Raw genomic sequence first — 57,671 nt, 5'->3', positions numbered from 1 at the left:
TCGTAGTCGATGCCTTTGGCCTGACCATTCTCCAGGTACACATAGGGTGCCCAGGGTTCGGTGACGATACGCAGTTTCTCGCCATGGGCCAGGGCACTCAGGCAAGTGAGGAGCAATGCAGTCAGGAGGCGGGCGAAATCGGGCATGGCTGGAGATTACGACGTGTACACGGCTATGGCTAGTAGACGTGAGCAATGCTCCAGCCCAGGCGTCAGTGATGTGATCGCCTTAACAGGGATTCGCGGACCGTGCCGTGCTTTTGACCCAGGCTCAGGCGCATGCCGGGGTGTTCCAGCCACTGCCGAAGTTTTTTCTGGCACAGGGGGTGGCGGGCACTGGCGTTTTCCAGGGCTTTGTCCCACCAGGCGGGTGCGCAGGCACGGTCGAATTCATTGGGGTAGTCGTAGCAGCCGTACATCAGCTCACGCAGGAACTGGCGCTGCTCGGCGGGCAAGGTCAGGCTCAGCGCCTTGTAGCCCAGGCGTTGCAGGGCAGGGGGCTTGGGTAGTTGAGCGTTGACCCGTGCCACGTCCTCAAGGGCCTGGCAACTTAGCGGGGCATGCTGGTGCTTGGCCAGCCAGGCCTGGACCTTGGCCCGGAACAATTGCTTGCGGCTCCAGTAGTGGTGGATCAGGTCGGTACACTGGTTGACGTGCATCCGGCGATAGGCCGCAACCGACAGGCAGAACTCCTCCAGGGTGTAGGCCCCGTTGGCATGGGGGTAGTACGTGTCCATCAGGGCGATGGACTGATCAAGCAGGCTGGCGTCCTCCTGCATCAGGCCGATCACGCCGGAGTTGAGCAACGGCAGGTTGCGGTCGGCCAGCCCGCGTGCTTCAAGCATCGGCGCGACGCTTTGAAACAACGGGCATTGGGGGTCGTCGCCGTAATTGGCGCCAATGGCGTTGCACAGCAGGGTGCCTGGCTGAATGCGGCGAAACAGCTCCATGGGCGACTGATGAAAGAAAGTGTCGGTGTCGATCAGCACGGCTTTGGGGTAGCTGGCCAGCACCTGGCGCAGGACCACATGCTTGCTTCGAAAGTGATAGCCGTAGGGTTGGTTCCAGGCCTCGCGGGTTGTGTCATCCAGGGTGTGGACGGTTACCGGCAGGTGCTGGTAAGGCTCGGGGCGGTCACTGTAGACCTGGATGTCCAGGGCTTCATCAGGCGTTTTTCGCAAGTTGGCCAGGGCGCTGACGATACTGAACTGTGCTTCTTGATGATAGGTGTGCGGCCCGAAGACCAGGTAGACGAGTTGCGGGCGGGCTGAGGCGTGGCCGTGGGTCATGAATGCGCGTAAATCCGTAGGGCAAGAATGCGGAAAAGGCCTTAGCGTAAGCCAAGACCTTTTCAGCAATCTGCAGCAATTGTTACCAACGGTTTACGGAGCGATCAGCGGGGCAACTTGAGGTTGTTCCAGATCGCCAGGCTAGGCTCGGCCTGGTTCAGCGTATAGAAGTGAAGGCCCGGTGCGCCGCCTTGCAGCAGTTGTTCGCACATGCGGGTGATCACCTCTTCACCGAAGGCCTGGATGCTCTTGACGTCATCGCCGTAGGCTTCCAGTTGCTTGCGGATCCAGCGTGGAATTTCGGCGCCGCAGGCGTCGGAAAAACGTGCCAGCTTGCTGTAGTTGGTGATTGGCATGATCCCTGGTACCACAGGAATATTCACGCCCAGTTGCTGCACGCGTTCGACGAAGTAGAAGTAGCTGTCGGCGTTGAAGAAGTACTGGGTGATGGCACTGTTGGCGCCGGCATTGGCCTTGCGCACGAAGTTGTTCAGGTCATCTTCGAAGTTGCGCGCCTGGGGGTGCATCTCGGGGTAGGCAGCGACTTCGATATGGAAGTGGTCACCACTTTCCTGGCGGATGAACTCGACCAGCTCGTTGGCGTACCGCAGTTCGCCACTGGCCATGCCCATGCCCGAAGGCAGGTCGCCGCGCAGGGCGACGATGCGCTGGATGCCGGCAGCCTTGTACTGGGTCAGTAGGCCGCGCAGGTCGTCCTTGCTGTCACCGACACACGACAGGTGTGGTGCGGCCGGTACTTTCACTTCGCTTTCCAGCTGCAGCACGGTGTTGAGGGTGCGGTCGCGGGTCGAGCCACCGGCACCGTAGGTGCAGGAGAAGAAATCGGGGTTGTAGCTGGCCAACTGGCGGGCAGTGGCGAGCAGCTTTTCATGGCCAGCATCGGTCTTGGTCGGGAAGAACTCGAAGCTGTAACGACGCTCTTGGGACATGGTGGAATCCTGGTAAACCGATCAAGCAGGCCAGCGTCAGCTGGCATACAGAAAAAAGCCGGTGACGCTTTGCAGCGACACCGGCCTTGGCCCATCAGTAGCGGTAGGCGTGTGGCTTGAACGGCCCTTCAACAGTGACGCCGATGTACTCGGCCTGTTGAGGGGTCAGTTGGGTCACTACGCCGCCGAAGCCGCGGACCATTTCCAGGGCCACTTCTTCGTCGAGTTTCTTCGGCAGTACTTCAACGGTCAGGCGCTCGGCTTTCTGAGCGGCTGGCAGGTCGGCGTACTTCTGGCCGAACAGGAAGATCTGTGCCAGCACCTGGTTGGCGAACGAGCCATCCATGATGCGGCTTGGGTGGCCAGTGGCATTGCCCAGGTTCACCAGGCGACCTTCGGCCAGCAGGATCAGGTAGTCGTCGTTCTGTGGGTCGAAGCTGCCAGCGCCGGTACGGTGGATCTTGTGTACCTGTGGCTTGACCTCTTCCCAGGCCCAGTTCTTGCGCATGAAAGCGGTGTCGATTTCATTGTCGAAGTGGCCGATGTTGCACACGACGGCGCGCTTTTTCAGGGCCTTGAGCATGTTGGCGTCGCAGACGTTGACGTTACCGGTGGTGGTGACGATCAGGTCGATCTTGCCCAGCAAGGCCTTGTCGATGCTCGCTTCGGTGCCGGTGTTGATACCGTCGATGAACGGCGAAACCAGCTCGAAACCGTCCATGCAGGCCTGCATGGCGCAGATCGGATCGACTTCGGTCACCTTGACGATCATGCCTTCCTGGCGCAGCGACTGGGCCGAGCCCTTGCCGACGTCGCCGTAGCCGATGACCAGGGCTTGCTTGCCCGACAGCAGGTGATCGGTACCGCGCTTGATCGCATCGTTCAGGCTATGACGGCAGCCGTACTTGTTGTCGTTCTTGCTCTTGGTGACCGAGTCGTTGACGTTGATGGCCGGGATTTTCAGCTCGCCCTTGGCCAGCATGTCCAGCAGGCGGTGAACGCCGGTGGTGGTTTCTTCGGTAACGCCGTGGACGCGGTCGAGGACGGCCGGGTACTTCTTGTGCAGCAGCTCGGTGAGGTCGCCGCCGTCGTCCAGGATCATGTTGGCATCCCATGGCTGGCCATCCTTGAGGATGGTCTGCTCAAGGCACCACTCGTACTCTTCTTCGGTCTCGCCTTTCCAGGCGAATACCGGAATGCCGGCAGCGGCGATGGAGGCAGCGGCCTGGTCCTGAGTGGAGAAAATGTTGCAGGACGACCAGCGCACTTCGGCACCCAGGGCAACCAGGGTTTCGATCAGCACGGCGGTCTGAATGGTCATGTGGATGCAGCCGAGGATCTTGGCACCCTTGAGCGGTTGCTCTTGCAGGTACTTGCGGCGCAGGCCCATCAGTGCCGGCATTTCCGATTCAGCGATGATGGTTTCGCGACGGCCCCAGGCAGCCAGGGAGATGTCGGCGACTTTGAAATCGGTAAAACCTGCAGGCGTGATTACAGCGCTCATTGAGAGCCTCCATTCGTAGTGTGCGAATGGGCGCCGTTGTGCGTTTAGTGTCGCCAGGCAAGGCCTGGCCAGACAACGCCCCATCCGAGCCTGACAGGTTGAACCTGCTGCAGCGCCCCTCGGACAGGTGGCGGGAACGGTATCAAGTGCAGATGACCGTTTTTCAAGCGAGGGCGATTATAGCCGTGCCAACGCAACTGCCCAAGGTTTTCTGTCGATTAATCGAGACCATAGTCGATGTTAAATGGAGGCATGTGGCCGGCTCTGCCATCATTACCTCCAACGATTGGCAAGACGGTCAGGAGTAGATATGAATTTTCACACCCGCAAGTGGGTCAAGCCCGAAGACCTCAACCCCAACGGTACCCTGTTCGGCGGCAGCCTGCTGCGCTGGATCGACGAAGAGGCGGCGATCTACGCGATCGTGCAGCTGGGCAACCAGCGAGTGGTGACCAAGTACATCTCGGAAATCAACTTCGTCAGCGCCTCGCGCCAGGGCGACATTATCGAGTTGGGCATTACGGCCACCGAGTTCGGCCGCACCTCCATCACCCTCCAGTGCGAAGTGCGCAACAAGATCACCCGCAAGAGCATCCTGACGGTTGATCGCATGGTCTTCGTCAACCTGGGTGAGGATGGTCTGCCGGCGGCCCATGGGCGGACCGAGATCAAGTACATCAAGGACCAGTTCGATACGACGGTGGAATGAGAACAGCATCGCGGGGCAAGTCTGGACTTGCCCCGCGAAAAGCCCCTCAAGGCCGCTCGGTCACCCCACGCACCACCCGGCCGATCGTCAGCCCCTGCAACAGGATCGACGACAGCACCACGATGTAGGTGATGCTCAACAGCAGGTCACGCTCGGTACCGCTGGGCAGCGACAGCGCCAGCGCCACCGAAACCCCGCCTCGCAATCCACCCCAGGTCAGTACTCGCACGGTGCCGCGCGGCACATTGCGCCAGCGGCGCAGCATGACAATGGCCGGGGCCACGGTCAGCAGGCGGGACAGCAGGATCGCCACGGCCAATACACCAGCGGCCGCCAGGTGCATCCAGGAGAACGGCAGCAGCAACAGCTCCAGGCCGATCAAGGCGAACAGCAGGGCGTTGAGCATATCGTCGATCAGTTCCCAGAAACCGTCCAGGTAACGACGGGTCATTTCGTTCATCGCCAGGTTGCGTCCCAGGTTGCCGATGATCAGGCCTGCCACCACCATCGCGATGGGCGCCGACACATGCAGCTCGTAGGCCATGGCCGAACCGCCGATGACCAGGGCCAGGGTCAGCATGACCTCGACCTGGTACTGCTCGATGCCCTTGATCATGCGGTAGGTGATATAGCCGATCAGGCCGCCGAACAGCGCACCGCCAATGGCTTCGCGGACGAACAGGATGGCGGTTTCGCTGACCGTCGGCGTCTCGCCCAGTTGGGCAATGCCCAGCAGCACGGTAAACACCACCACCGCCGTACCGTCATTGAACAGCGACTCGCCAACAATCGTGGTTTTCAACGGTTTGGAGGCGTTTGCGGTACGCAAGGCACCGAGCACCGCAATGGGATCGGTGGGTGAGATCAAGGCGCCGAACAGCAGGCAGTAGAGCAGGCTGATGTGCCAACCGAACAGGGCGAAGATCCAGTGGGCGAGGTAGCCGATGACCACGGTGGCGATCAGTACGCCTACGGTGGCCAGCAGCCCGATCGGCCAACGGTAGCTGCGCAGGTCGGCGAGGTTGACGTGCAGGGCGCCGGCAAACAGCAGGAACGACAGCATCCAGTGCATCAGCAGGTCGTTGAAATCGATCTGGCTCATCAGGCCTTGCACCCGCTCTTCCAGCCCCGGGTAGCCGATGACACTCAAGCCTTGGAGCAGCAGGGAAAACAGCAGGGCAGTGACCATGACGCCAATGGTGGGCGGCAGGCCGATAAAGCGGTAATTCAGGTAGGTGAGGAGGGTGGTCAAGCAAATAAACGCAGCAACGAGCTCAAGCATTCGGGGTCCTGTAGTGGCTTTCAATTCGGCACCCGAGTCCATCGGGCAGTGCTTGGATGGCTTGCCGTTGGCTTGGGGACACAGTTTTTGACTGCATGCGTTGACCGCGATCGCTGGGTTTCGTTTCCCTGGCAAGCAATTGTGCGCGACGCCAGGCGGGGTGAAATGCTTAGATAGCGCCTGGCCATTGATGACCCGACCTGCACTGCCAAGGACCTACGCGTGTTAGCCACTTCACTGGTACTGGTTGCTGCCTTGCTGCATGCAACCTGGAACACCCTGATCAAATTCAGCGGCGAGCGTTTGCTGGTGATCGCCAGCATGGATGTCGTGGCGCTGGTGTTCGCTGTGGCGATGGTCGCCTTCGTGCAGGTTCCACCGGCTGAGGTCTGGCCGTGGCTGTTGGCTTCGGCGTTGTTCGAGCAACTTTATCGATTTCTGTTGATCCAGGCCTATCGGGTCGGTGACCTGGGGCTGGTCTATCCCCTGATGCGTGGCCTGTCGCCGCTGGTGGTGCTGGGGCTGACGTTGACCTTTGCCGGCGAGACGCTGAGCAACCAGCAGATCCTCGGCATCCTGCTGATCCCCTGTGGTATGGCCTGCCTGCTCTGGCAGGGCGGTGGAGGTGATCGCCTGCCTTGGTCGATGCTGCCGGTCGTGGCCCTGATCGGGCTGTGCATCGGGTGCTACACCTGGTTCGACGGCCAGGCGATTCGCCTCTGGTCGCAGCCGCTGGACTATCTTGTGTGGTTGACGCTGCTCAGTGCCTGGCCCTTCCCGTTGCTGGCCGGTGTCGCCCGGCGTGCGCCCTTTGTACTGTTTTGGCGGTTGCAGTGGCGGCTGGGGCTGGCAGTGGGAATCTGCGTGCTGCTCAGCTATGCGTTGGTGCTCTGGGCCATGCAGTTGGGTTCGGTAGCCGAGGCGGCGGCGTTGCGCGAGGTCAGTGTGATTCTGGTGGTGCTGTTCGGAATGCGCTACCTCAAAGAACCTTTTGGCGGTCCCAGGCTCTTAGCCTGTGCCCTGGTGCTGATCGGCATGCTGATCATGAAACTCTGATGTTCCAACCGACAAGGACTTAGCCATGACCGTTGCTTTCTGGTGTGTATTGATTGCGTTGTTTCTGCCGATCCTGTGTACCAGCATCGCCAAGCTCAGCAGCGGGCGCTTCAACCTGCGCCACAACCACGACCCGCGGGCTTTCCAGGAGACGCTCGAAAGTTTGCCGCGTCGGGCCCATGCGGCGCAGTTGAACAGCTTCGAAGCGTTCCCGGCCTTTGCCGCTGCGGTGATCATCGCCGACATCGTCGGCAATGCCGAGCAAGTGACCCAGGACGTGCTGGCGGTGGTGTACATCACCAGCCGCCTGCTCTACATCATCTGCTACCTGGCTGACTGGGCAGCGTTGCGTTCGCTGGTGTGGTTTGCCGGGGTGGCGTTGATCGTGTCGTTCTTTGTCGTGTCAGTGTGAATGCAATCGCGGGGCAGGTCCGCTCAGTGGCAGCGGGCCTGCCCCGCAATTGGCGCGTCACAACGTCTTTGGCGCCTCAGGCAGTGCAGCCCCTTTTGGCCAGAGCAGCCAGATCTGCCCCTGCTGCTTCATGTTGCCTGCCAGCTCACCCGCTTCGGCGCCGGTACCCCAGAACAGGTCTGCCCGCACTTCGCCAGTGATTGCGCCGCCGGTGTCCTGGGCTGCGACCGGGCGAACCACCGGGGCGCCATCGGGGCGAGTGGTGGAGATCCACAGCAGGCTGCCCAGGGGAATTACCTTGCGGTCGATGGCCACGCTGTAGCCCGCGGTCAATGGCACGTTGAGCGAACCGCGCGGGCCTTCATTGCTGTCCGGACGAGTACTGAAGAACACGTAGCTGGGGTTGCTCGCCAGCAGTTCCGGGACACGCGTCGGGTTGGCCTGGGCCCAGCCATGAATGGCGCCCATGCTCACTTCTTCTTTTTTCAACTGCCCCTGTTCGACCAGCCAGCGCCCGATCGGGCGATAGGGGTGGCCATTCTGGTCGGCATAGCCAACGCGCAACTGGCGACCGCTTTCCAGTTGAATCCGCCCGGAGCCCTGGATCTGCAGGAACTGCAGGTCCATGGGGTCGGTCAGCCAGGCCAGTACCGGTGCTGGCACGCCTTGCTGGTTGATTATCTCGGCGGTGTCGTAGGGCTTGAGGGTGCGTCCCTCGATGCGGCCACGCAGGCGCTTGCCCTTGAGCTCGGGATAGACACTGTCCAGGGCGACCACGATCATGTCGTCGGGGACGCCGTAGACCGGCACATGGGCTGTGTCGGTCTGGGTCAGGCTGCCGGGGTACACCGGTTCGTAGTAGCCGGTGATCAGGCCGTTGGCACTGTTTTCACCCGAACGCATGCTGTAGACATCCAGCTGGCTTTGAAGAAAGGTGCGTACCTGGCCACTGTCGGCGGGCACGGCGGCCGCGGCTGCACAGGTGCTGGCCCAGATGGCATCGCGCTTGAGGCGTTCGCAGGCGCTGCGCCAGGCTTCGAAGCCGGCCAGCAGGTCAGGGTCGCTGACTTGGGGCAGGTCTTTCCAGGTCTGGCTCACATAGGTGGCAACGGCATGGGGCTTGGGCTTTTCCGGGCCGCCGCCGTTGCAGCCGGCGAGCAGCGCCAGTGCCGAAAGCGTCAAAGCCAGAGGGCGCAGGTGAGATTTCATGTACAGCGTTCCTTGGCGGATTACCTGGGGTTCAGCGCCCCTGGCAACCCCTAGAGTTAATAAGGGTATTGGTCTTTGCTGGCGAGGCGAGGATACTGGCCGCTTTTTTCCGTGAGCCGAAATTACCATGATGCTCAAGCGACTCTCTGTTGTGCTGCTGGCCTGTCTCACTCTGACCGCCTGTGGCGGCGTTGATCCCAACTCGCCGCTGGGTCAGCGTAAAACCATCTTCAAGCAAATGCTCAAGACCAGTGAGGACCTGGGCGGCATGCTGCGTGGGCGCCTGGCGTTCGACGGGCAGAAGTTCGCCGATGGCGCGGTCAAGCTCGATGCCTTGAGCCGTGAGCCGTGGAAGCACTTCCCGCAAGTGCGCGAAGAAGACGAGACCAGTGCCCGGCCTGAGGTCTGGCAGCAACAGGCGCGCTTCCAGGACCTGGCTCAGCAGATGGAAGCCAGCACTGCCGAGCTGGTGGCGGTGACACGCGCCCAGCCACTGCAGGCGGCCGAGCTGGCAGCGCCAATGAACAAGGTCGAGGCGGCGTGCAAAGCCTGTCATACCGAGTTTCGCAATCATTGAAAACGCCATCGCGGGGCAAGCCCGCTCCTACCGATAGGAGCGGGCTTGCCCCGCGATGTGGTGTGTCTTACTTCTCGAGTTCATCCAGCGCTTGCTGCAGCTCTTTCTTGGACTCGGCCAGCTTGTCCTTGCGCTTGTTGATTTTCTCGGCGTCACCTTTTTTCATGGCCTTGTCCAGGTCCTTGGTGCGCTGGGTCACTTCATGGCGGGCGTCGAGCACTTTTTGCTCGCGCTCCTTGCGCAGGCCGGCATCGGTGCAGTGTTCGGTCACTTCGCTCAAGGCTTTTTCCAGGCCGGCCTGCTGGTCTTTGTTGCCATGGGCGCGAGCCTGTTCGATTTGTTCGCTGATGGCCTGACGCTTGGCTGCGCAACCGGTCAACCCTGGTTGTTCTTCGGCAGCCAGCAGCGGTGAGGCGAGCAGACCACAGGCAGTGAACAGGGCGAGAGGTGATAGCAGTTTCATAGGGGCTCCGTGTGAGGCGGGACAGCAGAATTCATGATGCTGCCCTGATCCGGGAAATTTAGAAACCCTCGATTGCATGTCGGTGCAATTGTTCGGCCATCATTTGTACGTCGGGGGAACGGAAAAACGCCAGCAGTTGGGCGCTACGGCCACGGCCGATACCGGGTTCTTCCAGCCATTGTGCGGCGTCGCGGCGGGCAAGTTCTGCCCAGGGGCCCTTGAGTGCAAGTGCGCTGGGGGCCGGAATTCCAAGGGCCCGTAGCCAGCGATCGAAAGGTTGTTGGCGGGCTTGCTGAAATGTAAAGAGAAGTTGCTGGCGGCTGCGCTCGGCCAGGCCGGACACCTGCTGCAGGTCGTCTTCCGTGATTTCAAGCCAGTCAGTCAGGTTCCGGACCAGGCCACTGTCGACCAGTCGGGCCCAGGTCCCGGGCCCTACGCCTTTCATGGCCAGCCCTTGTTTTCCACTCAGCCAATCCAGGCGAGCCACGAACTGCCCGCGGCAGGATTCACTGGGCTGCCAGCAACTGAGCGCATGGTGGTTGGCGGGGTCCGGTACTTCGATGGCCGCACGCTGCACTGTGCGGTGTACAACGTCATCGAGGCGCGGAATGGTCAGCCCAGCCAGGCTGACCGCTACCTGGTCACCCGGGCGGATGTCCAGTTGCTGCCATTGCTGGAGGGAGCCGGTGCTCACCTGGCGGATTTGTCGATCATCCAGTTGTACCGGTTTGATCTGCAAAACCGGCGTGATGCGGCCAGTCCGGCCGATGTTGAACTGCACTGCCCTAACCTCGGCCAGGGCCTGGGCAAAGGGATATTTCCAGGCGGCGACCCAGTACGGCTCGCGGGCTTGCCAGCGCTTGCCATCTGGGCGTTGGCCCTGGCGCAGCACAACACCGTCGCTGGCAAACGGAAGTGGGGTGCGGTACCAGTGCTCCCGCCATCGTGCTGCTTCGTCCATACCCTGGATGGGCACGCTGTAGTGCTCGGTGTCGGTGAAACCCAGGACGCTCAACCCGGCAAGCCGCTGTTGCTGGCTCGCGGGTCCTTGGGGCCATGCCCAGACGAACAGGCCGATGGCAGCGCCTTGCTGCTCATCGAGCTGCTTGCGTGCGAGTAGCCCCGCGACATTGCCACGGGCGTTGCGGCTACCGGCGTCGGCCTGAACGTGGGCGTCCAGGCGCCAATAGAGCTCGCCTTGAAGTACCAGGTCCACGGGGCGCGGCAGTTGGCGATTGACGGAGCTGAGCATCGGGATGTGACGGCTCCAGTCGTGCCCGTCCCGTCCATCGCCACGGCTGGTCAAAGACACCAGTTGGCCGGCCTGATACACCAGGGTGACCGCAACACCGTCGACCTTGGGTTGAATCCACAGGTCGTGCTTGCCCTGCATCCACGCCGCGACCGCCTGCTCGTCCGGCAGCTTTGCCAGGCCGGTATGGGCGATGGGATGAGGAACCGGGCCGTTGGCTGCCTGTAGCGGGTTGTCGGTGACGGTCCTAGCCGCCGGGAAGCACGAACGCCAATGTACGAGCTGAGTGCGGCTCTGGTCGTAGAGCTCGTCAGCTACCAGCGATACGCCCTTTCCATGGTAGTGGTCATCCCAGTTGGCGAGGGTGTGCTGCAGGTTCTGAATCTCGGCCTGGGCCTGGGCGGCGGGCCATTGAGGGCACGTCTGGGCGTGTGTGCAGGTGAGCCAGGGCAGCAGCAGTAGTGAGAGCAGCAGTTTGTGGAACATGGCGAGCGTCCTTGCTCTGCGGGGTGAACTCACAGACTAGGATGGCTTTTTGAGGGAGAGGGCAGAGCATTGTTAGGGGGTGTGTAGGGAGACAGCAGGGCAAGCTCGCGGCTGCGCCAGGCACAAAAAAGCCCCGGCCGGTTGCCCGGCAGGGGCTGTTCATGACCTGTTACTTACAAACCGGCAGCGGCGCGCAGGGCGTCGACGCGGTCGGTGCGTTCCCAGGTGAAGGTGGTGAAGGTGTCGTCGCCGACTGTCTTCTGCTGTGGGATGCGACCGAAGTGGCCGTAGGCAGCGGTTTCCTGGTACATCGGGTGCAGCAGGTCGAGCATGGTAGTGATGGCGTATGGACGCAGGTCGAAGCACTCGCGCACCAGCTGGATGATCTTGTCGTCGGCGATCTTGCCGGTGCCGAAGGTGTTCAGCGAGATCGAAGTAGGCTGAGCCACGCCAATGGCGTAGGACACCTGGATCTCGCAACGCTCGGCAAGGCCGGCGGCCACGATGTTCTTGGCCACGTAGCGACCGGCGTAGGCTGCCGAACGGTCGACCTTGGACGGGTCCTTGCCGGAGAACGCGCCACCGCCGTGACGGGCCATGCCGCCATAGCTGTCGACGATGATCTTGCGACCGGTCAGGCCGCAGTCGCCCACCGGGCCACCGATGATGAACTGGCCGGTCGGGTTGATGTGGAACTGGGTGTCCTTGTGCAGCAGTTCGGCAGGCAGGGTGTGCTTGACGATCAGCTCCATGACCGCTTCCTGGAGGTCTTTCTGCGAGACTTCAGGGTTGTGCTGGGTCGACAGGACCACGGCGTCGATGCCGACGACCTTGCCGCCGTCATAGCGGCAGGTAACCTGGGACTTGGCATCCGGGCGCAGCCACGGCAGCAGGCCGGACTTGCGTGCTTCGGCCTGGCGCTCGACCAGGCGGTGCGAGAAGCAGATCGGCGCGGGCATCAACACGTCGGTTTCGTTGCTGGCATAGCCGAACATCAGACCCTGGTCGCCAGCGCCCTGGTCTTCCGGCTTGCTGCGGTCAACGCCCTGGGCAATGTCTACCGACTGCTTGCCGATGATGTTCATTACGGCGCAGGTGGCGCCGTCAAAGCCGACGTCGGAGCTGTTGTAGCCGATGTCGACGATGACTTTACGCACGATCTCTTCCAGGTCTACCCAGGCCGAGGTGGTCACTTCGCCAGCGATGATCGCTACACCTGTTTTTACCAGGGTCTCGCAGGCGACACGGGCGAATTTGTCCTGGGTGATGATGGCGTCCAGCACTGCATCCGAAATCTGGTCGGCGATTTTGTCCGGATGCCCTTCAGATACGGACTCGGAGGTGAAAAGGGAGTATTCGCTCATCTCGACGGGTTCCTAAAATTTACCGATGGTGAGTGTCGCCAGCCGGTCGCTGAAAATGGCGGACCTGGATCTGGAAACCATTACGTAAGCCCACATAGAGGCTGTCCCCGGGAGCCAGTCCCGCAGCGCTGGCCCAACGGACCAGGTCGTCCTGCTCGAAGCCCAGCCAGATATCGCCGCAGGCCTCTCTGGCCCAGCTCTGGTCGTGGCTGCACAACTCTGTTACCAACAGGCTTCCGCCTGGCTTCACACGGTTGGCCAGCTGCCGCAGGGCTTCGGCCGGGGCGCTGAAATGGTGCAGGACCATGTTCAGCACTACGCAGTCGGCGTCCACATCCGTTGCACTGAGTGCATCGGCCAACTGCAGGTTCACATTCGCCAGACCTTCTCGCTCACAGACCTGGCGGGCCAGGTCGAGCATGGTCGGGCTGTTGTCCAGTGCCGTGACCCGGGCAAAGCGCCGGGCCAGTTCTGGAAGAAATTCTCCATCGCCAGGGCCCACTTCAAGGGCGCCGGCGTCGGGTCCAAAGCTCAAGTTGTCGAGCAGCGCCAACAGGCTTTCGCGGTACTGGGGAAGTCCCGCGATCAGATCCTGCTGGGCGCGGAATTTTTCTTCGACGCGCTGGAAAAAGTCCTGGCTGGTGGCCGCGCGCCGTTGCTGGACCTGGCCGATGCGCGCCTGGACATCGTCCGGCAGGGCCAGGCCATCGACTTCCTCCAGCAAGGCCGCATGCAGCTTGCCGCCCAGGCGCAGGGCATCGGGCAAGGCACGGCGATAAAAGATCGCGTTGCCTTCGCGCCGCGTCGCCACCAGTGCCGCCTGGGATAGCACCTTGAGGTGGTGGCTCATTCCCGACTGACCGATGGCGAAGATCTGCGCCAGCTCCAGTACCCCGAACGAATCGTTGGCCAGTGCGCGCAAGACGTTCAGGCGCAACGGGTCGCCACTGGCCTTGCACAGGGCGGCCAGCTCGTCGCTTTGTTCAGGGTGGATTGACGGCAAACGAAGATTCATGGGGCGGCAGTCTAGTCAGGGTGCCCCGGCGTCGCAAGCGCAATATCAAAAAGTTTTGATATTGAGCGATAGGCGGGGCAATTCGTCGCAGCAGAGTCGACCGAATCCGCTGTTTGGCCGGGCTATCGCCTAAATCTGCACTCAAACACAGGAAAATCATGCTGCATCGACCATCCGTCATTGCCCCCGGACGCATGCCTGGGCGAAAATAACCGCCTTTTTTCGTTTCGTAACTTTCAACCCCCAGGAGATAAGCGATGCCCAGCCGTCGTGAACGTGCCAACGCCATTCGAGCACTCAGCATGGATGCCGTGCAGAAGGCCAACAGCGGTCACCCCGGTGCCCCCATGGGCATGGCGGATATCGCCGAAGTTCTTTGGCGCGACTATCTGAAGCACAGCCCGAGCAACCCGGACTTCGCTGACCGTGACCGCTTCGTGCTGTCCAACGGCCACGGCTCGATGCTGATCTATTCGCTGCTGCACCTGACCGGCTACGACCTGTCGATCGATGACCTGAAGGCTTTCCGCCAGCTGCACAGCCGCACCCCGGGCCACCCGGAGTTCGGCTACACCGCAGGCGTCGAGACCACCACCGGTCCGCTCGGCCAGGGCCTGGCCAACGCCGTGGGTTTTGCCATCGCTGAAAAAGTCCTGGGCGCCCAGTTCAACCGCGAAGGCCACAACGTCGTCGATCACCACACTTATGTGTTCCTGGGTGATGGTTGCATGATGGAAGGCATCTCCCACGAAGTCGCTTCCCTGGCCGGTACCCTGGGCCTGGGCAAGCTGATCGCCTTCTACGATGACAACGGCATCTCCATCGACGGCGAAGTCGAAGGCTGGTTCACCGACGACACGCCGAAGCGTTTCGAAGCCTACAACTGGCAGGTGATCCGCAATGTCGACGGCCATGACGCCGACGAAATCAAGACCGCCATCGAGACCGCCCGCAAGAGCGAGCAGCCGACCCTGATCTGCTGCAAGACCATCATCGGCTTCGGCTCGCCGAACAAGCAGGGCAAGGAAGATTGCCACGGCGCGCCACTGGGCAATGACGAAATCGCCTTGGCCCGCAAAGAGCTGAACTGGAACCACGGTCCGTTCGAGATCCCGGCTGACATCTACGCCGAGTGGGATGCCAAGGAAGCCGGCAAGGCCGTTGAAGCCGAGTGGGACCAGCGTTTCGCGGCCTACGCCGCTGCCTTCCCTGAACTGGCCAGCGAGCTGAAGCGTCGCCTGAGTGGCGAACTGCCGGTTGATTTCTCCGAGAAGGCTGCGGCCTACATCGCTGACGTTGCGGCCAAGGGCGAAACCATCGCCAGCCGTAAAGCCAGCCAGAACACCCTGAACGCCTTCGGTCCTCTGCTGCCAGAGTTCCTCGGTGGTTCGGCTGACCTGGCCGGTTCCAACCTGACCCTGTGGAAAGGCTGCAAGGGCGTCAGCGCTGAAGATGCCAGCGGCAACTACATGTTCTACGGCGTGCGTGAATTCGGCATGACCGCAATCATGAACGGTGTTGCCCTGCACGGCGGCCTGGTGCCTTACGGTGCGACCTTCCTGATGTTCATGGAATACGCCCGCAACGCTGTGCGCATGTCGGCCCTGATGAAGCAGCGCGTGATTCACGTCTACACCCACGACTCTATCGGTCTGGGCGAAGACGGCCCGACTCACCAGCCGATCGAGCAGCTGACCAGCCTGCGCAGCACCCCGAACCTGGACACCTGGCGCCCAGCCGACGCCGTTGAATCGGCGGTGTCGTGGAAGCACGCCCTGGAGCGCAAGGACGGCCCTTCGGCGCTGATCTTCTCGCGTCAGAACCTGCAGCACCAAACCCGTGACGCCGGCCAGATCGCTGACATCAGCCGTGGCGGCTACGTGCTGAAAGACTGCGCAGGCGAGCCTGAGCTGATCCTGATCGCCACCGGTTCCGAAGTGGGCCTGGCCGTTCAGGCCTTTGACAAGCTGACCGAGCAGGGCCGCAAGGTCCGTGTTGTATCGATGCCATGCACCAGCGTCTTCGATGCCCAGGATGCTGCCTACAAACAGTCGGTCCTGCCGCTGCAGGTCGGTGCGCGTATCGCTATCGAAGCGGCCCATGCCGACTTCTGGTACAAGTACGTCGGCCTCGAAGGCCGCGTGATCGGCATGACCACCTACGGCGAGTCGGCCCCTGCGGCCGCCTTGTTCGAAGAGTTCGGTTTCACCCTGGAAAACATCCTGGGTACTGCTGAAGAGCTGCTGGAAGACTGATCGATAGAGTTGGATTCATCGCGGGGCAAGCACGCTCCTACAGGACTGTAGGAGCGTGCTTGCCCCGCGATTGCAGATAACGCTTCTGTTCCGTGAGCATCCCATGCCCCAAACGCGTCCTTACAAAGTTGCACTCAACGGCTATGGCCGTATTGGTCGTTGCGTCTTGCGCGCACTCTTTGAACGGGGGGCGAAGGCGGGCTTCGAGATCGTCGCGCTGAACGACCTGGCCGATCAGGCCAGTATCGAATACCTGACACGCTTCGACTCCACCCACGGGCGTTTTCCCGGCGAGGTGAAGGTCGACGGCGATTGTCTGCATATCAATGGCGACTGCGTGAAGGTTTTGCGCAGTGCCACCCCGGAAGGGATCGACTGGGCAGCACTGGATGTCGATCTGGTACTGGAGTGTTCCGGTGCCTACAACACCCGTGCCGATGGCCAGCGTTTTCTTGAAGCCGGCGCGCCGCGGGTGCTGTTTTCCCAGCCGATGGCCAGCGAGGCGGACGTCGATGCGACGGTTGTCTACGGCATCAACCAGGACTGCCTCAAAGGCAATGAACTGCTGGTCTCCAACGCTTCCTGCACCACCAACTGCGGCGTGCCGCTGCTGCGGGTACTGGACCGGGCGTTCGGCCTTGAATACGTGTCGATTACCACGATCCACTCGGCAATGAACGACCAGCCGGTGATCGACGCTTATCACCATGAAGACCTGCGCCGCACCCGCTCGGCGTTCCAGTCGGTGATTCCGGTGTCCACCGGACTTGCGCGCGGCATCGAGCGGTTGTTGCCGGAACTTGCCGGGCGAATTCAGGCCAAAGCCGTACGTGTGCCGACCGTCAACGTGTCGTGCCTGGACATCACCCTGCAGACCGCCCGCGATACCACTGCGGCAGAGGTCAACCAGGTGCTGCGCGATGCGGCCCTGAGCGGCCCGCTGAAGGGACTCCTGGCCTACACCGAGTTACCGCACGCCAGTTGTGATTTCAACCATGACCCACATTCGGCCATTGTCGATGCCAGCCAGACCCGCGTTTCCGGCCCCCGGCTGGTCAACCTGCTGGCCTGGTTCGATAACGAATGGGGTTTTGCCAACCGTATGCTCGACGTTGCCGAACATTACCTGCACGTCGTCAATCAAACCCGCTCCACTAGCAAACATCCCTGAAGGACCGCATTCATGACCGTGTTGAAGATGACCGACCTCGATCTGCAAGGTAAGCGCGTACTGATCCGCGAAGACCTCAACGTGCCTGTGAAGGACGGTGTGGTTGCCAGCGATGCGCGTATCCTCGCTTCGCTGCCGACCATCAAGCTGGCCCTGGAAAAGGGTGCGGCCGTGATGGTCTGCTCGCACCTGGGCCGTCCGACCGAAGGCGAGTTCTCGGCCGAGAACAGCCTCAAGCCGGTAGCCGATTACCTGAGCAAGGCCCTGGGCCGTGAAGTACCCCTGGTTGCCGACTACCTCGACGGTGTCCAGGTCCAGGCCGGTGACCTCGTGTTGTTCGAAAACGTGCGCTTCAACAAGGGTGAGAAAAAGAACGCCGACGAGCTGGCGCAAAAATACGCAGCCCTGTGCGACGTGTTCGTGATGGACGCCTTCGGTACTGCCCACCGAGCCGAGGGCTCGACCCACGGCGTGGCCAAGTTCGCCAAGGTGGCGGCTGCTGGCCCGCTGCTGGCCGCCGAGCTGGACGCCCTGGGCAAGGCCCTCAAGGCCCCGGCCAAGCCGATGGCTGCCATCGTTGCCGGCTCCAAGGTGTCGACCAAGCTGGACGTGCTCAACAGCCTGAGCCAGGTCTGCGACCTGCTGATCGTCGGTGGCGGCATCGCCAACACCTTCCTGGCCGCTGCCGGTCACCCAGTGGGCAAGTCGCTGTACGAACCTGACCTGATCGACACCGCCAAGGCCATCGCCGCCAAGGTCAACGTCCCGCTGCCGGTGGATGTGGTGGTTGCCAAGGAATTCGCTGAAAGCGCCGCTGCTACCGTCAAGCTGGTTGCCGACGTTGCCGACGACGACATGATTCTCGACATCGGTCCGCAGACCGCGGCCAACTTCGCCGAGCTGCTGAAGTCGTCCAAGACCATTCTGTGGAATGGTCCGGTTGGTGTCTTCGAGTTCGACCAGTTCGGTAACGGCACCAAGGTACTGGCCAAGGCCATCGCGGAAAGCGCCGCGTTCTCCATCGCCGGTGGTGGCGATACCCTGGCCGCCATCGACAAATATGGCGTTGCCGAGCAAATCTCCTACATTTCTACCGGTGGCGGTGCGTTCCTCGAGTTCGTCGAGGGCAAGGTCCTGCCAGCGGTGGAAGTACTGGAACAACGGGCCAAGGCCTGATTTGCTCAGCGCCTGGCAAAGGGAGCGACCTGATGGTCAAGCGATTGCCTGTGTTTGTCCTGGTCGGATTGCTGGGCGCCTGCTCCAGCAATCCGGCGCCTGAGGCCGATCAGCCCGATGCGCCGAAAGGTGGCTGCTATCAGTCTGAATGGCAGGCGGAGACCGCTCCTGTGATCAACAAGCGACTCGGCCCGGATGGCCTTGAGAAGTACGACGACGAGCACCAGCGCCGAGCCCAGGGTTGCCCTTGATCGGTTGATGGCAACCTACCGGCCTGTTTGTGGTCTGCTAGAGGATATTGGATGAAAGGTGTCGTGGCCCTGTTGGCCTTGGCAGTACTCGGTGGATGTGCAAGCTTCACGCCGAAGGAGACACCCTCGGACAACTGGACCCGATGGGTTTGCGACAGCAAGGCTGAAGTGCTCTGGCGCTTTGCCGACAGCAGTCAACAGAGCCTGGACGTGCGTCTGGGCGGCGGTGATCAGGTCTACCGGCTCAAGGCCGAGCCAGGCGCTTCCGGTTCGTTGTACAGCGATGGTGTGCTGGCGTTCCACAGCAAGGGTGACGAAGGCCTGGTGTACTGGGCTGCCACCAACGATTTGATAGGGCGGGGCTGCAAGGCGCCGTGACTGGCCGGGCTGCCTGGAGGCGGCCCACACTACTTGAATAGCAACCGCCACTGCGGCAGGCTTGCACGAAAAACGACGCTTGTCGGGAGAGAGATACACAATGGCACTCATTAGCATGCGCCAGATGCTGGACCACGCCGCCGAATTCGGCTACGGCGTTCCGGCTTTCAACGTCAACAACCTCGAGCAGATGCGCGCCATCATGGAAGCCGCCGACAAGACCGACTCTCCGGTGATTGTCCAGGCCTCGGCCGGTGCCCGCAAATATGCGGGTGCCCCGTTCCTGCGTCACCTGATCCTGGCCGCGATCGAAGAATTCCCCCATATCCCGGTGTGCATGCACCAGGACCACGGTACCAGCCCTGACGTGTGCCAGCGGTCGATCCAGCTGGGCTTCAGCTCGGTGATGATGGACGGCTCGCTCGGCGAAGACGGCAAGACCCCTACCGACTACGAGTACAACGTCCGTGTCACCCAGCAGACCGTTGCCATGGCGCACGCCTGCGGCGTTTCGGTTGAAGGCGAGCTGGGCTGCCTGGGCTCGCTGGAAACCGGCATGGCCGGTGAAGAAGACGGTATCGGTGCCGAAGGTATCCTGGATCACAGCCAGATGCTGACCGATCCGGAAGAAGCTGCCGACTTCGTCAAGAAGACCCAGGTCGATGCGCTGGCCATCGCCATCGGCACCAGCCACGGTGCCTACAAGTTCACCAAGCCACCGACCGGTGACGTGCTGGCGATCGACCGTATCAAAGAGATTCACAAGCGCATCCCCAACACCCACCTGGTGATGCACGGTTCTTCCTCGGTTCCGCAGGAATGGCTGGCGATCATCAACCAGTACGGCGGCGACATCAAGGAAACCTACGGCGTGCCGGTCGAAGAAATCGTCGAAGGCATCAAGCACGGTGTGCGCAAGGTCAACATCGACACCGACCTGCGCCTGGCTTCCACGGGTGCCATGCGTCGCCTGATGGCGCAGAATCCGAGCGAGTTCGACCCGCGCAAGTTCTTCGGCGCCACCGTAACGGCCATGCGTGATGTCTGCATCGCCCGTTACGAAGCGTTCGGTACTGCCGGCAATGCTTCCAAGATCAAGCCGATCTCCCTGGAAGGCATGTTCCAGCGCTACCTCAAGGGCGAGCTGGCGGCCAAGGTCAATTAAGACCTGACCGTGTAAAAAACCCGCAGTGATGCGGGTTTTTTTATGCCTGGCGCCAATGTAGAGGCAGGTATGGCCTGATCGGACAGACCGTTAGTCGGCTAACGAGAGTTTCCGTGGGTAGTGGCAAGGTGATAACTTCAGATTTAAGGCAGCGAGGTCTAGAGTTAGGCTCGGACTTCAACCGAAGTACGACCTGTGCCACAAGAGAAGCAGCATGGATTGCGCGCAACCTCCGTCACATGAAAACGGCTCAGTACTGCTGGTCGTTGATGACTACCCGGAAAACCTGGTCAGCATGCGCGCCTTGCTGGCGCGTCAGGACTGGCAGGTACTGACTGCGAACTCGGGGACCGAAGCCCTGAGTGCGCTGCTCGAGCACGAAGTGGACCTGGTGCTGCTGGATGTGCAGATGCCAGGCATGGATGGATTCGAGGTCGCCCGTCTTATGCGCGGCAGCCAGCGTACGCGGCTGACGCCGATCATTTTCCTCACCGCCAATGAGCAGTCCCAGGCCGCCGTGCTCAAGGGCTATGCCAGTGGTGCGGTGGATTACCTGTTCAAACCCTTCGACCCGCAGATTCTCAAGCCCAAGGTTCAGGCGTTGCTTGAACAGCAGCGCAACAGGCGTTCATTGCAGCGCTTGAGCCGCGACCTGGAAACCGAACGCGCTTTCAATGCCTCGGTGCTGGAAAATGCGGCCGAGGGCATTCTGGTGGTAGCCGATGACGGCTTAATCTGCTTTGCCAACCCAGCGATTTCCCGGCTGCTCGATGCGCCGGTTGAACGTTTGCAGGGCACTGATCTTCTGGCATATGTACAGTCGCCGGGGGCGACGGTGTGGGCCGAATCGCCGTTCTATCAAACCTATCTGGACCGGGAAATTTTTCGCGTTCACGATGCTGTGCTGCGTACTGCGGGCGGACATCCGCTGCCGGTGGCGCTGTCGTGCGCGCCACTTCCGGGCGAGCGGCGGGCCATGGTGGTAACGGTGCTGGACATGTCGGTGGTGCGCAGCCTGCATCAGCAACTGGAGTATCAGGCTGTGACCGACCCGTTGACGGGGCTGCTCAATCGGCGCGGCTTCTACCAGGCCGCCGAGAGCGCATTGGTATGCAATGAGCGCTCGGACAAGTCACAGGCCTTGCTGTACCTGGACCTGGATGGCTTCAAGCGAATCAACGACTCCCTTGGTCATGAAGCCGGTGACCGTGTTCTGCGGTGGGTGGCCGAGCAGTTCAAGGACTGCCTGGGCACCCGCGCGATACTCGCACGCATGGGCGGTGACGAGTTCACCGCGTTGCTCGATGCGCTGGACTGTCCCGAACAGGCTGCACGCTTTGCCGAAAAATTGATCGAACGTGTGTCCATCTGCCAGGACATCGACGGGCTGGAGGTGACGCTGGGGGGCAGTATCGGTATCGCCACCTACCCGGATTGCGGGCTCGGCCTCGATGGCTTGCTGCGTGCGGCCGATGCGGCGATGTATGCAGCCAAGCAGTCCGGGCGCCAGCAGTATCGTTACTACGATCATGACCTCAATGGCCGGGCGCGCTCACGGCTGATGCTCGAAGACAGCGTGCGCGATGCGATCGAGCACAGGGATTTCAGCTTGGTCTATCAGCCTCAGGTTGCCTTCGCCGATGGCCGCTTGCGCGGTTTCGAGGCCTTGTTGCGCTGGCGCCATCCCAGTGTCGGGGATGTGCCGCCGGGTTTGTTCATTCCCTTGCTCGAGGAGGCCCGGCTGATCAATCGCCTGGCCAGTTGGATCTACCAGCAAGGCGCGTCGCAACGTCGGGCCTGGAGCGAGTGTTGTGGTCCGGACGTGGTGCTGAGCATGAGCCTGAGCAGGGTGCAGTTTGCCATGCCCAATGTGGTTGAGGAGCTGGCGCGGGTGATTGTCAGTCACGGGCTTGTACCGGCTCAGCTGGAGGTCGAAGTCGCCGAGACGTCGCTGATGTACAACCGCGATGAAGCCTTCAAGCAGCTGCACAAACTACGCGAGTTGGGCGTGCATATTGCCCTGGACGACTTCGGCGCAGGTGATTGCTCGTTGAAGCTGTTGCGTGACCTGCCCATTGATACGCTCAAGTTCGATCGCCATTTGGTGGCGAAACTGCCGGGCTCTGTGGTCGATGGCGCCCTGGTCCGCAGTGTGATCGAGCTCTGCCAGCAGTTTGGGATCAGCACCATCGCCGAAGGAGTCGAGACCTGCGAGCAGGCTCGCTGGCTCCGCGCCAACGGTTGCGAGTTCGCCCAGGGCTTCCTGGTGGCGCACCCCATGACGGCCGCCGATGCGAGTGAGTTCCCGGGCTTTTTTGACTGGTGACTGCTGTAGTTGGGTAAACTGCTTTTTTTCGCCTGCTTTCGCCTCATGACCGCGCTCAAATACCTGCAAGCCTATCCCCCCGCCCTGCAAGATCAGGTCCGACAATTGATCGCCAGCAATCGCCTGGGGGATTACCTGCAGCAACGCTACCCGGAGCGTCATGCCGTGCAGAGCGACAAGGCACTGTACAGCTACGCCCAAGGGCTGAAGCAGGAGTACCTGCGCAACGCCCCCAACCTGGACAAGGTCCTGTTCGACAATCGCCTGGACTTGACCCACCGGGCGCTGGGGCTGCATACGGCGGTGTCCCGAGTGCAAGGGGGCAAGCTCAAGGCAAAGAAGGAAATCCGCATTGCCTCTTTGTTCAAGGAGGCGGCGCCGCAATTTCTGAAGATGATCGTGGTGCATGAACTGGCCCACTTGAAGGAAAGCGATCACAACAAGGCGTTTTATCAACTCTGTGAACACATGCTGCCGGGCTACCATCAACTGGAGTTCGACTTGCGTGTCTACCTGACCTACCGCGAGCTGCCTGGCAACGGGTAAGCCGCAAGGACCTGCCAATGGACGTGAGCAAGACCAAGACCAGCTTCTACCGCCGCCTGTACGTCGCCTGGCTGATCGACAGCCAGACGGCCAGCAGCGTGCCTGCGTTGATGGAGGCAACCGGCATGCCCCGACGTACCGCCCAGGACACCATCGCCGCGCTGGCTGACCTGGATATTGTCTGTGAGTTCGAGCAGCAGGAAGGCGCGCGCAATCACGCCGGGCATTACCGGATTCGTGATTGGGGGGCGATCGACAAGCAGTGGATCATCCAGCACCTGCGGGGGATTCGCGAGGTGCTTGGGTATCCTTGAAGGCCCATCGAGGAGCAAGTTCGCGCCTGCTGCAGGAGCGGGCTTGCCCCGCGATGCGTTCAGCCGCGACGCATACCGATATGCGGTATGTCGTCTTCCAAGTACTCCTCACCCACCACCACAAAGCCATAACGCCCGTAGTAGTCTTGCAGGTGCGCCTGGGCAGACAGATACACCGGCACGCCCGGCCAGTGCTTTTCGGCCTGTTCGAGGGCCTCTTCCATCAGTTCATGCCCCAGCCCCCGGCCGCGTGCCGATGGCGCAGTCACCACGCGACCGATCACTACGTCACCGCCCTGGGACTGTGGGTCGAGCAAGCGCAAGTAGCACTGCAGCGTGTCATTTTCCCAACCCATCAAGTGGCAGGTGTCGCCGTCCAGGTCCTGGCCATCGACGTCCTGGTAGGCGCACTTCTGCTCTACAACGAAGACTTGGGTGCGTAGTTGCAGAATGGCATAGAGTTGTTCCTTGCCAAGGTCGCTGTGATGTTTGCAGATCCAGTCGATGGACATAAGTAGCTCTCAAGCAGTTGATTGCCTTGATCATGGCAGATGAAAGGAGCAACGACGAGGTTCAAAGTGCGCGACCCCGACTCAAGGTGTGACGCAGCTCAAAGTAGAGGCAATTTGATATCATTGCGCGCTGCGCCAGGTTTCATCTTTGTGTAACCTGCGCACACTTGCGGACACCGGAAACGCTCAAGCAGTTGCTATCAACGGCGTGTAACGACACGCCTGCTAAGGGATTTGAGCATGCCTACACTGCTTCGAGCCTGGGGTTTTCTGGGGTTGCTGCTGGCGTTCAATGCCGCGCATGCGGAAAAACTACGTCTGGTCGCAGACAGTTGGCCCCCTTTCACCGATGCCAGCAAACCCGGTGGGGGCCTGGCTACGGTGATTGTCACCACCGCCTTGCAGCGTGCAGGCTATGACAGTGAGTTCGAGCAGGTGCCCTGGGCGCGGGCGCTGCTTGGAATAGGTGAGGGACGATACGACGTACTGATCAACGCCTGGCTCAATGAAAGCCGCACCCACATCGGACAGTTCTCCGCCAGCTACCTGACCAACCATGTTCGCGTGCTCAAGCAGAAGGGCGATGACTTTCGCTTCAACGTCTTGAGCGACCTCTATCCCTATCCCATCGCCATTGTCCGCGACTATGCGTACTCGCCCGAGTTCGATGCCGACAGCCAGTTGCAGAAGATACCGGTACGCAATTTTTCAGTGGCGGTACGCATGCTGGCTGCAGGCAGGGTGGGACTGACTCTTGAAGACGAGTACGTCGCCCGCTACTTTCTGCAGCGTGAATCTCGCTGGGTTCGTGATAGTGTCGAGCTCGTCGACAAGCCTTTGGCCGAGAATACCCTGCATATTCTGGTCAGCCTCAAGACCCCGGGCCATGAAAAGATCGTCGCCGACTTCAATCGCGCCATCGCCCAGATGAAGGCCGATGGCAGCTACGCACGCTTGCTTGAGTATCATGGCTTCTGATCAGGCCTCGGCATCCTTGATCAAATGGGCGGCGAGGGTGCGCAAGGGGCCCAGCTGGCGACAGATCAGGGCCAGTTGCGTCTGCACCAGGCGCTGGTTTTCCTCCATATCCTCGGGCATCTGCTCGAGCGCATTGGCCAGGGCTTCTTCGTCATCACTGTGGATGGCCACCGGCAACTTGCTGGCCAGGCCTTCGGCAATTTCGTCCAGGCTCTTGGCCAGGCTGGCACCAGCACCATCGATCAACTGCTCGTGAACGTCGGCCGGCAAGGTGGTTTCACGGTGCGCGCCCAGGCCCGAGAGATAGCTGAGCAAGGTGTGCGAGAGCACCAGGAAGCGAAAGCCGACATCCGCTTCCTTACGAAAATGCCCCGGCTCCATGAGCATGTTGGCCAGGGTGGTCGACAGCGCGGCATCGGCGTTGTGGGCGTTGCGCCGAGCCAAGCGGTAGGCCAGGTCATCACGCTTGCCCTGGGCGTACTGCTGCATGATCTGGCGCAGGTAGGTGCTGTTGCAGCTCAAGGTGTTGGCCAGCACCTTGTTCAGGCGCCGGCCCTGCCAGTCGGGCAGGAACAGGAACACCGCCAGGATTGCGATCAGGCTGCCCACCAGGGTATCGAACAGGCGCGGCAGGAACAGCCCGTAGCCGTCGCCAATCTGGTTGAAGCAGAACAGCACCATCAGGGTAATTGCTGCCGTGGCCAAGGTGTAGCGAGTGGTGCGGTTGACGAAGAACACCACCCCGGCTGCCACCGCGAACAGTGACTGGATGATCGGGCTCGGGAACAGGTCGAACAGCGCCCAGCCGACCGTCAGGCCGATGCCGGTACCGATGATCCGCTGCACCAGCTTGCGCCGCGTCGCACCGTAGTTGGGCTGGCAGACGAAAAGGGTGGTGAGGATGATCCAGTAGCCCTGGGTGGGGTGGATCAGGTGCACCATGCCATAGCCGATCGACAATGCCAGGGGCAGGCGCAGGGCATGGCGAAACAGCAAGGAGGTCGGTGTCATCTGCTGGCGCAGACGGTTCCAGACATCCGCCAGGCTGTGCGGTGAACGGTCGAGCAGGCTGCTGTCGCTGGCGTCGGCGAGGTTGTCCGGATTGCTCGCATCGCTGAGCAGACGATCCAGGGTTGTCAGGTTGGCGGCCAGGGCGCGCAGCGAACGCAGCAGCCCGCGCCAGGCCGGGTTGCTCTGGATGCGCAGGTGTTCCAGGGACGCATTGAGGTCTTCCAGCGCCTGGGCAAAGCCGGTGTCGTAGATGAACGGCTGGCGTAGCTGGATCGACTCGGACAACTGCTGGCAGGCCACACCTTGTTGGCGTAGCAGGCGCTGGCAGCGGAACAGCACATCACTGTGGAAGAAGGCTTCGGTCAGGGCGTTGTAGGGGTAGTGCGAGGAGCTGGCGCGTTCGTGGATGTCCTGGGCCAGGAAGTACAGCTTCAGGTAGCGGCTGACCTTGGAGCCCGGGCGGCCGTTGCCGACCCGGTGCAGGATGATCTCCTTGGCGGCGTTGAGTGCGGCCACGACCCGACCGTTTTGCTGGGCCAGCTCCAGGCGCCGGGCCTCGACGTCCAGTTGGCGGATCGGTTCGAACAGCGTGGCCTTGAGCTTGAGGTAGCGCCCCAGCTCGCGAAACAACCGCGCCAGGCTCTGCTGCACCGGCTGGTTGGAGAACAGCGCCTGCCACAGCACCGACAGCAATCCGTACCAGGCGGCGCCGGCCACCAGCAGCAGCGGCTCGTGCCAGAAATCGGTGACTTCGCCACCACGCTGGTCGACGCCGATCATGGTGTAGACCGAGAGAATCAGCGTGGCCGAGGCGATCGCGCCATAGCGTTCACCCAGTGCGCCGAGCATGGTCAGGGCAAAACTGGCCAGGGCCAGGGCGCAGACGAAAATGATCGGATACGGGAACAGCAGCTCCACCGACAACGCCGCGACGGTAAAGCACACCAGGGTCACGGCCAGGGCATTGAGGCGTCCTTGCCAACTGTCGTCGGTCTCGGCCAGGGCGCTGGCGATAATGCCCAGGAACAGCGGAATCAGCAGGCTCATCTCGTCCTGGTACCAGCACAGCAACATGCTGCCGGTGAGGGCGATCAGAACACGGATGGCATAGCTGAATTTGTCCAGGGCCCAGAGGCGGCGCAACGATTGGCTGAGCGAGGAGGATGACATGTCGGGTCGGCAGGCCTTGAGCGATGATCGAAATTGAGCCAGTCAGATGGCAGTGGTGTTACCACCGTCACCTGACCAGCAAAATTTGTTCCTTGATGCGCTGATTCTACCGCGAAGGTTAGACGAACTGCGCAGCCGCGTACGCCGAGGCCCAGGCCCACTGGAAGTTGAAGCCGCCGAGGTGACCGCTGACATCGAGCACTTCGCCGATAAAGTACAGGCCCGGACTTTTCAGCGACTCCATGGTCTTGGATGACACTTCGCGGGTATCGACGCCACCCAGGGTCACCTCGGCAGTGCGGTAGCCCTCGGTGCCGGCCGGCACCACCTGCCAGGCCGCCAGCTTGTCGCTGACCTGGGCGAGCTCCGCCGGGGTGTATTGCTTCATCGGCTTGGAGACGAACCAGTGCTCGGCGAGCAAGTTGGCCATCTTCTTGGTAAAGATTTCGCCAAGCAGGGTCTTGAGCTCGGTATTGGGTCGCTCGCTCTGTTGCTGTTGCAGCCAGCTCAGCGCGTCGTGCTCGGGTAGCAGGTTGATCTCGACGCTGTCACCGGTTTCCCAGAACGAGGAGATCTGCAGGATCGCCGGCCCGCTCAGCCCGCGGTGGGTGAACAGCAGGTTTTCACGGAAGCTGGTGCCATTGCAGCTGGTCACGCAGTCCACCGAGGTGCCGGACAGCTCGGTGCAGATCGCCTTGAGCTGCGGCTCGGTGATGGTGAAGGGCACAAGGCCGGCGCGGGTAGGCAGCAGGCTATGGCCGAACTGGCGGGCGACCTGATAGCCGAAACCGGTAGCGCCCAGGGTCGGGATCGACAACCCGCCGGTGGCGATCACCAGCGATTGGCACTGGAACTGACCGGCGCTGGTTTCGAGCAGGTAGCCGCCGTCGACCTTCTCGACCTGGTCGATGCGAGTGTCCATGCGCAGTTCGGCGCCGGCATTGCTGCATTCGGCCAGGAGCATGTCGAGGATGTCGCTGGATTTGTTATCGCAGAACAGTTGGCCGAGCTTCTTCTCGTGATAGGGCACGGCGTGCTTGCCGACCATCTCGATGAAGTCCCATTGGGTGTAGCGGGCCAGGGCCGACTTGCAGAAGTGCGGGTTCTGCGAGAGGAAGTTGGCAGGTTCGGTGTACATGTTGGTGAAGTTGCAGCGGCCACCGCCGGACATCAGGATCTTCTTGCCTGGCTTGTTGGCGTGGTCGAGCAGCAGCACCTGGCGGCCGCGGCGGGCGGCAGTCAGGGCACACATCAGGCCGGCGGCGCCTGCGCCAATGATGATTACTTCGGTGGAACGCACTGCTGATTCCTCAAGAATTTTGGGTGAAGCGATCGCGGGGCAAGTCGAGATGTCTCGACTTGCCCCGCGACGAAGGTTTTCAAACGATCCGCACCCGCAGCGAACGGCCCTTGATCTTGCCGCTGTTCAGGCGCGCCAGCGCCTGCTTGGCCACCGTACGTTCCACCGCCACAAAGGCCTGGAAGTCAAAAATCGCGATCTTGCCAACCTGGGTACCCGGCAAGCCGGCGTCACCGGTCAGGGCACCGAGGATATCGCCCGGACGCAGCTTGTCTTTACGGCCGGCGGCAATGCACAGAGTGCTCATGGTCGGCAGCAGCGGAGCGCCGCCCTGGGCCTTGAGGCTGTCGAGCTGTTCCCAGCGCAGCGGCGCTTTCTGCATCGCTTCGATGGCCTGGGCGCGATGGCCTTCGGCTGGGGCGACGAGGCTGACGGCCAGGCCTTTTTCACCGGCGCGGCCGGTACGGCCTACACGGTGTACGTGGATCTCGGCGTCGCGGGCCAGCTCGACGTTGATGACCATGTCCAGGGCATCGATGTCCAGGCCGCGGGCGGCGACGTCAGTGGCTACCAGTACCGACAGGCTGCGGTTGGCGAAAAGGGTCAGGACCTGGTCACGGTCGCGCTGCTCCAGGTCGCCATGCAGGGCCTGGGCCGAGATGCCCTTGGCCTGCAGGTGCTCGACCAGCTCCTGGCACTGCTGCTTGGTGAAGCAGAACGCCACGCAGGACTGCGGGCGGAAGTGCCCCAGCACTTTGCTCACTGCTTCCATGCGCTGCTCGGGGGCGATTTCGTAGAAACGCTGTTCGATCTGGCTGTCGGCGTGCAGGGCTTCGACCTTCACGGTCTGCGGGTCGCGCATGAAGCTCGAGGCCAGTTGCTTGATACCGGACGGATAAGTGGCCGAGAACAGCAGGGTCTGACGGCGCTTGGGGGTTTGCCCGATGATGTCGGCGATGGCGTCGTAGAAGCCCATGTCGAGCATGCGGTCGGCTTCGTCGAGAATCAGCGTGTTGAGGCCATCGAGCACCAGGGTGCCCTTGCTCAGGTGTTGCTGCACGCGGCCCGGGGTGCCGACGATGATGTGCGCACCGTGCTCCAGCGAGGCGATCTGCGGGCCCAGCGAAACGCCGCCGCACAGGGTCAGGATCTTGATGTTGTCTTCGGCGCGGGCCAGGCGGCGCAGCTCCTTGGCGACCTGGTCGGCCAGCTCGCGCGTGGGGCACAGCACCAGGGCCTGGCAGCCGAAGTAGCGCGGGTTGATCGGGTTGAGCAGGCCGATGCCAAAGGCGGCGGTCTTGCCGCTACCGGTCTTGGCCTGGGCGATCAGGTCCATGCCCTTGAGGATTACCGGCAGGCTCTGGGCCTGGATCGGGGTCATCTGGGCGTAGCCGAGGGCGTCCAGGTTGGCCAGCATGGCGGCGGACAGCGGCAAAGTGGCGAAGGCGGTGGCAATGGTGGTCACGAGGCGGGCCTGCAAAACAAAATGTCGCGCAGTGTACCAGCCTCATGGCCTTTCGCCCTAAGGCTCGATCTCCGGTTCCGGACGAGGGGCACGCCTTCCGTCCGCCTTGGACAGTTGCATGAAGATTGCTGCTGCCAGCATGGCCATCAGGCCGATGGTCAGGAAAGTGAGCTGGAAAGCGCCCAGTGTGCTGTCTACGCCCTCGGCACTGCCCGCGGCGCTGAAGCCTCCCAGCAGTGCGCCGGCGCAGGCGACACCCAGGCTCAGAGACAACTGCGCCACCACCGACAGCAGGCTGTTGCCGCTGCTGGCGCTGGCATCGTCCAGGTCGATCAGGGTGACGGTGTTCATCGCCGTGAACTGCATGGAGTTGACCGCACCGAGCAAGCCCAACTGGAACAGCAGCAGCCCATAGGGCGTCTGCTCATCCACCAGGCCCAGGCTGGCCAGCAGCAGGCCGAGGAGCAGGGTATTGCCGGTGAGGATGGTTCGGTAGCCAAAGCGCTCGATCAGCGGGCGGGCGATGGATTTGGCCAGCATGGCCGCCGCCGCCAGGGGGATCATGCTCATCCCGGCCTGGGCCGGCGAATAGCCCAGGGCCACCTGCAGCAGCAATGGCACCAGGAATGGCAGGGCACCACTGCCCAGGCGGGCGAACAGGTTGCCCAGGATGCCGACGGAGAAGGTCCGGGTGCGAAACAGCCGGGGCGAGAACAGCGGGTTGTCGATGCTGCCTGCGCGCAGCCAGTAGGCTGCCAGGCACGCCATGCCGGCAAACAGCAGCAGCATTACCCGCAGGTGCGGCAAGTGCAGTTCGCCCAGGCCCTCCATGGCGATCGTGATCAACACCATGGCCGCGCCGAACAGCACGAAACCGACGCCGTCGAAGCGCGTGCGCTCACTGCCGCGCAGGTCGGGGATGAAACGCCACACGGCATAGCAGCCTATGGCGCCGACCGGCAGATTGAGCAGGAAGATCCAATGCCAGCTGAGAATCTCCACCAACCAGCCGCCCATGGTCGGGCCCAGCAAAGGACCGAGAAGGCCGGGAATGGTGATGAAGCTCATGATCCGCACCAGCTCCGAACGGGGGTAGGCGCGCAGCACCACCAGGCGCCCGACCGGCAGCATCAAGGCGCCGCCCAGGCCTTGGACTACCCGCGCCGCCACCAGCATGCTCAGGGTTTCAGACAGGGCGCACAGCAGCGAGCCGAGGCTGAACAGCAGGATCGCACCGAAAAAGATCCGCTTGGTGCCGAAACGGTCGGCAATCCAGCCCGAGGCGGGGATTAGCAAGGCCACGGTGAGCATGTAGGCAATGATTACCGACTGCATGCGCAGCGGGTCTTCAGCCAAGTCCCTGGCCATGGCCGGCAGGGCGGTGTTGAGGATGGTGCCGTCCAGGGACTGCATGAAGAAGGCGATGGCTACCACCCACGGAATCCAGCGAGCGGTGACGGGGTCGAGCGGGACACGGCTGGGCATGGCTGATCCTTCAGGACTGTAGCGCGGGTCAAGACCACTCCTGCGCTCGGAGCGGGCTTGACCCGCGATCTATTACAACGTCAATGTCAGGCGCTTGACCACGGCCCCCGGCAAATGGCTCGAACTGGTCTGGCGCTGGCCATAGGTACTGGTCGACAGAATCAGCTCCCGCTCCTGGGTCAGCGCCTCAAGTTGCGAACCCAACAAACTGTAGACGCTGTCGTCGAAGCGCATGGTGCTGACCGGCGCCTGGATCTGGCCGTTCTCGACCCAGAAGGTGGCAAAGCGGGTCAGCCCGGTCATGCGGGCGGCCGGCAGGTCGGAGAAGTTCAGGTACCAGAGGTTGCTGATGTACAAGCCGGTGCCCAGGCGCGCGAGGATGTCGCGCTGGTTCAGCTCGCCACCTGCCAGGCTCAGGGCGCAAGGGGACTCATGGCTGTCGGCACCGTTGGCGGCCAGCTCGAACTCGGCGGCGCTGCGGGCGCAGATCAACCGGTCAAGGCCACGGCCCTGCTCTATCAGGCGCAAGTCGCTGCGTGGTGTCCCTTCATCGGAGAAACTCGGGCTCAGCGAACCGCTGACCTGTTCTGCGATGCTGACCATCGGGCTCAGGCGCGCGTCGCCATCGTACAGGCGCTGCAGCGGGCTGTTCTTGGTGGCCAGCGAATGGGAGGAGAAGCCCCCCCAGCACAGCATGCTCATGATTTCGTCCATGGCGGCTGGCGCCAGGTAAGCGCGGTACTCGCCCGGTGCCAGGGTCTTCAGCGGGCGCCCCATGTATTCCAATTGCTCCCGTGCCTGGCGCAGGCGCAGTGAAAAGGCCTCGCTGTCCCACTGCTGGCCGGCGTAGTTGGCCTTGACCGCCTGGCCGTTGCGGTGGAACAGGCTCCAGTCGAAGTTGAAACTGTTGGCCTGGTGCCAGCCGAAGGCCCCGAACGAGCTGGCAAAACCCCGGCAGATCGGTCCAGCGGCATAGATGCCGACCAGATCGAGTTCCCCGGCACCGTGTTCGATCTGCGCCAGTACCTGGGCAATGTCGGGCAGTGCCTGGCCCTGCACGCTATGGCTTTGCCAGGCGCTGGCGTTGAGTTGCAGGTAGGGGTCGGCTTCGAGCAACGGCAATGTCTGGCGCAACTGTTCGATCGCCTGGGCCAGGCGCTGCTGGTCAACGTCGGGGTCGTTGCCCAGGGTGAACTGCAGCTCGCCCTGGCGGCCGTCCTTAATCAGTTTCAGCACGCAACTGGCTTGCTGGACTTCGCCAGCCTGGCGCACTTTGGCATGGTTGAAGCGAATGAACCGGGACTGCTCGGCGCTGTAGCTGAGGGTAAAGTGTTCCGGCGCGCACACTTGCTCTTGCAGGCTCGCCAACAGGCGCTGAAAGCTGTGCAGTGGGGTGGCAGCCATCAGGCGTCTCCTCCGAATACGTCGATCTGGCTGAACACACAGGCGGGTGATGCATGTCCCACCCGCACCACCTGATTGGGTTCGCCCTTGCCGCAGTTGGGTGTTCCCAGAACCTGGAAGGTACTGGCGTCGCCCACGGCGCTGAGATTGCCCCAGAACTGAGCGGAGATCCCCCGGTAGTTCGGGTTCTTGACCACGCCCTTGAGCTCACCGTTCTCGATCAACTGGCCCCATTCGCAGCCGAACTGGAACTTGTTGCGGGAATCATCAATGGACCAGGAGCGGTTGGTGCGCATCAGGATGCCGCGCTCGATGCCACCGACCAGTTGCGCCAGGCTCTGGTCACCCGGCTCGATGTTGAGGTTGGCCATGCGGTCGATCGGCGCGCGGTTCCAGCCGCAGGCACGACTGTTGGCAACGCCGTCCATGCCCGAGCGGAACTGCGACAGCGCGCCACCCAGCGGACGTAGCAGCAAGCCGTCGCGGATCAGGAACTGTTTGTCGGCCGCGGTGCCATCGTCGTCATGGCTGTAGCTGGCCAGCTCTTCGCCGATGGTCGGGTCAAAGGTCACGTTGAGCAATTTCGAGCCGTACTGCAAGGTGCCGAAGTCGCTGGTCTTGACGAAGCTGGTGCCCGCGTAATTGCGCTCGTCACCCAGGATGCGGTCCATTTCCAACGGGTGGCCGATGGACTCGTGGATCTGCAGCATCATCTGGTCGGGCATCAGCAGCAGGTCGCGCACGCCGCTCGGGGTATTGGGCGCGAGCAGCAATTGCAGGGCCTGGTCGGCAACCTTGGCTCCGGCACCCAGCAGGCCGCAACGCTCGATCACATCCATGCCGCCTTGTTGGCCGAAATTCTCCCGACCAAGGCTGCGGCTCTGGCTGTCCTGGCCGTCGAAGGCCGTGGCGCCGAAACCTGGGTAGATGAAGCGCTGGGCCTGACGCTGTTCGGCGCCGGCGGTATTGAGGTAGATCTGCTCGACGGTGCTGATGCCCAGGCTTGCTTGCCAGTTCACCAGGCGGATATCGGCGGGCACACTGGCCGATTCGCGGGCCAGCAAGGCGAAGCAGTCCGCCAGCGAGGCCACGGGTTGTTCAAGGTTGGGGGAGCAGTAGTCGGTGCGCCCGCTGGCGACCGGTTGCTCGCGCAGGTCGAGCAGGGCGCAGCTGGCAATCTGCCGGGCGAGCGCCTCGGCCTGTTCCAGGGCACGTTGCAGGCCTGATTGCGACAGGTCGGCGGTGGCCGCATAGGTTTCGACGCCGTTGACCCGGACCGTCAGCATCGCGCCTTCGTCACGGCTGAAGAATGGCGGTTCGGCAACGTTTTTGCGCACCGACAGGTGCTGCTGGGACTGTTGCACGTGCCGCAAGGAAAAGAATTCGGCAGTGCTGCGCAGAGCGGCGAAGCGCTGGCGCAGCAAAGCGGTCAACTCGAACATGAAGAACCTCCGTGGGTACGGTGGCTCCCCCTCAGAACCACTCGTCGTGCATGCCCTGGCACGTATCGTCGCGAGCTTCGAGCAATGCCAGCTCATTATGGCAGCCCGGCACTTCCCAGGTCAGGAAATAACGAGCGGCCTGCAATTTGCCCTTGTAGAAGTCGCGGTCGGCCGGTTCACCTCGTTCCAGGCCCTGCTCGGCGCGAATCGCTTGTTCCAGCCAGCGCCAACCGATCACGCAGTGACCGAAGGCCTTCAGGTACAGCGCCGAGTTGGCCAGGGCGCTGTTCACCTGGCCTTGAGCCAGATCGCCAAGCAGGCCCAGGGTGACGCTCTGCAGGCGAACCTGCAGTTGCTCAAGGGGCGTGCGCAGGTGATCAAGGCGGGGATACCCTCGCGCTCGTTCGCAGGTGCCGGCAATCAAGCGCACCAATTGCTTGAGGCCGGCACCGCCGTTTTGCGCCAGCTTGCGTCCGAGCAGGTCCAGTGACTGAATGCCATGAGTGCCCTCATGAATGGGGTTCAGGCGGTTGTCGCGGTAATACTGCTCGACCGGGTATTCGCGGGTATAGCCGTGGCCGCCGAGAATCTGGATCGCCAGTTCGTTGGCCTTGAGGCAGAACTCCGATGGCCAGGACTTGACGATCGGGGTCAGCAGGTCGAGCAGCTCGTGGGCTTGCTGGCGTTGGTTCTCGGTTTCGCCGCTCTGGGTGTCATCGAACAGCCGCGCCGCATACAGGCCAAGATCGAAAGCGCCTTCGACATAGGCCTTCTGGGTCAGCAACATGCGTTTCACATCGCTGTGACTGATGATCGGCACGGCGGCGGTAGCTGGGTCCTTGTTGTCCAGAGGGCGGCCCTGGGGGCGTTGGCGGGCGTAGTCCAGCGAGTACAGGTAGCCAGCATAGCCAAGCATGACTGCGCCCATGCCCACGCCGATGCGTGCCTCGTTCATCATCTGGAACATGCATGCCAGGCCCTGGTGCGGCTTGCCCACCAGGTAGCCCACGCATTGGCCATTGTCGCCGAAGTTCAGTGCCGTGGAGGTGGTGCCGCGCCAGCCCATCTTGTGGAACAGCCCGGCCAGCAGCACATCGTTGCGGGGTCCTAGGCTGCCATCGGCATTGACCAGGAATTTGGGCACGATGAACAGCGAAATGCCCTTCACCCCCGGCGGCGCATCCGGCAGTTTGGCCAGGACCATATGCACGATGTTTTCCGACAGCGGGTGGTCGCCCCCGGAGATGAAAATCTTGTTGCCGCGCAGCCGGTAGCTGCCGTCGTCGGAAGGTTCAGCGCGGGTGCGGATATCGGCCAGGGAGGAGCCCGCGTGTGGCTCGGTGAGGGCCATGGTGCCGAAGTAGCGCCCCTCGATCATCGGCTGCAGGAACAGGCGCTTTTGCTCATCGCTGCCAAAGCTCTCGATCAGGTTGGCCGCTCCCATGGTCAGGAACGGGTAGGCCGTGGTTCCGGCGTTGGCAGCCTGAAAATGGGCAAAGCAGGCCTGTGAAAGCAAGGTTGGCAGTTGCATACCGCCGGCCTCGAAGTCGCGGCTGGCATTGAGGAAGCCCGCTTCGAGGAACGCATCGACTGCTGGCTTGACCTCGGGAATCAGCACCGCCACGCCATTTTCATAGCGCGGCTCGTTCTCGTCGCCCTTGCGGTTGTGCGGGGCGAAGTATTTTTCGGCAATGGTGCGCGCCGTGCCCAACGCGGCATCGAAGGTTTCGCGGTTGTGCTCGGCAAAGCGCGGGCGAAGGGTGAGGGCCTCGGCATCCAGCACTTCGTAGAGTTCGAAGGCCAGGTTGCGGGCGCTGAGCAAGGTCTCGGACATGGCGGCATTCCTGAACGGGGATGGGCCGAGTCTAGGCAGGTGCGCACACGATGCACAGGGAAATAGGTGGGGGTGATGGTGGGTTAGAAGGTAAAGCATCGCGGGGCAAGCTCGCTCCTACAGATTGCCCGTAGGAGCGGGCTTGCCCCGCGATGGAGACGACGCGAACGATCAGCCGATGGTCATCAGGCTCGCGTTACCGCCGGCAGCGGCAGTGTTGACGCTCAGCGCACGCTCGATCACCAGACGCTCCAGGGCAATCGAGGTTTCACCCGACGACAGGCCATGCACGCCTACGATGGCGCCGGCACGCTTGGCCACCTGTTCGCACACGGCGCGCAGCTGGTCGGAGTGGCCGTGATGCAGGACCGCGTCGAAGACGACGTCGTCCTTGGTCCAGTCGCCCACCAGCTTGATGCGTGCCTGGACATCCTTCGGCAGTCGGTTGCGCAGGGTCTTGGTCAGCTCACCCTCCGGCCACACAGCCGAGCTGCCCACGGCCAGGACGGCAGCCAGTTGGGTCAGCAGGTCGGCTTCGACCTCGGCCAGGCACAGTACGTGCTCGCGCGGCAGGATGGTGTAGCTGTTGCGCTCGCCAGTCGGGCCGGCCAGCAGACGGCTGATACCGCTCTGCGATTGCTGGGCAAACTGGTCGCACAGACTGCCCAGGTCGGTCAGCTGGTTGCTGGTGGCCCAGGTCTTGAGTGCTTGCAGTGGCTTGGACATTGCGTCGCGCAGGCGAGTGTCCGGGGTGTTTTCACCGTCGGTACGCTTGAACGACTGCTCGATGGCATCGGCCGGGCGGGTCGACAGCAGGCGGTACAGGTAAAGCGGGCCACCGGCTTTCGGGCCGGTGCCGGACAGGCCCTCGCCACCGAAAGGCTGCACACCCACCACGGCACCGACGATGTTGCGGTTGACGTAGACGTTACCGGCGTTGACGTTGTCGATGACCTTGGCGATGGTTTCGTCGATCCGGGTGTGTACACCCAGGGTCAGGCCGTAACCGGAGGCGTTGATCTGCTCGATCAACTGGTCGAGGTTCTTGCGGTTGTAGCGCACCACGTGCAGGACCGGGCCGAAGATCTCGCGCTGCAGCTCATCGAAACTGTCCAGCTCGATCAGTGTCGGCATCACGAAGGTGCCGCGCTTGATTTCCTCGCCATCGGCGATAGCCACCTGGTACACGGTGCGGCCTTTGTCGCGCATGCCCTGGATGTGCTTCTCGATGCCAGCCTTGGCTTCGGCGTCGATCACCGGGCCAATGTCGACGGCCAGGCGCTCAGGATTGCCCAATCGGCTTTCGGCCATGGCGCCCTTGAGCATTTCGATCACGCGGTCGGCGGAGTCTTCCTGCAGGCACAGCACACGCAGTGCCGAGCAACGCTGGCCGGCGCTGTCGAAGGCCGAGGAGACCACGTCGATGACCACTTGCTCGGTAAGGGCCGAGGAGTCGACGATCATCGCGTTCTGGCCACCGGTCTCGGCGATCAGCGGAATCGGACGACCCTGGGCATCCAGGCGGCCGGCGATGTTGCGCTGAAGCAGGCGAGCCACTTCGGTGGAGCCGGTGAACATCACGCCTTTGACGCGCTCGTCGCCGACCAGACGGGCACCGACGGTTTCGCCGCGCCCTGGCAGCAGTTGCACCACGCCCTCGGGAATGCCGGCTTCGAGCAGCAGGCGCACGGCCTGGGCCGCTACCAGCGGGGTTTGTTCGGCAGGCTTGGCCAGTACCGGGTTGCCTGCGGCCAATGCAGCAGCCACTTGGCCGCTGAAGATGGCCAGCGGGAAGTTCCACGGGCTGATGCAGACCACCGGGCCCAATGGGCGGTGGGCGTCGTTGCTGAAATCGTTGCGCGCCTGCACGGCGTAGTAGCGCAGGAAGTCGACGGCTTCACGGACTTCGGCGATGGCGTTGGCGAAGGTCTTGCCGGCTTCGCGGGCCAGCAGGCCCATCAGCGGCTGGATCTCTGCTTCCATCAGGTCGGCAGCGCGTTCCAGGATGGCCGCGCGCTCGGCGGGCGGGGTGGCCTGCCAGATCGGTGCAGCATTGAGTGCGCATTGGATGGCGTTGTCGACGTCGGCAACCGTCGCTTCTTGTACGTGACCGACCACATCGCGATGGTCGGACGGGTTCAGTACCGGTGCCGCCGCTTCGTCGCTGGCGTCGCAACCGAGCATCGGTGCGGCTTTCCAGTTGTTGTGGGCGGTGGCCAGCAAGGCGCAAGACAGCGACGCCAGGCGGTGTTCGTTGGCCATGTCGATACCGGCGGAGTTGGCGCGCTCGGTACCGTACAGGTCACGCGGCAGCGGAATGCGCGGGTGCGGCAGGCCGAAGCTGCCTTCCTGGGTTGCCATGCGCTCGATGGTCGCAACCGGGTCGGCGACCAGTTCCTGGATCGAGATCGACTGGTCGGCAATGCGGTTGACGAACGAGGTGTTGGCGCCATTTTCCAGCAGGCGGCGAACCAGGTAGGCCAGCAGCGTTTCATGGGTGCCGACGGGCGCGTACACGCGGCACGGACGGTTCAGCTTACCGTCGGCAACCTTGCCGACCACTTGCTCGTACAGCGGCTCGCCCATGCCATGCAGGCACTGGAACTCATACTGGCCCGGGTAGTAGTTCTGCCCGGCGATATGGTAGATGGCCGACAGGGTGTGGGCGTTGTGGGTGGCGAACTGCGGGTAGATGACTTCCGGTACCGACAACAGCTTGCGGGCGCAGGCAATGTAGGACACGTCGGTGTACACCTTGCGGGTGTAGACCGGATAGCCTTCCAGGCCTTCGACCTGGGCGCGCTTGATCTCGCTGTCCCAGTAGGCGCCTTTCACCAGGCGGATCATCAGGCGATGACGGCTGCGGCGTGCCAGGTCGATCACGTAGTCGATCACATATGGGCAACGCTTCTGGTAGGCCTGGATCACGAAGCCGATACCGTTCCAGCCGGTCAGCTGCGGTTCAAAGCACAGGCGCTCGAGCAGGTCCAGCGACAGCTCCAGGCGATCGGCTTCTTCGGCATCGATGTTCAGGCCGATGTCATATTGCTTGGCCAGCAGGGTCAGCGACAGCAGACGCGGGTACAGCTCTTCCATCACGCGCTCGTACTGGGCGCGGCTGTAGCGTGGGTGCAGGGCCGACAGCTTGATCGAGATGCCCGGGCCTTCATAGATGCCACGGCCGTGCGAGGCTTTGCCGATCGAGTGGATCGCCTGCTCGTAGGACGCCAGGTATTTCTGCGCATCGTGCTCGGTCAGGGCTGCTTCGCCGAGCATGTCGTAGGAGTAGCGGAAGCCCTTGGCTTCGAACTTGCTGGCATTGGCCAGGGCTTCGGCGATGGTCTCGCCGGTGACGAACTGCTCGCCCATCAGGCGCATGGCCATGTCGACGCCCTTGCGGATCATCGGCTCGCCGCTCTTGCCGATGATGCGGCTGAGCGAAGAGGTAAGGCCGGATTCGTTGTGGGTCGAGACCAGCTTGCCGGTCAGCAGCAGGCCCCAGGTCGCGGCGTTGACGAACAGCGACGGGCTGTTGCCCAGGTGCGGCTGCCAGTTGCCGGTGCTGATCTTGTCGCGGATCAGGGCGTCACGGGTGCCTTTGTCGGGGATACGCAGCAGGGCTTCAGCCAGGCACATCAGTGCCACGCCTTCCTGGGACGACAGGGAGAATTCCTGCAGCAGACCCTGGACGATACCGGCACGGCCACCGGCGCTTTTCTGGTTGCGCAGCTTTTCAGCAATGCCGGCAGCCAGCTTGTTGGTGGCCTCGGCCATGTCAGCCGGCAGGCGTGCCTGCTCCAGGAGCATCGGCACAACTTCCGGTTCCGGACGACGGTAGGCTGCGGTGATGGCCGAGCGCAGGACCGATTGCGGCAGGATGCTTTCGGCGAACTCGAGGAAGCACTGGTGGGCATGATCGCCCGGGACTTCACCGGCTTCGTCGCCGTTGCTGCTGGCCTGACCGTTGAGTTCGGTCAGCGTGGCGCCACCCTCGAGCTTTTCCAGGTAGTTGAAGATTGCCTGTTTAATCAACCAATGCGGCGTGCGGTCGATGGACTGCGCAGCTGCTTTGAGTCGCTCACGGGTCGGGTCGTCGAGTTTGACCCCAAGGGTGGTCGTCGCCATTTCTTATCCTCATTATTGCCACGATGCTGTGGCTAAAGCTGCGCCAAGATTAGCCGTGCGCGATTTTGGGTGCAACCTAGTGCAACCCAAAATGTGTAGGAAAAAAGTGCAACTCGTCAGATGGGTAAAACCACACAGCGAAAATGGCTGTTTCTGGTGCGTTTTGCTTATGAAAATGGCCTTTTTTGCTTCAAAAAGGAGCAAGAATGGGTTTTAGTCTGAAATTTCCGACGAGGTGCAACTTGAATTAAAAAATTGGTTGCACCTACTTTGCGTTGTTGCATAGCATTCACGGCCTGGGTGCAACCTCTTCGAGGCTGTCACTACATAAAAACAAACGCCAGGGCGCAACAATGAGTGTAAGCAATCCAACCTTGATCACGTTCGTGATCTATATCGCGGCAATGGTGCTGATCGGCCTGATGGCCTATCGCTCCACCAACAACCTCTCCGACTACATTCTTGGTGGCCGCAGTCTCGGCAGCGTCGTGACCGCGCTTTCGGCCGGTGCCTCGGACATGAGCGGCTGGCTGTTGATGGGCCTGCCGGGCGCCATCTACATGTCGGGTCTGTCGGAGAGCTGGATCGCCATCGGCCTGATCGTCGGTGCCTACCTGAACTGGCTGTTCGTTGCCGGCCGTCTGCGTGTGCAGACTGAGCACAACGGCGATGCCCTGACGCTGCCGGACTACTTCTCCAGCCGTTTCGAAGACAATAGCGGGCTGCTGCGGATCATCTCTGCCGTAGTGATCCTGGTGTTCTTCACCATCTATTGCGCCTCTGGCATTGTTGCCGGTGCCCGCTTGTTCGAAAGCACCTTCGGCATGTCCTACGAGACTGCGCTGTGGGCCGGTGCCGCCGCAACCATCGCCTACACCTTCATTGGTGGCTTCCTGGCCGTGAGCTGGACCGATACCGTCCAGGCTACGCTGATGATCTTTGCCCTGATCCTGACGCCGATCATCGTGCTGATCGCCACGGGTGGTGTCGACACCACCTTCGCGGCCATCGAGCTCAAGGATGCCTCGAACTTCGACATGCTCAAAGGCACCACCTTCATCGGCATCATTTCGCTGATGGGCTGGGGTCTGGGCTACTTCGGTCAGCCGCACATCCTGGCGCGCTTCATGGCTGCCGATTCGGTCAAGTCGATCGCCAAAGCCCGTCGCATTTCCATGACCTGGATGATCCTCTGCCTGGTCGGTACCTGCGCAGTGGGCTTCTTCGGTATCGCCTACTTCTCCGCGCACCCTGACGTTGCAGGCCCTGTGGCCGAGAACCCTGAGCGTGTGTTCATCGAGCTGGCCAAGCTCCTCTTCAACCCATGGATTGCCGGTGTGCTGCTGTCTGCCATCCTGGCCGCCGTGATGAGTACCCTGAGCTGCCAGCTGCTGGTGTGCTCCAGTGCCCTGACCGAAGACTTCTACAAGGCGTTCCTGCGCAAGGGTGCCTCGCAGATGGAGCTGGTCTGGGTCGGTCGTGCCATGGTGCTGCTGGTTGCTGTGGTCGCCATCCTGATCGCCTCCAATCCGGAGAACCGCGTACTGGGTCTGGTCAGCTACGCCTGGGCCGGCTTCGGTGCTGCCTTCGGTCCGGTTGTACTGATCTCGGTACTGTGGAAAGGCATGACCCGTAACGGTGCCCTGGCCGGTATCCTGGTCGGTGCCATCACCGTGGTGGTGTGGAAGCACTTCTCCATCTGGGGGCTGTACGAAATCATCCCTGGCTTCATCCTGGGTGCCCTGGCGATCTACTTCGTCAGCAAGGCCGGTAGTCCGTCGGCTGCCATGGTTTCGCGCTTCGAAGCTGCAGACAAGGCGTTCAAGGTCGGTCATTGATCGGCACTTGACCCCTTGTAGACAACGGCCCGGCCTCGAAAGAGTCCGGGCCGTTGTCGTTTCGGCCGGCGCTCCTGACGCCGGCTGAATCACAAGGTAAACTGCGCGGTCTTGCAGGAGTTGCCATGAACTATCGTCACGCCTTCCACGCCGGCAACCACGCCGACGTCTTCAAACACCTTGTCTTGACCCGCCTTATTGCGCTTATGGAGCGCAAGGAGCAGCCGTTCGCCTACCTTGATACCCACGCCGGCCTCGGCCTGTATGACCTGCAGGGCGACCAGGCGACGCGCACCGGCGAGTGGGTTGAAGGGATCGGGCGGCTTTGGGGGCGGGATGACCTGCCGGAAGTGACCGCCGACTACCTGCGCATCCTGCGCAAGATGAATCCCGATGGCGAGCTGCGCTACTACCCGGGTTCGCCTGAGCTGGCCCGGCGCCTGGCCCGTCAGCAGGATCGCGTGCTGCTCAACGAGAAGCACCCGGAAGACGGGCGCATGCTCAAGGACAACATGAAGAAGGATCCGCGCGTCGCCGTGCATCTGGGTGAAGGCTGGCATGTGCCACGCGCCTTGCTGCCGGTGCAGGAAAAGCGAGCGGTGATGTTGATTGATCCGCCGTTCGAGCAGGCCGATGAGCTCAAGCGCTGCACTCAGGCGATGAAAGAGACCATTGGCCGCATGCGCCAGACGGTCGCGGCAATCTGGTACCCGATCAAGGATCAGCGCCAGTTGGTGCGTTTCTACCAGGACCTGACCAGTACCGGCGCGCCGAAGCTGCTGCGCGTCGAGCTGTACGTGCATCCGCAGGACAGCCCGCAGGGCCTGAACGGCTCGGGCCTGGCCATTGCCAATCCGCCGTGGGGGCTTGAAGAAGAACTGCGCGCGTTGTTGCCCTGGCTTTCCCAGGTGCTGGCGCAGACCCAGGGCAGTTGGCGGATGGACTGGCTGATCGCTGAATAACTGCTGCAGGAGGGGGCTTGACCCGCGATGCGGTGTAACTGACTGCATGCAATCGCTGGGCAAGCCCGCGCCTAAGCTTTGCGTTATAATCCCGCTCTTTCGTTGCCGCTCGCCCCACGGGGCCAGGGCGCATTTTTACAGATTGAAGAGGCTAGACCCTTGGCATTGACGATTCTTGGCCTGTCCGGCGCCCTTAGCCATGATCCTTCCGCGGCCCTGTACATCGACGGCAAGCTGATTGCCGCCGCTGAAGAAGAGCGCTTCGTGCGCGACAAACATGCAAAGAACCGCATGCCCTACGAATCGGCGAAGTTCTGCCTGGAGCAGGCCGGCATCAAGCCTTCCGACGTTGACGTGGTGGCGATCCCATTCGCCCCGATCAGCCTGTTCGGCAAGGCCCGCTGGCACTACGCCAAGCGTTATTGGTACGCCCCGGATCGCGCCCTTGATGCGATCCTGATGGGCAACCGTCGCTACAAGCGCTACCGCAAGAAGATCGTCTGGTGCCTGGAGCAACTGGGCTTCGACCCCAAGAAGGTCAAGATCGAGCCGGTCGAGCACCACCTGGCTCACGCCTCCAGTGCCTACCACTGCTCGGGCTTCAAGGAAAAAACCGCGATCCTCGGTATCGACGGTAAAGGCGAGTACGCCACTACCTTCTTTGGCTATGGCGAAAACGGCAAGATCCATAAGATCAAGGAATTCTTCGATCCGGACTCCCTCGGTGGCCTGTACGGCGCGATCACCGAATTCCTCGGCTTCGAGATGCTCGATGGCGAGTTCAAGGTCATGGGCATGGCGCCTTATGGCGATGCCAGCAAGTACGATTTCTCGCGCCTGGCCTCTTTCGAGAACGGTGAGCTGGTGATCAACACCGACTACGCCAACGTCATCGGCCTGCGTCGCTACAAAGAGAAGGGCAAGGGCTTCTACTTCTCGCCAAAACTCATCGAGTGGCTGGGTCCAAAGCGCGAAGGCGACATCGCCGACGAGCCGTATATCCATTACGCCGCCAGCATGCAGGCGCTGTTCGAGAAGATCGCCCTGCAGATGATCGACCACTACCTGGGCGACATCCTCAAGGAAACCGGCAAGCTGGCCTTCGCCGGCGGTTGCGCGCTGAACGTCAAGCTCAACCAGAAGATCATTGCCCGTCCTGACCTCAAGGAACTGTTCGTGCAGCCGGCCTCCGGCGACGCCGGTACCGCGGTCGGTGCTGCGGCCTATGTGTCCCACGCCCGTGGCGTGCCGGTCGAGAAGATGGAGCACGTCTACCTCGGCCCTGCGTACTCCAACGAAGACGTGATCGCAGCCTGCGCCCGTCACCCGAGCCAGCCGAAATGGCGCAAGCTCGAGAACATGCCGGAGCAGATCGCCAAGATCATGGTCGACGGTAACCCGGTTGCCTGGTTCCAGGGGCGTATGGAGTTCGGTCCCCGTGCCCTGGGCGGTCGTTCGATCATCGGTTGCCCAAGCGTTGCTGGCGTCGCCGACCGCATCAACCACCAGATCAAGTTCCGCGAGCGCTGGAGGCCTTTCTGCCCGTCGATGCTCGACACCGTCGCCCCGCAGATGATCAAGATCGATCACCCGGCGCCGTTCATGACCTTCACCTTCGAAGTGGCGGAAGAATGGAAGACCCGCGTGCCGGAAGTCGTCCATGAAGACGGCACCTCGCGGGCCCAGGTGCTCAAGCGCGAGTACAACCCGCGCTACTACGACATGATGAAGGCGCTGGAAAACCTGACCGGCAACGGCGTGTCGCTCAACACATCGCTCAACCGTCGCGGCGAGCCGATGATCTGCTCGCCGACCGACGCCCTGAACATGTTCTTCGGCTCGGACCTGCAGTACCTGATCATGGAAGACATCCTGGTAGTCAAGGACGGCGCGAACACTTATGACGTCCAGGGCTGAAAAGCGCGTCCTGCAGTTCTGCCACGGCTATGACGGTCCGTTCCTGGACTGCGCGCGTCAGTACGCCAGCTTGTTCAGCGGCAGCGGTTACAAGGTCACCACGGTGTTCCTGACCGGTGCTGCCGACCCTGAGGTGGCGGCCGGCTGCGCGTCTGACGAAGTGCTGTTCCTTGAGTTCAGCTCCAAGGCCATTCGTGGTCTCAAGCTGGGGGCGATCCGGGCATTGCGCCGGATCGTCGCCACGCGCAACTTCAGTTTCTGCATCGCCCACCGCTTCAAACCTATCTACATCGCCTTGCTCGGCAGCCGTCTGCCGGTCATCGGCGTGCACCATGCATTTGGTGATTACCAGCGCAGCAGCCGGCAATTGTTTGCCAACCTGTTCCGCCAGCGTTTGAGCCTGCTCGGGGTGTCTGATGCGGTGCGCGACGATATGCGCAAGTGCCTGGTCAAGTGGCCTGCCGAGCGTATTCAAACCCTTTACAACCGTATCGACATCCAGGCGCTGCAAGCGATTCAAGTGCCGGTTGACGAGGCCCGTCAGGCTCTTGGGCTGGACCGGCAGGCGTGGATTGTCGGTAACGTCGGTCGCCTGCACCCGGACAAGGACCAGGCCACCCTGCTGCGCGGTTTTGCCCTGGCACTGCCTGGCCTGCCAGCCGGTGCGCGCTTGGCCATTCTGGGCAAGGGGCGCCTGGAGCAGTCGCTCAAGGCTTTGGCGGCCGAACTGGGTATCGCCGGGCAGGTGGATTTTCTTGGTCAGGTACCTGACGCTCGCTGCTACTTCAAGGCGTTCGATGCTTTTGCCCTGAGTTCGGATCACGAGCCGTTCGGCATGGTGCTGCTCGAAGCCATGGTCGCCGGTGTACCGGTGCTGGCCACGGCGTGTGGCGGTGCTCTGGAAGTAGTCGAAGGGATCGGTATTCTGTTCCCGCTTGGCGATGCCGAGCGCCTGGGTCAGGGCCTTCAGCACTTGGCCGTGCTGGACGAGGGTCAGCGCCAGGAGTGTGCCGAACGCATGCTGCAGCGTTTGCATGAGCGTTTTTCCGATAGCGCCGTGCGCGATACTTTCTGGCAACTGCCGCACGTTCGCGCGCTGACTGCGGAGGCTTGATGCTTAATCATATTCAAGGCTGGCGCGAACGCGGCTGGTCCGTGATCGATGCTGCTACTTACGCTCAGGCCTGGCAGCGTTTTGGTGGCAGCGTCGCCACCCACCCCCTGGTGATTGAACAGCTGGCGGAACTGGCGCAGATTCCGGTGCGCTACCTGGGCTGGGAACACAATGGAGAGATCAAGGCAGCGATCCCGACCTGGGGGCGCTACCTTGCCCTGTCCAAGGACGTGCTCAAGCGCCAAGGCAAGAAGGGCCTGTACGACCTGGGCAATGCCGAGCTGATCCTGCCGGCGGCTGCCGATGCACAGGCACCGCTGCGCCACGCCGGGCGTTATTTGTCCGAGCTCAATCAGGGACGTTTTGCCAATCTCAAGCCCCAGGCCGAGCAACTGGCTATGGCGCGTACGCCGGAAGACCTGTCGAAGAAATTTCGCTACAACCAGCGCCGCGAACTGAGGCTGCTGGAAGAAGCGGGTGGCCAGGTACGGCCGGTCACCGACTTCAGCAGCACCGAGCTGGCGGCGATCTATTGCGATCTGTTCAAGCGTCGCTGGGATTTTCCAGCAACGGGTGCCGAACGCATGGCCGATGTCATCGAACGCCTGCGGGCGCTGCTGATCGGCTCGGTACTGTTTCTCGACGACGCGCCGATTGCCATTCAACTGGTATACCGCGTCGAGGCGCCGGCGTGGATCAGCGTCGAGTACATCAACGGTGGCGTAGACCCGCACACCAAGGCCTTCAGCCCTGGCAGCGTATTGAGCTTTCTCAATACCCAGGCGGCCTGGGAAGATGCCCGGGCACGCAACAAGCCGCTGCGTTTCTCGTTCGGTCGCGCCGATCGTGAATACAAGGATCGTTGGTGCAACCCCGTGCCGGTGTTTCAGGTGTGAGCCGCAAACAGCAGCTGCTCAAGCAGCACCGGCGTAACAAGCGGCTGGGGCTGCTGGTCGGCCTGGTGCTGCTCGTCGCGCTGGGTGTTTTTGTCCAGTGGTGGTTGCCGCTGCTGCTGTTGCCATTGCTGTGGGTCGCCCACGAGGCCTGGTTTGCCGACCACCTGTTCTACTCGCCTGGCGAAGATTATCAATACGCCTTCCCTGCCGACTGCGTCGCCCAGCCGGTTGAGCTGGTTGACGGTGCTGTACGTCTGCAGTCGCCCCTGGATCTTGCCGGGGATGCAACCCTGGTGTTGCAACTGCGACTGAAGTGCCGTTGGATTGGGCGTTTTCTGGATCCCGCCGTGGTGCTGGGTAATGAAGATTGCCAGACCTTCGAACGTGGCGTCGCCGGGGTGCGTTACCTCAACCTCACAGGCTTGGCCGGTTCGTTGAGCGCCGGCCAATTGCGTTTGCGCGGTCGGCACTGTCGCTTGCCGACTGAAGCGACGCTTTGGCTTGTTCCCACTCAAGACTTGCGCCAGAAGCGGGTCATGGTCATTGCTCCGCATGCCGACGATGCCGAACTTGCGGCCTACGGCTTGTACAGCCAGGCGCAGGAAGCCTGGGTGGTAACGTTGACGGCCGGTGAAATCGAAGCCGAACACTATCAACAGATGGGCCTGGACAAGGCTGAGGCAGCTCGTCTGAAGGGGCGGTTGCGTGCCTGGGACAGTATTGCCGTTCCACGTTGGGCGGGTGTTCCCGAGGCGCGCTGTGTGCAGCTGGGCTATTTCTGCCTGCAGTTGCCGGCAATGCAGGCGTCCCCTGACCAACCGGTTGCCTCGCGCGAAGCCGAGCTTGCCGATACCCGCCTATTCCGCCAGTTCAATCCGATGACATTGCCGGGTGATCAGGACGGTGAGCCGACCTGGAACAACTTGCTCGCGGACTTGCGCGCGTTGTTGCTGCAGGCGCGTCCGCAGGTGTTGGTGATGCCGCACCCGACGCTCGACCCCCACCCAGACCACATCTGCGCCCAGGCGGCAGTGCTTGAAGCCTTGCATGGCCTGGTGTGGCAGCCAGAGATCGTGCTGGGTTACGCCAATCATCTGCACGATAACGACCGCTGGCCCATGGGTGAAAGTGGCACAGGCGTGACTTTGCCGCCACGGCTGGAAGGTGGAGAAAGCTGGGCGCCCTACAGCATGTTGTTGGACCTGCCCACTCAGCGTGACAAGGCCATGGCGCTTGGCATGATGCATGACCTGCAACCGCCGTCTCCGTTCAAGCGTCGACTACGCCGCCTGCTTCAGCGCTGGCTGGCAGGGCGACGTCCTTCGCCCTACGGCGAGAACGAGTTTTTCCGCAAGGCTGTACGTCGACATGAATTGTTCTGGCGCCGTGATCTCTGATCGCGGTGCATGACTGTTAGCGGCCAAGCAAAGGCCGCAAGGAAGACAATGAAAGTTCTATTTCTGGTGCAGAAGGAACAACGGGCAATCCTCGATCGTCTCTACGACGGTGTGGCTGCTCATTGCGAATGCGATCTGCGCTGGCTCAGCAGTGCCGATCAGCGCAACTTGCGCAGTTATTTCCGTCGTGAAGTCGACGTCGAGAAATATGATCGGATCGTTTTTTTTCTGCGCTTCAAGCAAGAGATCCGCCAGGTCGGTTTCATTCGCACGGTGCCCAACCTGGTCATCCTCGAACATGATGCCTACCAGAACTATATCCCTTGCAAGTACACCGGCAAGTTCAGTGCGCATTATCGCCAGCTGCCCTGGGCGCGCGTGATCAGCTCCGGGTACATGGTCAGTGAGCGCTTGCGCCAGGAAGGCTTCGATGCCGAGTTCGTGCCCAAGGGCTACGACCAGCAGTTGCTTGCCGACCAGGGGCGTGAACGGGACATCGAGCTGGCCTTTGTCGGTAGCACCAACAGCGTGGCCTACAGCGGGCGCAAGGCGTTGCTTGACGAATTGGCACAGGTGGAAAACCTGCTGGTGACCCGGACAAAATCCGGTGAAGAGTACTGTGACACACTCAATCGCATACGTTTTTTCGTCAGTGCCGACGTGGGCATGGGCGAGTACATGATCAAGAATTTCGAGGCCATGGCCTGCGGCTGTGTGCTGCTGGCATATGACCAGGGCGCAGAAGAAAATCGCGCCCTGGGTCTGACAGACATGCATAACGTGGTGCTGTATAACAGCATCGCGCAGTTGCAAGAGAAGCTCAATGTGCTGCGCGCCGACCCTGTGCTGGCCGAGGAAATCGGTCGCAACGGTCGTGATCTGGCGGTTGCGCAATTCAGCTTCGCTCAAGTGGGTCGTAGCATCGTTGAGAAAATGCAGCCACCTCTGCGTCCCCGTCCAGCCCTGACCGGCTGGCAGCGTTTGCGTTTGAGACTGGGCCTATGAGCCGGCTGTCCTGCGTCATGGTCTCGAACAACCGAATACAGAAGATGGGGAGGGAATCCGGTGCGATTCAGTGAAGAGAGTGATGTAACCCTGGTGGTTACCAGCTGCGGGCGTTTCGACCTGCTCAAGCTTACGCTGGAGAGTTTCGACCGTTTCAATACTGCGCCGATACGCGAGGTGTTCATTACCGAAGACTCCGGGGATGACGCGGTGCATGGAGCGCTCCCGGAACACTGGAAGCCCCATACCACGGTATTCGTCAACCGCCCCAAGCTCGGTCAGCTGGCCTCGATCGATCTTGCCTACGGGCAAGTGAAGACGCCTTATATCTTCCACTGCGAGGATGACTGGGAATTCTACCGCCCCGGGTTTGTCGAAGACTCCCGGAGCATTCTGGAGGTCAGCCCGCACCTGCTCCAGGTGTGGTTGCGCAGCTATGCCCATGACCTGAAGTTGCACAGTCCGTACATCCACCTGGGTGAGCGACAGTTCATCAATGGAGTGCCTTGCTACCCGCTGTTATCGAGCAAGCCGGAGTGGCAAAGCTTCTCGCTGAACCCGGGTTTGCGCCGGTTGAGCGATTATCAACGCTGCGCGCCATTTGCCGCCTATGCTGGTGAAAAGGCACTGTCAAAGCGTTATGCCGAGTTGAACCTGACCGGGGTGACCCTGGAGGGCGACGCGGTGTTGCATACCGGGTTCGGCTCGCATGTGAGTCTTCCCGAAGAGCGCCGGCGCAAGGATCGACGTCGTCAGCGTGACCGGGTCAAGCTGGCCGTGATTTTGATCGTCGGAATTGCATTAGGAGTGGGGGTTGGCTTTTTTGCGCATTGATTCGGCCTATATGTTTGTTGTCCATTCCGATGCAGGGGGTGCTACCCCGTGAATATCGTCAACATCATGTGGGCCGGCGGCGCACCCTATGTCTCGGTGCACAAGGTGCACCAGCAAATCCTTTCCCAGGCAGGGCCGGATGCGACGATCAGCAGTTGGTTGCTGCAAGGCCAGGGCTCTTGTTGCAGCGCCGGGGAGACGCGCGAATGGCAGCTGTCCCAGCGCCTGCTCAAAGGCCGGCATTTCTGGAAGCTGCTGCATCCCTGGATGCGCGGCCGATTTCGCGAAGCGTTGAAGCAGGCCGGTACCGAGGTCGTATTGCTAGACGGCCTGGGGGTATCCCGGTTGGTGCTGCCGGTGATGCGCCAGTTACCCGAGGTGCGAGCGGCGGTTGTCTTTCATGGCAAGACTCGCTTGCATCGTGGCGATATCAGCCTGCTGCGCAGCTTCGAGCCCTCCCAGGTGACACTGGTGGCCGTCTCCCAGACACTTGCCAGTGCCCTTGAGCAGGATCTCGGTGTGCCTGTGCAGGTACTTCGCTCGGCCCTTGAGCCCACCAGTTTTCGCCAGGCGTTGCTGGATCGGGGGGCGGCCCGGCAGACAATGGGTTTGCCGCTCGATGGCGGGCCGGTACTGGGAGCAGTGGGGCGGCTGGTCGATAGCAAGGGTTTCGACTACTTGCTCGACGCGTTTGCGCTAGCCCGCCAGCAACAGCCAGATCTGCGTCTGGTATTTCTGGGTGAAGGCAACGAACGGGCATTGCTCGAGTCACGCATCAAGGCGCTGGGCCTTGGCGAATTTGTTTCCCTGCAAGGCCACTGCAACAGCCTGGCTCACCTGTATCGGGCATTCGATTGGGTGCTGATACCCTCACGCTCCGAGGGCCTTGGCCTGGTGCTGCAAGAGGCCGTGATGGCGGATGTGCCGGTCTTGTGCAGCGACCTGTCGGTGTTTCACGAGCAGTTGGGCGATGCTGGTCGCTATGCCGCGGTGGGGGATATCGAAGCCTGGGGACGGGCGATCATCGAGAGTGTGGCATCTGATCGTGATCAAGTGGCCCAGGCCCAATACCAGGCACTTGCACCCGAGCAGGTCTGGCAGCGCTTCAGCCAGACCTCCAGCGACCTGCTTCGAACTTCCTGAAATTCAGCCCAGCAGGGCGCGCTCCAGTTCGGCAAGGGGAAACTGCTCTTCAAGCCGCTCACGGGCGATGTAGCGGGCAAAATGCTGCACGTTGCGCCGAATCATGCGACTGGAAAGCGGTGCCCGCATGAAACGCATATCCGCGACATCAATCAGCCCCATCTCCTGGTCAGGGGTTACGACAATGTTGCCCAGGTGCAATGACCGAAAATAGATCCCCGACGTGTGTAGTTTGCGTACCAGTGCCACAAGCTCCGGCAGGCGCTCCTGCCAGCTGAACCCTTCTTTGCGAGACAGTTGGCTCAAGGTTTCACCGGGCAGGGGTTGATACAGTACTGCCGTCATTCCTGGTGCATCCAGCTTGTAGTACTTCAACACCTTTAGTGTAGGAATCCCCCTTTTCTCCAAACGCATCGCGTTGTCGATGAAGCGAACGGAGTAAGGTCGCAGCAGTGCAGATGAAATTAACCGCTTGCGCCTGAACAGCTTGAGGATGTTGCCATCGTTTAGCAGGTACACTTTGGCGCCGTAGCTATCAGCTTCCAGCACCTTGGCACCGAGGATGAGCTGGTTGAAGTCGACCTGGGGTAGCCGGGAACATTGCATGAATAGGCCTTCAACGGGCTAGCGAAAAGACCGGCCATAATGCCGAAAAGTTTACCGATGCACCATGCCGGTGTTGTTCAAACGATGGGGATACGCATGATGTACGCAAGGCGCTGGGCACAGACCTGGCTGGCGATTGGCTTTCTCTGGTTTCTGGTGGCCATTGCCCTGGCACCCAGCAACAAGATCTATCAGCAAGGCCTGGTGGCGTTCCTCTGGCTGCCGACATTGATGTTGTTGTGGTCGGCGCGTGGGGTGCTGGTCGAGGTCTGGAATGCTCAGCGTGCGCTGTGTGTTTCGGTGATTCTTCTGTTGGGCTGGTCGGCGTTGAGCCTGACCTGGGCAAGTACCGAAGACGCTGGGCGTGAGTTCAAGCGATTGCTGTACATATTGATCTTTCTGCTGTTTTTTCCTTTGCTGGCAAGTGTCGGAATATCTCGCGTAATTCAGCTGCTTCGTTGGGGCAGCATAGGTCTTGCAGCGGCAGCGGCTTACTCGATCATCCATTTCTACAGTCCGTCCTGGCAGCCATGGACCAGTCGGCTCGAAGGCGTAGGTGAAATTTCCCACCCGATCCTCGGAGCCTATGTCATTGGCGTTGCGCTGGTCTGCCTGTTGCATTGGCCGCCACAGCAGCGCTGGTTTCAAGTGCTCTGGGGGCTGGCAGTGCTTTGCCTCGGTGCCTTTGTGGTGTTGTGTCAAAGCCGGGGAGCGGCGCTGGGGTTGTTGTTGTCACTAGTGGCCATGCCCGTTTGGTGCCGTGACCGCAGAAGTTTTCTCATTGCCGGGGCAGCGATCATCGCGGCGGCGGCAGGCTTCGTGCTGATGCATGCACTGATACTGGAGCGTGGTGCGTCATACCGGCCGGAGATCTTCCATGCCAGCATGCAACTGATTGCAGAGCACCCCTGGACAGGGCTTGGCTTGGGGAGTTTCTATGTCATCCAGGCATCGGGGATTCAATTCGACCACACCCACAACATGTTCACTCATATCGCCATCGAGCTGGGTATTCCAGGCATGTTGCTGTGGATCGCTGTCTGGCTCTGCGTTTTGCGCGAAAGCTGGCGCGCCCGCTCGACGGATTTCGGCAAGGGCATGATGGGGCTGTGGCTGTTTTCCACCCTGGCCATGCAGTTCGATGCTGCTAGCCTCACTGGAACGCCGCGGGCCGAGTGGTTCATCAGCTGGTTGCCGGTGGGGTTGGCTTTCGCACTGGTGTGGGTGCATGCTCGCCGTCCGGGCTGTGATAAAATTTCCGGTTCAATCTGAACAGCGAGCTCGACGATGGCCGAAACACCGCTAAAGGCGGAGCAGCAGAGCAGCTCCAGCCTGAAAATCTACTTCCGGCTGCTGAGCTATGTGAAACCGTACATCGGCATTTTCATGCTGAGTATCGTCGGTTTCGTGATCTTCGCCTCGACCCAGCCGATGCTGGCCGGGATCCTCAAGTATTTCGTCGATGGCTTGAGCAACCCCCAGGCTGTGCTGTTTCCCACCGTTCCTTACCTCAAGGACCTGCAATTGCTGCAGGCCGTACCGCTGCTGATCGTGCTGATCGCGGCCTGGCAGGGGCTGGGGTCGTTCCTGGGTAACTACTTCCTGGCCAAGGTCTCGCTGGGCCTGGTCCACGACCTGCGGGTCGAGTTGTTCAACAAGCTGTTGGTGCTGCCCAACCGCTATTTCGACAACCACAACTCCGGCCACCTGATCTCCCGAATCACCTTCAACGTCACCATGGTCACCGGCGCGGCTACCGATGCAATCAAGGTAGTGATCCGTGAAGGCCTGACCGTGGTGTTCCTGTTCATCTACCTGCTGTGGATGAACTGGAAGCTGACCCTGGTGATGCTGGCGATCCTGCCGATCATTGCCGTGATGGTGGGGAGCGCAAGCAAGAAATTCCGCAAGCAGAGCAAGAAGATCCAGGTGGCGATGGGTGACGTGACCCATGTGGCTTCCGAAACCATTCAAGGCTACCGCGTGGTGCGCAGCTTTGGCGGCGAAAGCTATGAGCAGAAGCGTTTTGCCGACGCCAGCCAGAGCAACACCGACAAGCAACTGCGCATGACCAAGACGGGGGCCGTATACACCCCGATGCTGCAACTGGTGATCTACACCGCCATGGCCGCCTTGATGTTCCTGGTGCTGTTCCTGCGCGGTGATGCCACTGCGGGTGACCTGGTCGCCTACATCACTGCCGCGGGCCTGCTGCCCAAGCCGATCCGTCAGCTCTCGGAAGTCAGCTCGACCATCCAGAAAGGCCTGGCTGGCGCTGAAAGCATCTTCGAGCAACTGGACGAGGCTCCCGAGGTCGACAATGGTACCGTCGAGCTGGACCGCGTGGTCGGGCGCCTTGAAGTACGCAACCTGAGCTTCACGTACCCCGGTACTGAGCGTCAGGTGCTGTCGGACATCTCCTTCACGGCAGAGCCGGGGCAGATGATTGCCCTGGTGGGGCGTTCAGGTAGCGGCAAGTCGACCCTGGCGGGCCTGATTCCGCGGTTCTATCACCATGACCAAGGGCAGATCCTGCTCGACGGCGTGGAAATCGAGAACTACCGCTTGCGCAACCTGCGCCGCCATGTGGCCCAGGTTACCCAGCATGTCACCCTGTTCAACGATACCGTGGCCAACAACATCGCTTATGGCGACTTGGCCGGCGCGCCGCGCGCTGAAATCGAAGCCGCCGCCGCTGATGCCTATGCCAAGGATTTCGTCGAGCAGTTGCCACAGGGCTTCGATACCCAGGTCGGTGAGAACGGCGTGCTGTTGTCCGGTGGCCAGCGCCAGCGCCTGGCGATTGCCCGGGCGTTGCTCAAGAATGCTCCGCTGTTGATTCTCGACGAGGCCACCTCGGCCCTGGACACCGAATCCGAGCGGCATATCCAGGCGGCCTTGGACCATGTGATGAAAGGCCGTACCACGCTAGTGATCGCCCACCGCCTGTCGACCATCGAGAAGGCCGACATGATCCTGGTCATGGACCAGGGCAAGCTGGTCGAGCGGGGTACCCACGCCGAGCTGCTGGCCGCCAATGGCTATTACGCCAGGCTGCATGCCATGGGCCTGGACGAGCCGGCCAAGGCCGACATCACCTGACCCTGTCTGCGGGGCCCGTCCTGGGCCCCGTTTGCATTTCTGTGGATAGCTGCAGGCAAGGCGGTAAACAAGCCACCCACTTGCCTGTGCTAATATCCTGCCCCTGTTAATTTTGTATATATGGGTTGCCCATGAAGTTGTCCATGCCGCGTTTCGATCAAGCCCCGGTACTGGTGGTGGGCGATGTCATGCTCGACCGCTACTGGCATGGCGGTACCTCACGGATCTCGCCTGAAGCCCCGGTACCGGTGGTCAAGGTCGAGCAGATCGAGGACCGTCCCGGCGGTGCGGCCAACGTCGCCTTGAACATCGCCGCGCTGGGTGCCCCGGCATCTCTGGTCGGGGTCACCGGCCAGGATGAAGCTGCCGACAGCCTGGCCAACAGCCTGCAGGCCGCGGGTGTGCGCTCGATCTTCCAACGCATCGCGCACCAGCCGACCATCGTCAAGTTGCGCGTGATGAGCCGTCACCAGCAATTGCTGCGTATCGACTTCGAAGAGCCCTTCGCCACTGACCCGCTGTCGCTGGGTGCCGAAGTCGACACCCTGCTCGAAGGCGTCAAGGTGCTGGTGTTGTCCGACTATGGCAAAGGCGCCTTGAAAAACCACCAGAGCCTCATCCAGGCGGCGCGGGCCAAGGGAATTCCTGTACTGGCCGACCCCAAGGGCAAGGATTTCTCGATCTACCGTGGCGCCAGCCTGATCACCCCGAACCTCAGCGAGTTTGAAACCATCGTCGGTCGTTGCGCCGACGAAGCTGAGCTGGTGGCCAAGGGCGGTCAGTTGATGCGCGAGCTTGAGCTGGGTGCCTTGTTGGTGACCCGTGGCGAGCACGGCATGACCTTGCTGCGTCCGGAGCATCCGGCGCTGCACCTGCCAGCCCGTGCTCGTGAAGTCTTTGATGTCACCGGTGCCGGTGACACGGTGATTTCCACCCTGGCGGCAGCGATCGCTGCAGGGGAAGACCTGCCTCATGCCGTGGGCCTTGCCAACCTGGCCGCCGGCATCGTGGTGGGCAAGCTGGGTACCGCCGCCATCAGCGCGCCAGAGCTGCGTCGCGCCATTCAGCGCGAGGAAGGTTCGGAGCGCGGCGTGCTGAGCCTGGATCAGCTGTTGCTGGCCATCGACGACGCCCGTGCCCATAACGAGAAAATCGTCTTTACCAACGGTTGCTTCGACATCCTCCATGCCGGTCACGTGACCTACCTGGAGCAGGCGCGTGCCCAGGGTGATCGCCTGATTGTTGCGGTCAACGACGATGCGTCGGTCAGCCGCCTCAAAGGCCCGGGCCGTCCGATCAACAGCGTTGACCGGCGCATGGCGGTATTGGCGGGTCTTGGTGCGGTGGACTGGGTTATCAGCTTCCCGGAAGGCACGCCGGAAAACCTGCTCAGCCAGGTCAAGCCGGATGTGCTAGTCAAGGGTGGGGACTACGGGATCGACCAAGTGGTCGGCGCAGACATCGTCAAGGCCTATGGCGGTACCGTGAAGGTGTTGGGGCTGGTTGAGAACAGCTCGACCACTGCGATCGTCGAGAAGATTCGTAAGAACTGATGTATCGCGGGGCAAGCCGGCTCCTACCTGTCCGGTGGGAGCGGGCTTGCCCCGCGATCGTTCTACTTGCGCAACCCCCCCCGTGCCATCTGCAACAACTCCCGAGCCTTACCCGTCAGCCGCCGCAATCCGGAATCCGGCTTGGGTGCCGCCAACCCTTGCTCACGGACCCAATCCTTCCAGCGAATCCGCTCATCCCTCACCAGCCAACCGTCCTGCCGGGCAAAGCTTTCGGCCAGATACAGGCCGCGGGTGCTTGCGGGTACCAGGCGATCCTTCTTCAGGGTGTACAGCTCGGGTCGTGGACGGCCGTCTTCAAGTGGCATGAGGTAAAGGTCAGGACGACTGCGGTTGAGCCGGGCCACCAACTGATCGCCTTCCAGCCGCTCATCGACATGAAACAGGCTCAGGGATTTGGCTTCACGCGGCACTTGCAGACGCAGGTCGTAGATCAACTGAAGTGACGCAGTGGGCAGGTGTACATAGGCGCGCGGGCGTTCGAGCAATTGCAGGTTGGCACAGCGTACTGGCCGTGCGGCGCCAGACTGTGGGGTAAGAACAAAAGGCAGGGCTTCTCGGTAGTGCAGGGCGTCAGCGTAGGGTGCTGGTAGCCAGGTGTCGTTGAAACGCCCGCCGAGCCAGCCTTCCGGGGTTTCCAGCAGGCACTCTTCGGCTACCTCCTGGATGGCAGTGTGCAGCGGCAGGTTGAGCTCCTGGGCCGGCACGTAGCCTGAAATCAGTTTCAGTACCACATCGCCTCGGTCCTGGCGGCGCTGGCGGACCAGCACCCAATAGTCGCGATTCTGCCAATGCAGGGTCAGACGTACCGACACCCCCAGGTTGGCCAGCTCGACGGCAAAGCGTTGGCTGTCGGCCAATTGAATCTGCTTGCGCCGTTGCTGGGTCTGGGCAAAATTCAGCGGCATGCCGATGCTCTGGTAGCACAGCCCCTCGGGGCTGGCTTCGACGTGCAGGGGCAGCGTCTTGAAGTTGCTCGGGTTCTTGCGGATCAGCGTTCGCGGCATGTCGGCTCCTTCTTGCGTTGGGGTCGGCCGCGACGGCGGCGCAAGCGTCAGCTATTGAATATGGCGGCAACGGTGGCCACGTTGTGGGCCAGGTGTACAGGATTGATGGTCCCGACAATAGCACTGCTCACCCCAGGGTGACCGAACAGCAGCTCGAAGCTCGCGCGTACCGGGTCTACGCCAGGGCTCAGGCAGACATGTCCACTGGCCAGGGCTTTTTTCACCAGAATCGCCTTGCCATGGTCGGCGGCATAATCGAGTACCGGGCGTTCTGCCTGCTCGTTCAGATTGTAGGTGACCATGGCGCAATCGCCGCGCTCCAGCGCTTTCAAGCCACCGGCTGCAGTTTTGCCTGAAAGGCCGAAGCCGCCGATCTTGCCTTCCTGCTTCAGGGCCTCAAGGGT

Annotated in this window: 48 protein-coding genes and 1 riboswitch (2 of these 49 only partly in view); of the genes, 26 read left to right on the top strand and 22 right to left on the bottom strand. The window is 61.8% G+C overall.

What is annotated here, in order from left to right:
- The 4 genes from ABVN19_RS20635 to ahcY all read right to left on the bottom strand — a co-directional run.
- Positions 1 to 146, bottom strand: the beginning of a protein-coding gene (locus ABVN19_RS20635; RefSeq protein ID WP_028945593.1) for a transporter substrate-binding domain-containing protein. 640 nt of this gene lie to the left of the window's left edge; only the first 146 of its 786 coding nucleotides appear in the window; its start codon is at positions 144 to 146; its stop codon lies beyond the left edge, outside the window.
- A gap of 65 nt (positions 147 to 211) precedes the next feature.
- Positions 212 to 1,288, bottom strand: coding sequence for a hypothetical protein (locus ABVN19_RS20630; protein WP_105642359.1), 1,077 nt, complete (start codon positions 1,286 to 1,288; stop codon positions 212 to 214).
- A 104-nt stretch (positions 1,289 to 1,392) separates the two neighbouring features.
- The gene (gene metF, locus ABVN19_RS20625) at positions 1,393 to 2,238 is read right to left on the bottom strand and encodes a methylenetetrahydrofolate reductase [NAD(P)H] (protein ID WP_028945595.1); all 846 of its coding nucleotides are present in this window, start codon (positions 2,236 to 2,238) and stop codon (positions 1,393 to 1,395) included.
- A 94-nt stretch (positions 2,239 to 2,332) separates the two neighbouring features.
- Positions 2,333 to 3,742, bottom strand: coding sequence for an adenosylhomocysteinase (gene ahcY / locus ABVN19_RS20620; protein WP_028945596.1), 1,410 nt, complete (start codon positions 3,740 to 3,742; stop codon positions 2,333 to 2,335).
- 21 nt (positions 3,743 to 3,763) lie between these two features.
- A riboswitch (S-adenosyl-L-homocysteine riboswitch) is annotated at positions 3,764 to 3,869 on the bottom strand.
- A gap of 183 nt (positions 3,870 to 4,052) precedes the next feature.
- Between ahcY and ABVN19_RS20615 the strand changes: the two genes are divergently transcribed.
- A complete protein-coding gene (locus ABVN19_RS20615) occupies positions 4,053 to 4,451 on the top strand; it encodes a hotdog domain-containing protein (protein ID WP_028945598.1) in 399 nt (132 codons plus the stop codon).
- A 46-nt stretch (positions 4,452 to 4,497) separates the two neighbouring features.
- Here the strand turns inward: ABVN19_RS20615 and ABVN19_RS20610 are convergent, their stop codons facing one another.
- Positions 4,498 to 5,733 carry a sodium:proton antiporter gene (locus tag ABVN19_RS20610; RefSeq protein ID WP_105642358.1) on the bottom strand — a complete coding sequence of 412 codons (1,236 nt, stop codon included), beginning with the start codon at positions 5,731 to 5,733 and terminating at the stop codon, positions 4,498 to 4,500.
- A 222-nt stretch (positions 5,734 to 5,955) separates the two neighbouring features.
- Between ABVN19_RS20610 and ABVN19_RS20605 the strand changes: the two genes are divergently transcribed.
- Positions 5,956 to 6,789 (top strand): EamA family transporter, encoded by an 834-nt coding sequence (locus ABVN19_RS20605; RefSeq protein WP_028945600.1) that lies wholly within the window; start codon positions 5,956 to 5,958, stop codon positions 6,787 to 6,789.
- Between the two features lie 25 nt (positions 6,790 to 6,814).
- Complete coding sequence (locus tag ABVN19_RS20600; protein ID WP_105642357.1) at positions 6,815 to 7,201, top strand: MAPEG family protein; 387 nt, start codon at positions 6,815 to 6,817, stop codon at positions 7,199 to 7,201.
- A 57-nt stretch (positions 7,202 to 7,258) separates the two neighbouring features.
- Here the strand turns inward: ABVN19_RS20600 and ABVN19_RS20595 are convergent, their stop codons facing one another.
- A complete protein-coding gene (locus ABVN19_RS20595; RefSeq protein ID WP_105642356.1) occupies positions 7,259 to 8,410 on the bottom strand; it encodes an MltA domain-containing protein in 1,152 nt (383 codons plus the stop codon).
- A 127-nt stretch (positions 8,411 to 8,537) separates the two neighbouring features.
- On the opposite strand from ABVN19_RS20595, the gene ABVN19_RS20590 reads away from it, so the two are divergent.
- Entirely contained in the window at positions 8,538 to 8,987 is a 450-nt protein-coding gene (locus ABVN19_RS20590) for a cytochrome c (protein ID WP_028945603.1), read from the top strand.
- A 67-nt stretch (positions 8,988 to 9,054) separates the two neighbouring features.
- On the opposite strand, the gene ABVN19_RS20585 is transcribed toward ABVN19_RS20590, so the two are convergent.
- From ABVN19_RS20585 to ABVN19_RS20570, 4 genes are all read right to left on the bottom strand, one after another.
- The gene (locus tag ABVN19_RS20585) at positions 9,055 to 9,450 is read right to left on the bottom strand and encodes a DUF1090 domain-containing protein (RefSeq protein ID WP_028945604.1); all 396 of its coding nucleotides are present in this window, start codon (positions 9,448 to 9,450) and stop codon (positions 9,055 to 9,057) included.
- Positions 9,451 to 9,508: 58 nt separating this feature from the next.
- On the bottom strand, positions 9,509 to 11,188 hold the full coding sequence (ligB, locus tag ABVN19_RS20580; RefSeq protein ID WP_105642355.1) for an NAD-dependent DNA ligase LigB: 1,680 nt from the start codon (positions 11,186 to 11,188) through the stop codon (positions 9,509 to 9,511).
- 173 nt (positions 11,189 to 11,361) lie between these two features.
- On the bottom strand, positions 11,362 to 12,552 hold the full coding sequence (metK, locus tag ABVN19_RS20575; RefSeq protein WP_028945606.1) for a methionine adenosyltransferase: 1,191 nt from the start codon (positions 12,550 to 12,552) through the stop codon (positions 11,362 to 11,364).
- 19 nt (positions 12,553 to 12,571) lie between these two features.
- Positions 12,572 to 13,567 carry a metalloregulator ArsR/SmtB family transcription factor gene (locus tag ABVN19_RS20570; protein WP_028945607.1) on the bottom strand — a complete coding sequence of 332 codons (996 nt, stop codon included), beginning with the start codon at positions 13,565 to 13,567 and terminating at the stop codon, positions 12,572 to 12,574.
- A gap of 257 nt (positions 13,568 to 13,824) precedes the next feature.
- Here ABVN19_RS20570 and tkt point away from each other — a divergent pair, with 257 nt between their 5' ends.
- The 9 genes from tkt (at position 13,825) to ABVN19_RS20525 (ending at position 23,149) form a co-directional block, all read left to right on the top strand.
- Positions 13,825 to 15,822, top strand: a complete 1,998-nt coding sequence (gene tkt, locus ABVN19_RS20565; protein ID WP_028945608.1) for a transketolase — start codon at positions 13,825 to 13,827, stop codon at positions 15,820 to 15,822.
- 103 nt (positions 15,823 to 15,925) lie between these two features.
- Positions 15,926 to 16,993 carry an erythrose-4-phosphate dehydrogenase gene (epd, locus tag ABVN19_RS20560; RefSeq protein ID WP_105642354.1) on the top strand — a complete coding sequence of 356 codons (1,068 nt, stop codon included), beginning with the start codon at positions 15,926 to 15,928 and terminating at the stop codon, positions 16,991 to 16,993.
- Between the two features lie 12 nt (positions 16,994 to 17,005).
- Entirely contained in the window at positions 17,006 to 18,169 is a 1,164-nt protein-coding gene (locus tag ABVN19_RS20555; protein WP_028945610.1) for a phosphoglycerate kinase, read from the top strand.
- Entirely contained in the window at positions 18,169 to 18,420 is a 252-nt protein-coding gene (locus tag ABVN19_RS20550; RefSeq protein WP_028945611.1) for a hypothetical protein, read from the top strand. The genes ABVN19_RS20555 and ABVN19_RS20550 overlap by 1 nt, the downstream gene beginning before the upstream one ends.
- A 51-nt stretch (positions 18,421 to 18,471) precedes the next feature.
- Complete coding sequence (locus ABVN19_RS20545) at positions 18,472 to 18,798, top strand: MliC family protein (protein WP_028945612.1); 327 nt, start codon at positions 18,472 to 18,474, stop codon at positions 18,796 to 18,798.
- A gap of 100 nt (positions 18,799 to 18,898) precedes the next feature.
- Positions 18,899 to 19,963 carry a class II fructose-bisphosphate aldolase gene (fba, locus tag ABVN19_RS20540; RefSeq protein ID WP_028945613.1) on the top strand — a complete coding sequence of 355 codons (1,065 nt, stop codon included), beginning with the start codon at positions 18,899 to 18,901 and terminating at the stop codon, positions 19,961 to 19,963.
- A 214-nt stretch (positions 19,964 to 20,177) separates the two neighbouring features.
- Positions 20,178 to 22,289: an EAL domain-containing protein gene (locus ABVN19_RS20535; protein WP_105642353.1), complete on the top strand. Its 2,112-nt coding sequence runs from the start codon at positions 20,178 to 20,180 to the stop codon at positions 22,287 to 22,289.
- Positions 22,290 to 22,334: 45 nt separating this feature from the next.
- Positions 22,335 to 22,835 (top strand): M48 family metallopeptidase, encoded by a 501-nt coding sequence (locus tag ABVN19_RS20530; protein WP_028945615.1) that lies wholly within the window; start codon positions 22,335 to 22,337, stop codon positions 22,833 to 22,835.
- 17 nt (positions 22,836 to 22,852) lie between these two features.
- The gene (locus ABVN19_RS20525; RefSeq protein ID WP_028945616.1) at positions 22,853 to 23,149 is read left to right on the top strand and encodes a winged helix-turn-helix domain-containing protein; all 297 of its coding nucleotides are present in this window, start codon (positions 22,853 to 22,855) and stop codon (positions 23,147 to 23,149) included.
- A 59-nt stretch (positions 23,150 to 23,208) separates the two neighbouring features.
- Here the strand turns inward: ABVN19_RS20525 and ABVN19_RS20520 are convergent, their stop codons facing one another.
- Complete coding sequence (locus ABVN19_RS20520; RefSeq protein ID WP_028945617.1) at positions 23,209 to 23,661, bottom strand: GNAT family N-acetyltransferase; 453 nt, start codon at positions 23,659 to 23,661, stop codon at positions 23,209 to 23,211.
- Positions 23,662 to 23,901: 240 nt separating this feature from the next.
- Here ABVN19_RS20520 and ABVN19_RS20515 point away from each other — a divergent pair, with 240 nt between their 5' ends.
- Positions 23,902 to 24,639, top strand: a complete 738-nt coding sequence (locus tag ABVN19_RS20515) for a transporter substrate-binding domain-containing protein (RefSeq protein WP_105642352.1) — start codon at positions 23,902 to 23,904, stop codon at positions 24,637 to 24,639.
- Here ABVN19_RS20515 and yccS read toward each other — a convergent pair whose 3' ends face one another.
- From yccS to putA, 8 genes are all read right to left on the bottom strand, one after another.
- Entirely contained in the window at positions 24,640 to 26,820 is a 2,181-nt protein-coding gene (yccS, locus tag ABVN19_RS20510) for a YccS family putative transporter (protein WP_028945619.1), read from the bottom strand.
- 118 nt (positions 26,821 to 26,938) lie between these two features.
- Positions 26,939 to 28,120: an NAD(P)/FAD-dependent oxidoreductase gene (locus tag ABVN19_RS20505; protein ID WP_105642351.1), complete on the bottom strand. Its 1,182-nt coding sequence runs from the start codon at positions 28,118 to 28,120 to the stop codon at positions 26,939 to 26,941.
- 79 nt (positions 28,121 to 28,199) lie between these two features.
- Positions 28,200 to 29,537: an ATP-dependent RNA helicase DbpA gene (dbpA, locus tag ABVN19_RS20500; protein WP_245219125.1), complete on the bottom strand. Its 1,338-nt coding sequence runs from the start codon at positions 29,535 to 29,537 to the stop codon at positions 28,200 to 28,202.
- Between the two features lie 105 nt (positions 29,538 to 29,642).
- Entirely contained in the window at positions 29,643 to 31,070 is a 1,428-nt protein-coding gene (gene mdtD, locus ABVN19_RS20495) for a multidrug transporter subunit MdtD (RefSeq protein WP_028945622.1), read from the bottom strand.
- A gap of 72 nt (positions 31,071 to 31,142) precedes the next feature.
- Complete coding sequence (locus ABVN19_RS20490) at positions 31,143 to 32,474, bottom strand: TldD/PmbA family protein (RefSeq protein WP_028945623.1); 1,332 nt, start codon at positions 32,472 to 32,474, stop codon at positions 31,143 to 31,145.
- The gene (locus ABVN19_RS20485) at positions 32,474 to 33,916 is read right to left on the bottom strand and encodes a TldD/PmbA family protein (RefSeq protein WP_105642350.1); all 1,443 of its coding nucleotides are present in this window, start codon (positions 33,914 to 33,916) and stop codon (positions 32,474 to 32,476) included. Before ABVN19_RS20485 ends, ABVN19_RS20490 begins: the two co-directional genes overlap by 1 nt.
- Positions 33,917 to 33,947: 31 nt before the next feature.
- Complete coding sequence (locus tag ABVN19_RS20480; RefSeq protein ID WP_028945625.1) at positions 33,948 to 35,750, bottom strand: acyl-CoA dehydrogenase; 1,803 nt, start codon at positions 35,748 to 35,750, stop codon at positions 33,948 to 33,950.
- A gap of 171 nt (positions 35,751 to 35,921) precedes the next feature.
- Positions 35,922 to 39,875 carry a trifunctional transcriptional regulator/proline dehydrogenase/L-glutamate gamma-semialdehyde dehydrogenase gene (gene putA / locus ABVN19_RS20475; RefSeq protein ID WP_105642349.1) on the bottom strand — a complete coding sequence of 1,318 codons (3,954 nt, stop codon included), beginning with the start codon at positions 39,873 to 39,875 and terminating at the stop codon, positions 35,922 to 35,924.
- Between the two features lie 353 nt (positions 39,876 to 40,228).
- Here putA and putP point away from each other — a divergent pair, with 353 nt between their 5' ends.
- From putP to ABVN19_RS20430, 9 genes are all read left to right on the top strand, one after another.
- Positions 40,229 to 41,713 (top strand): sodium/proline symporter PutP, encoded by a 1,485-nt coding sequence (gene putP, locus ABVN19_RS20470; protein ID WP_028945627.1) that lies wholly within the window; start codon positions 40,229 to 40,231, stop codon positions 41,711 to 41,713.
- 125 nt (positions 41,714 to 41,838) lie between these two features.
- Positions 41,839 to 42,675 (top strand): 23S rRNA (adenine(2030)-N(6))-methyltransferase RlmJ, encoded by an 837-nt coding sequence (rlmJ, locus tag ABVN19_RS20465; RefSeq protein WP_028945628.1) that lies wholly within the window; start codon positions 41,839 to 41,841, stop codon positions 42,673 to 42,675.
- A 159-nt stretch (positions 42,676 to 42,834) separates the two neighbouring features.
- Entirely contained in the window at positions 42,835 to 44,592 is a 1,758-nt protein-coding gene (locus ABVN19_RS20460; RefSeq protein WP_028945629.1) for a carbamoyltransferase, read from the top strand.
- Complete coding sequence (locus ABVN19_RS20455) at positions 44,576 to 45,706, top strand: glycosyltransferase (protein ID WP_028945630.1); 1,131 nt, start codon at positions 44,576 to 44,578, stop codon at positions 45,704 to 45,706. The genes ABVN19_RS20460 and ABVN19_RS20455 overlap by 17 nt, the downstream gene beginning before the upstream one ends.
- A complete protein-coding gene (locus ABVN19_RS20450; protein ID WP_105642348.1) occupies positions 45,706 to 46,602 on the top strand; it encodes an antimicrobial resistance protein Mig-14 in 897 nt (298 codons plus the stop codon). Before ABVN19_RS20455 ends, ABVN19_RS20450 begins: the two co-directional genes overlap by 1 nt.
- Positions 46,599 to 47,999: a PIG-L family deacetylase gene (locus tag ABVN19_RS20445; RefSeq protein ID WP_028945632.1), complete on the top strand. Its 1,401-nt coding sequence runs from the start codon at positions 46,599 to 46,601 to the stop codon at positions 47,997 to 47,999. The genes ABVN19_RS20450 and ABVN19_RS20445 overlap by 4 nt, the downstream gene beginning before the upstream one ends.
- A 48-nt stretch (positions 48,000 to 48,047) precedes the next feature.
- Positions 48,048 to 49,004 carry a glycosyltransferase gene (locus tag ABVN19_RS20440; protein ID WP_028945633.1) on the top strand — a complete coding sequence of 319 codons (957 nt, stop codon included), beginning with the start codon at positions 48,048 to 48,050 and terminating at the stop codon, positions 49,002 to 49,004.
- A gap of 60 nt (positions 49,005 to 49,064) precedes the next feature.
- Entirely contained in the window at positions 49,065 to 49,838 is a 774-nt protein-coding gene (locus tag ABVN19_RS20435) for a hypothetical protein (protein WP_028945634.1), read from the top strand.
- 48 nt (positions 49,839 to 49,886) lie between these two features.
- Positions 49,887 to 50,981 (top strand): glycosyltransferase, encoded by a 1,095-nt coding sequence (locus tag ABVN19_RS20430; protein WP_105642347.1) that lies wholly within the window; start codon positions 49,887 to 49,889, stop codon positions 50,979 to 50,981.
- Positions 50,982 to 50,984: 3 nt separating this feature from the next.
- On the opposite strand, the gene ABVN19_RS20425 is transcribed toward ABVN19_RS20430, so the two are convergent.
- On the bottom strand, positions 50,985 to 51,587 hold the full coding sequence (locus tag ABVN19_RS20425; RefSeq protein ID WP_028945636.1) for a hypothetical protein: 603 nt from the start codon (positions 51,585 to 51,587) through the stop codon (positions 50,985 to 50,987).
- Between the two features lie 96 nt (positions 51,588 to 51,683).
- Between ABVN19_RS20425 and ABVN19_RS20420 the strand changes: the two genes are divergently transcribed.
- The 3 genes from ABVN19_RS20420 (at position 51,684) to hldE (ending at position 56,242) form a co-directional block, all read left to right on the top strand.
- Complete coding sequence (locus tag ABVN19_RS20420; protein WP_105642346.1) at positions 51,684 to 52,859, top strand: O-antigen ligase family protein; 1,176 nt, start codon at positions 51,684 to 51,686, stop codon at positions 52,857 to 52,859.
- Between the two features lie 15 nt (positions 52,860 to 52,874).
- Positions 52,875 to 54,689, top strand: coding sequence for a lipid A export permease/ATP-binding protein MsbA (gene msbA, locus ABVN19_RS20415; protein ID WP_028945638.1), 1,815 nt, complete (start codon positions 52,875 to 52,877; stop codon positions 54,687 to 54,689).
- Positions 54,690 to 54,820: 131 nt separating this feature from the next.
- Positions 54,821 to 56,242, top strand: a complete 1,422-nt coding sequence (gene hldE / locus ABVN19_RS20410; RefSeq protein ID WP_028945639.1) for a bifunctional D-glycero-beta-D-manno-heptose-7-phosphate kinase/D-glycero-beta-D-manno-heptose 1-phosphate adenylyltransferase HldE — start codon at positions 54,821 to 54,823, stop codon at positions 56,240 to 56,242.
- Positions 56,243 to 56,304: 62 nt separating this feature from the next.
- Here the strand turns inward: hldE and ABVN19_RS20405 are convergent, their stop codons facing one another.
- Together ABVN19_RS20405 and ABVN19_RS20400 are read right to left on the bottom strand one after the other, a co-directional pair.
- A complete protein-coding gene (locus tag ABVN19_RS20405) occupies positions 56,305 to 57,267 on the bottom strand; it encodes a hypothetical protein (RefSeq protein ID WP_028945640.1) in 963 nt (320 codons plus the stop codon).
- Between the two features lie 47 nt (positions 57,268 to 57,314).
- A protein-coding gene (locus tag ABVN19_RS20400) for an aldo/keto reductase (protein WP_105642345.1) crosses the window boundary here: on the bottom strand, positions 57,315 to 57,671 show its 3' end. It continues 453 nt past the right edge of the window; the window shows 357 of its 810 coding nt (coding positions 454–810); its start codon lies off the right edge, out of view — the gene reads right to left on this strand; its stop codon occupies positions 57,315 to 57,317.

The organism is Pseudomonas vranovensis (assembly GCF_040438935.1).
Taxonomy (GTDB): Bacteria; Pseudomonadota; Gammaproteobacteria; order Pseudomonadales; family Pseudomonadaceae; genus Aquipseudomonas; species Aquipseudomonas vranovensis.
This window is presented reverse-complemented; position numbering and strand designations above follow the sequence as displayed.

Excerpts from the sequence above, each read along its gene's own strand:
- ABVN19_RS20570 (WP_028945607.1), bottom strand. The coding sequence starts at position 13,567 with ATGAATCTTCGTTTGCCGTCAATCCACCCTGAACAAAGCGACGAGCTG.
- ABVN19_RS20530 (WP_028945615.1), top strand. The coding sequence starts at position 22,335 with ATGACCGCGCTCAAATACCTGCAAGCCTATCCCCCCGCCCTGCAAGAT.
- ABVN19_RS20600 (WP_105642357.1), top strand. The coding sequence starts at position 6,815 with ATGACCGTTGCTTTCTGGTGTGTATTGATTGCGTTGTTTCTGCCGATC.
- metK (WP_028945606.1), bottom strand. The coding sequence starts at position 12,552 with ATGAGCGAATACTCCCTTTTCACCTCCGAGTCCGTATCTGAAGGGCAT.
- mdtD (WP_028945622.1), bottom strand. The coding sequence starts at position 31,070 with ATGCCCAGCCGTGTCCCGCTCGACCCCGTCACCGCTCGCTGGATTCCG.
- ABVN19_RS20585 (WP_028945604.1), bottom strand. The coding sequence starts at position 9,450 with ATGAAACTGCTATCACCTCTCGCCCTGTTCACTGCCTGTGGTCTGCTC.
- ligB (WP_105642355.1), bottom strand. The coding sequence starts at position 11,188 with ATGTTCCACAAACTGCTGCTCTCACTACTGCTGCTGCCCTGGCTCACC.
- metF (WP_028945595.1), bottom strand. The coding sequence starts at position 2,238 with ATGTCCCAAGAGCGTCGTTACAGCTTCGAGTTCTTCCCGACCAAGACC.
- ABVN19_RS20450 (WP_105642348.1), top strand. The coding sequence starts at position 45,706 with ATGCTTAATCATATTCAAGGCTGGCGCGAACGCGGCTGGTCCGTGATC.
- ABVN19_RS20610 (WP_105642358.1), bottom strand. The coding sequence starts at position 5,733 with ATGCTTGAGCTCGTTGCTGCGTTTATTTGCTTGACCACCCTCCTCACC.
- ABVN19_RS20535 (WP_105642353.1), top strand. The coding sequence starts at position 20,178 with ATGGATTGCGCGCAACCTCCGTCACATGAAAACGGCTCAGTACTGCTG.
- ABVN19_RS20440 (WP_028945633.1), top strand. The coding sequence starts at position 48,048 with ATGAAAGTTCTATTTCTGGTGCAGAAGGAACAACGGGCAATCCTCGAT.
- ABVN19_RS20490 (WP_028945623.1), bottom strand. The coding sequence starts at position 32,474 with ATGGCTGCCACCCCACTGCACAGCTTTCAGCGCCTGTTGGCGAGCCTG.
- ahcY (WP_028945596.1), bottom strand. The coding sequence starts at position 3,742 with ATGAGCGCTGTAATCACGCCTGCAGGTTTTACCGATTTCAAAGTCGCC.
- putP (WP_028945627.1), top strand. The coding sequence starts at position 40,229 with ATGAGTGTAAGCAATCCAACCTTGATCACGTTCGTGATCTATATCGCG.
- ABVN19_RS20595 (WP_105642356.1), bottom strand. The coding sequence starts at position 8,410 with ATGAAATCTCACCTGCGCCCTCTGGCTTTGACGCTTTCGGCACTGGCG.
- putA (WP_105642349.1), bottom strand. The coding sequence starts at position 39,875 with ATGGCGACGACCACCCTTGGGGTCAAACTCGACGACCCGACCCGTGAG.
- yccS (WP_028945619.1), bottom strand. The coding sequence starts at position 26,820 with ATGTCATCCTCCTCGCTCAGCCAATCGTTGCGCCGCCTCTGGGCCCTG.
- ABVN19_RS20515 (WP_105642352.1), top strand. The coding sequence starts at position 23,902 with ATGCCTACACTGCTTCGAGCCTGGGGTTTTCTGGGGTTGCTGCTGGCG.
- ABVN19_RS20405 (WP_028945640.1), bottom strand. The coding sequence starts at position 57,267 with ATGCCGCGAACGCTGATCCGCAAGAACCCGAGCAACTTCAAGACGCTG.
- ABVN19_RS20455 (WP_028945630.1), top strand. The coding sequence starts at position 44,576 with ATGACGTCCAGGGCTGAAAAGCGCGTCCTGCAGTTCTGCCACGGCTAT.
- dbpA (WP_245219125.1), bottom strand. The coding sequence starts at position 29,537 with ATGCTGGCCAACCTGGACGCCCTCGGCTACGCCCAGATGACCCCGATC.
- ABVN19_RS20525 (WP_028945616.1), top strand. The coding sequence starts at position 22,853 with ATGGACGTGAGCAAGACCAAGACCAGCTTCTACCGCCGCCTGTACGTC.
- rlmJ (WP_028945628.1), top strand. The coding sequence starts at position 41,839 with ATGAACTATCGTCACGCCTTCCACGCCGGCAACCACGCCGACGTCTTC.
- ABVN19_RS20590 (WP_028945603.1), top strand. The coding sequence starts at position 8,538 with ATGATGCTCAAGCGACTCTCTGTTGTGCTGCTGGCCTGTCTCACTCTG.
- ABVN19_RS20425 (WP_028945636.1), bottom strand. The coding sequence starts at position 51,587 with ATGCAATGTTCCCGGCTACCCCAGGTCGACTTCAACCAGCTCATCCTC.
- ABVN19_RS20545 (WP_028945612.1), top strand. The coding sequence starts at position 18,472 with ATGAAAGGTGTCGTGGCCCTGTTGGCCTTGGCAGTACTCGGTGGATGT.
- tkt (WP_028945608.1), top strand. The coding sequence starts at position 13,825 with ATGCCCAGCCGTCGTGAACGTGCCAACGCCATTCGAGCACTCAGCATG.
- ABVN19_RS20485 (WP_105642350.1), bottom strand. The coding sequence starts at position 33,916 with ATGTTCGAGTTGACCGCTTTGCTGCGCCAGCGCTTCGCCGCTCTGCGC.
- ABVN19_RS20630 (WP_105642359.1), bottom strand. The coding sequence starts at position 1,288 with ATGACCCACGGCCACGCCTCAGCCCGCCCGCAACTCGTCTACCTGGTC.
- ABVN19_RS20615 (WP_028945598.1), top strand. The coding sequence starts at position 4,053 with ATGAATTTTCACACCCGCAAGTGGGTCAAGCCCGAAGACCTCAACCCC.
- epd (WP_105642354.1), top strand. The coding sequence starts at position 15,926 with ATGCCCCAAACGCGTCCTTACAAAGTTGCACTCAACGGCTATGGCCGT.
- hldE (WP_028945639.1), top strand. The coding sequence starts at position 54,821 with ATGAAGTTGTCCATGCCGCGTTTCGATCAAGCCCCGGTACTGGTGGTG.
- fba (WP_028945613.1), top strand. The coding sequence starts at position 18,899 with ATGGCACTCATTAGCATGCGCCAGATGCTGGACCACGCCGCCGAATTC.
- ABVN19_RS20520 (WP_028945617.1), bottom strand. The coding sequence starts at position 23,661 with ATGTCCATCGACTGGATCTGCAAACATCACAGCGACCTTGGCAAGGAA.
- ABVN19_RS20420 (WP_105642346.1), top strand. The coding sequence starts at position 51,684 with ATGATGTACGCAAGGCGCTGGGCACAGACCTGGCTGGCGATTGGCTTT.
- ABVN19_RS20555 (WP_028945610.1), top strand. The coding sequence starts at position 17,006 with ATGACCGTGTTGAAGATGACCGACCTCGATCTGCAAGGTAAGCGCGTA.
- ABVN19_RS20480 (WP_028945625.1), bottom strand. The coding sequence starts at position 35,750 with ATGTCCGAGACCTTGCTCAGCGCCCGCAACCTGGCCTTCGAACTCTAC.
- msbA (WP_028945638.1), top strand. The coding sequence starts at position 52,875 with ATGGCCGAAACACCGCTAAAGGCGGAGCAGCAGAGCAGCTCCAGCCTG.